Here is a 56,569-nt window from a genome sequence, read left to right as displayed (position 1 = left end):
CGGCACGCCCGCCACGCCGATCGACGGCCTGTGCGTGCGCATCGGCGCGATGCGCTGCCACAGCCAGGCGCTGACCATCAAGCTCAAGCGCGACGTGCCGCTGGACGAGATCGAGGCGCTGATCGCCGAAGGCACGCAATGGGCCAAGGTCGTACCCAACACCAAGGAAGCCACGGTTTCCGCGCTGACCCCGGTCGCCGTCACCGGCACGCTGGATATTCCGGTGGGCCGTCTGCGCAAACTGTCGATGGGTTCGCAGTACCTGGGCGCCTTCACCGTGGGCGACCAACTGCTGTGGGGCGCCGCCGAGCCGCTGCGCCGCATGTTGCGCATCGCGCTGGCCGAGGCCTGATGCCGCTGCAGGCGGCGTTTGGCGCCGCCTGATCAAGCACGCAAGGCAAGCAAGGGCACCTCAGGGTGCCCTTGTCGTTTGCGCGGCGTCTGCGTCGTGGTGGCGGACAGGGCCGCCAGCAAACGCGGCTGGGCCTTTCAGGTTTGTGAAATGCGCATGATCCATTACACTTTTCCCGTGAATTGATGCCTGTTCTCACCTATATGGGGTGAGCCGGCTCCAGCCCGCAAGTCGACTACAAGAACGGAATTCCAGCTTATGACCCAGCGTTCGCGCCAAGTGAAGCATGCCCGCCGTTTAAAAGCCCTGCAGTGGGCGATTGCGCTGGCGATTGGCTCAAGCGTGTGCAGTACCGCCATGGCCATGCGTGTGGGGCATTCGCGGGTGGTTTCCGTGCCGGGCGCGCCGCTGCAGGCAGTGGTGGGATTGCAGGAACTGACGCCTGACGAGATTGCCTCGCTCAAAGTGTCGGTGGCGGACGAGTCTGCATGGCAACGTGTGGGCCTGAAGCCGCCGGTTCCGCTGGCAAGCATGGTGGTCCGGGTCGAAGACGGCCTGGACGCGACGCGCAAGAACCTCCGTGTGCGGGCCTCGCAGCCGCCGACTAGCGGCGCGGTGGACCTGCTGTTGGATATCAGCTCCAGTTCGGGGCAGCGCCAGGTGCAGGTCAGCATCCTGGTGCCTCTGCGCGGCACCAGCGCGGATGTCACGCCGGCAGCGGTGGGCACGCCGGGCCGCGCGACGGGCTCGCGCTCGGTTAATGTGAAGTCCGGCGACAATCTGTTCGCCATCGCCCAGCGCAATGCCGTGCCCAACGCATCGGTCTATCAGATGCTGGTGGCCTTGTGGCGCGCCAATCCCGAGGCGTTCATCCAGAACAATATGAATCTGGTGAAGGCCGGGCAAAGACTGACGATTCCCGATGCGGCGAGCGTGCGCGCCGTGGATCCGGCCGAGGCGCGCCGCATCTTCAACGAACATGCCGAGGCGTTCGCGAAATATCGCGCGCGTATAGGTGCGGCGGCGGGCGCGAATCCGTCCGTGGTCCAGGGGCAGGGCGCGGCTTCGGGCAGTGTCGCTCCTCCCGCCGATGCCGGGGTGGCGAGCGCCTCGCAGCCGCAGGACCGCGTGCGCTTGTCCTCCGGGCAGGCGCAAGACAGCGCGCCGGCGCAAGCCGAGGCGCAGGCCGACGCCCGGACGTCGACCGAGCGTGCCATGGCCGATGTCCAGGGGCGCGTAAGCCAACTGCAAAGCAACGTCGATGATTTGAACAAGGCGGTGGGACAGCAGGGCGCTGCAGGTGGAGCATCTGGCGCGGCGGGATCCCCTGGCGCGGCTGGAGGGCCCGGCGCTACGGGTACTCCGGGTGCGGCTGGCGCTTCGGGCGCGGCGGGCACCTCGGGCGCGGCAGGCGCTTCGGGCGCGACAGGTACTTCGGGCGCGGCGGGCGCCTCGGGCGCAGCAGGTGTTTCGGGCGCGGCAGGTGTTTCGGGCGCGGCAGGTGTTTCGGGCGCGGCAGGTGTTTCGGGCGCGGCAGGTGTTTCGGGCGCGGCAGGTGCTTCGGGCGCGACAGGCGCTTCGGGCGCGGCAGGCGCTTCGGGCGCGGCAGGTACGCCGGGTGCGGCAGGTACGCCGGGCGCGGCAGGCACGCCGGGTACGGCAGGCGCTCCGGGCACGGCTGGTACCTCGGGTACGGCAGGCGCCCTGGACGCCGCCGGCACGCCTTCCGCCGCCGGCCCGTCGAGCACGCCCTCGTCGGAGCAGGCTGCCGGCAAGCCGGCGGACAAGGATCTCACTTCGGACATGCCCGCGTGGCTGGCCGACAATCTGCTCGTTATTGTCACTGCGGTGCTGGCGCTGATCGCATTCGCCATCGCATGGCTCTTGCGGCGGGCCGGCGCACGGCGCGGCGACGATGACGAGGAAACCTATGAATTCAACGAGCCAGCGCTGGATACGGCGGCGCTGAACCGCAAGCTCGGCAGCATCAATCTCGACCTGGACGAACCGCCCACGGACGAACCGCACCGTGTCGGCGGGCCACGGGTTTGATACATGTCTAGAGTTGCATTGGGGCTGGCGTACGACGGCTCCGCCTGGCAGGGTTGGCAGACACAGCCGCACCGACAAACGGTGCAGGACACGCTGGAGGCTGCCCTGGGACGTTTCTGCGGTGTGGAAGGGCCGGTGGCGACGATCTGCGCCGGCCGCACGGATACCGGGGTGCACGGCGCGATGCAGGTGGTCCATCTGGACACCGAACTCGACCGGCGGATGGAATCCTGGGTGCGGGGGGTGAACGCCTTCCTGCCGCCCAGCATTTCTGTGCAGTGGGCGCAGCCGGTGTCTGACGAATTCCACGCACGGTTTTCCGCACGTGCCCGCACTTACGTCTATTTGCTGTGGCGCGGCCGGGTTCGGCCCGCGTTGTGGGCGGGCCGGGCGGGCTGGTGTTTCCAGCCGCTGGACGTCGATGCGATGCGGATCGCGGCGAACGCCTTGCTGGGCGAGCACGACTTTTCCAGCTTCCGTTCTTCGCAGTGTCAGGCCAAGCATCCCGTGCGCCATCTGTACCGGCTGGACATCGATGAGCGCGGGCCGTTCCTGGTGTTCACGCTGAAGGCCAATGCTTTCCTGCATCATATGGTGCGCAACATCATGGGCGCGCTGTTGCAGATCGGCCAGGGGCGCGAGCCGGTGGACTGGATGGCGCAATTGCTGTCCTGGCGCGACCGCAAGCTGGGCGCGCCGACGTTCGCGCCCGACGGGCTGTACCTGTCCGCCATCGATTATCCGGAAGAGTTCGGACTGGATGAACTCGACGGGGGATCGCAGTTGCTGTCGCCGTTCACTCAAACCTATTAGGGATGCCGCCGGCAACGGCGACGCCTGCCCGCATCCGATGGAGGCCTTTGCCATGCAACGCCGCGCGTTTTTGAAGCAGACCGCCCTGGGCGGCGTTGCCCTGGTCGCTCCGGCGTTCGCGCAGGAAGTCCCGGTGGCCGAGGAAAACGCCAGTCCGAGCCCGCCAGTAACGCCAGCGGAAGCGCAAGAAGCTCCGGCTACCGTGCCGCCTGCGCCAGCTGCCGCGCCCGAAGCGCCGGCGGTGGTGGCCGCCCCTCCCAAGGTTGCATGGCGGCTGGCCTCCAGCTTTCCCAATGAGTCGCCGACCCTGTTCGCCGGCGCCGAGGACGTGGCGCGCTATGTGAGCGAGGTAACGGACGGGCGCTTCAGCATCGAGATTTTTCCGGCAGGCGACCTGGTGCAGCCCGGTCAGGTGCTGGAAGCCGTGCAGCACGGCGTCGTCGATTGCGGCCATACAGCCTCGACCCGCTACTTCGATATCGACCCGGCGCTGTGCTTTGACGCCGGCGTGCCATTCGGCCTGAATACGCGGCAGATGAACGCATGGATGACGCAGGGCGAAGGACTGGCGCTCACGCGCGTGCTGTTCGACAAGTACAACATCCTGAACTTTCCCTGCGGCTACACCGGCGCGCAGATGGGCGGCTGGTTTCGCGGAGAAATCAAGACCGTGGACGATCTGCGCGGGCTCAAGGTGAAGGCCGGCGGCTTCGCCCGCCATGTGCTGGCGCGCATGGGCGCCACGCCCGTCGAGGTGCCGGTGGCGGAAACCTATGCCGCGCTGGAGCAGGGCGTCGTGGACGCCGTTGCCTGGATCGGTCCTTATGACGATGAAAGCCTGGCGCTTTACAAGGTGGCCCGGAATTACTATTTCCCGGGCTGGTGGGCAGGCACGCTGCAATTATCCCTGTACGTGAACCAGGACGCCTACGATGAACTGCCCAAGCCGTATCAGTCCGCGCTGGCGCTGGCGTGCCGCATGGCGACTGCCAACATGATCGCCAAGTACGACGCCGGCAATCCGGACGCACTGCGCCGCTTGGTGTCGCGCGGCGCGCAGTTGAAGGCGTTTCCCAAGCCGGTCCTGCAGGCGAGCTACGAGGCGTCGCTTGCCGCCTACCAGGATATGAGCGCCAAGGACGCCATGTTCAAGAAGCTCTACGAAAGCATGACGGCGTTCCGCGACAAGGAGACCCCGTGGTTCCGCCTGGCCGAGGGCAGCTTCGACAATCTCGTGGCCTCCCTGGGCCAGCCCGCCGTGTAGGCCGGCCTGCACGCCGGATATACTGACTTGATAGGCCGCGCAGGGCGGCCAGGCAAGCGAAGAGTTTCATGCGCACACGCATCAAGATCTGTGGATTGACCCGTGAACAGGACATCGACGCCGCCGTCGCGGCAGGCGTCGATGCGATCGGCTTTGTGTTCTACGCCAAGAGCAAGCGTTGCCTGACGCCGACCCGCGCGGCCCAGTTGCGGCGCATGGTGCCGGCCTTTGTGGACGTGGTGGCTTTGTTCGTGAACCCGGAAGAGGCCGAGGTGCAGGCCGTGCTGGACCAGGTCAAACCGGAGCTGCTGCAATTCCATGGCGATGAAACGCCGCAGGACTGCGCCCGCTATGGCCACCGGTTTCTACGGGCATTCCGCGCCGGGGCGCCTGGCCTGGATACCGCGGAAAACCTGGCCTCCACGTGCCGTGCCTACGGCGAAGCCGCGGGCTGGCTGTTCGACAGCTACAGCGCGGGCTACGGCGGCAGCGGCCATGGCTTCGACTACGCCTTGCTCGATGAGGTAAGGGCCGATCCGGTGTCGCGGCCCCTGATCCTGTCCGGCGGCCTGAACGCTGAAAACGTTGGCCAGGCGGTGCAATTGATCCGGCCTTGGGCGGTCGATGTGAGTAGCGGCGTGGAGCTTGAGCAAGGGATTAAAAGTTCTGATAGAATCTCGTTCTTCGTTGCTGCAGCGCAAGCCGCAGACGCGAAGCTGAAGGGAACTTAGTAGTGCAGTGCGGGCGATTTGAAGCAGCGCGGCAAAGCTGAAAAGCGGCGCCACGGAGCTCTTCAAAATGCGTTGCGAGAGAAGTCTGACGGTCTATGCAAAAGCAAAAGGCCACAAGCTTCGAAACGCAATAAATAGTGCAAAAAATCTTCCAAGACGATTTGCATAGTTTAAAAAAGCACTATATAATTCTTCTTCTTTGCAGGCGGTTAGCTCAGCTGGTTAGAGCGCCACGTTGACATCGTGGAGGTCGTTGGTTCGATTCCAATACCGCCTACCAAATTCCTGCAAAGTGCTGTCAAGCACGGCAAAAGAAAAAGCCGCCAAGTCGATGACTTGGCGGCTTTTTTGTTTTCTTGTTCCAAGCATTTCCGAGCATGGCTTGTGGCAAGCAACTTATTCTGTATCGCTGGTTCACCGTTCCCGTGGCAGGAGAAACCACTGCTGCCTTGGTGGGAGCCGTCATCGGATGATGAGAAAGGGAAGCCGGGATCGACCATTTCCGTGCGTCAAGCAGGTAGACGTATGTTGAAATAGGGCGCGCAGAATGGAAAGATAGCGGTTCACTCGGCGTGGCTGGCATTTATTCAGCCACCTTCCATTAACCGGCCCGACTGCCTCAAAAAGATAATTGACCGGGCCGATAATCGCCAAAGGACGCTGATTTGGATCAGGGGACGGTGTGAGCGCAGAATCGCCATGGCAATATGGACGCGGACGACAAGGGCGGTCCATCGTGCGTCGTGTGACGCTTGGTTTTGTTGTGGTGTGGGTTGCATCGGTGGCGGTTTTCGCGCGCTGGATGTCTCAGGAGATCGAGGCATCACGGCTCGACAGCCTGACCGCCAGCGCTGAATACGAGTCCAGAATGACCGCGCGCGTCATGGGCCGGTTGTTTACTGAGATGGTAAGCGTGGCCAATATGGTCGCGCGCCAGGGCCAAGTGATCGAACTGGCTATTCGATACCGCACGGATCCTCCTGGGGTGGCCGAGTTGACGCGAGAGCAACGAGCCGCCGTGTTTACGCGCGATCCGCTGGTGCGCAGAGTGGGTGACTTCATGAATGCGCTGGCTGGCGATCTGCAATACGCGCGCATTTATATGAACAATATGTCGGACGATACGGTGACCGCGAGCAACTGGGCGGAACCGGACAGCATTGTCGGCATGATTTACGCGGGCCGGGCTTATCTTGCCGACGCATTGCGCGATGGCACCGGGAGTTATTTCGGTATTGCGCGACTGAACAAGAGTCCATCCTACTTCGTCGCGAGCCGTATCGAGGATACGAATGACGTGCCGCAGGGCTCGGTGACCGTAAAGTTCGACGCGCCCGACGTAGCGCTTTACCTGGCTGGCCGGCATATTGCGCTGATCGTGAATCGCCAGGGCCGGGTAACCACGGCTTCGTCCGCGCCATTCATGCTGCGTAACGTTGCCGCGCTATTGCCCCCTGGTTTGGTACTGCCTTCCGACGGTGATGAAGATCTGGGCGAACCCATGGAGATACAGGCAATTGCCGGTACGCGCCATGCAGACCAATGGCTCATTGACGGCAGGCCGTACCTGGCGCGGTTTCAGCCGTTGCCGAATACCCAATACCAATTGATTACGCTGGCATCGCTCGATTATCTGGCGCCCATGCGTAAACAGCACATATGGGCGGCGGTGGTGGTGGCAATGGTTGGCATGACCCTGATTCTTCTTTCCGGCCGAGTGGTCGGGCAAATGGTGAGACGACGTCAAGATGAACGGCATGCCGCCAACCATGACGCGCTGACCGGTTTGCCGAACCGGCGCGCCGTCATGGCCGAACTGGAGCGGTATTTCACTTTGGCAAAACGGACGCAGCAGTCCGTGCTGGTGGCATTTATCGATCTCGATGGATTCAAGACGATCAACGACACTTATGGCCACGACATTGGCGACAAGTTCCTGGTCGAGGTTGGCCGGCGCCTGTCGGCAGGTCTGCTTGCGGGAGACACGCTAGGTCGCTGGGGAGGCGATGAGTTCGTCGTGGTCGGATTGGGCGCGAGGCCGGGACCCGATACGGACAAGGCTGTTGAATCGATGCGGACGCGCCTCGCCCCGCTGCTCAGCGGCACCTATACCTTCGAGGGATGCAGTTTCCACTATACAGGCGCCAGCTTTGGCACCGTGAGCGCGGATCCATCGGTCAGCGTTCTACAAGCCGTACTCAAGGAAGCAGACCAATTAATGTACGCGGACAAGCAGGCGCGGCGCGAGATGCAGATGGCAAGCGCCTTGTCGGCCTGAGCGCGTGGTCCTATCTTTGCGGCGCCACTTGCCAACGCAATCTGGTTGATACTGTGCCGGCTGCGTTCAAAGTCCGCTTTTGGGCGCATTGAGAATAAGCCGCAAGCCCAGCGCCGAAATAACGCCCGCCGCGGCGCGGTCTATCCATTTCTTCGCCCGCAAATAAATCTCGCGCGGGCCCTTGGTGGAAAAACAGAGCGCCACGATCGCATACCAGCCGAATTCGACCAGAAATACCAGGGGCGGCAGCGCGAAATAGGTCCATGCCGGCGGATGCCCGGGCAGCAGGGCGGCGAAGATGCTGCCATACCAGATGGCCGTCTTGGGGTTGCTCAACTGGGTCGTGAGACCGATCCAGAAGGAACGACGACCATCGCGCGATGCTGGCGCACCGCTGTCGGGCATGGCAAAAGGCTGCCTGGCGTTGCGCCAGATGCCGGCAGCCACGTAAAGCAGATAGACGCCGCCGGCGATTTTCAGCGCGACGTACAGCCATTCGACGCTTTGCAGCAGGGAATACAGGCCCGCCAGCGCCAGACCGGCGAACAGCATGCCGCCCGCGCCCATGCCGAAGGCCGAGGCCAGGCCATCCCACCGGGACTGGCCGATGGCCTTGCGCGCGACGATGATGAAACTGGGCCCCGGCAGCATGGCTCCAAGCCACAGTGCACCGAGGATAGCGAGTATGGAAGCAAAGGGCGTCATGGTTGCAGGGGGCGGGAGCCATGGGAGGCTTTGATTCTTCCATGAAAAACTGGCCCTGCAAAGGACGGTGAAGCGCCTGCCGGCGGCAGGCGTTTCGCGCAGTCCTGGTATCAGCCTCCTGCCAGCGCCAGCGGCGCGGCGCGCCCTGGAGCGACCACATTTGGGGCGGACAGGGTTTCCGGCTGCCGTTCATCCTGCAGGCGGAACACGCCCACGGCTTGCAGCAGTTCGGCCGCTTGCGTTTGCAAGGCTGTCGACGCGCCGGCAGCTTGCGCCACCCGGGCCGCATTCTGGCGGGTCAGTTCGTCCATCTGGGTCACCGCCTGGTTGACCTCGTCGATATCCGTGGCCTGCGCCCGCCCCGCATCGCCGATCTGGCTGACGATGCCGGCCACGCGTTCGATGCTGGCCACCACATCGCGGATCACGCTGGCGGCGTGGTCGGCCTGGCGGAAGCCGCTGTCCGTCTTTTCCAGCGAACCATCGATCAGGCCGCGGATCTCGCGCGCGGCGCTGGCGCTGCGTTGCGCCAGCGCGCGGACCTCGGTGGCCACGACCGCGAAGCCGCGTCCGCTTTCGCCGGCGCGGGCCGCTTCCACAGCAGCGTTCAATGCAAGGATGTTGGTCTGGAAGGCGATGCTGTCGATCAAGCCGGTGATCTCGGAGATCTTTCTGGACTCCTGCTGGATTTCTCCCATCACGGCGGCGACGCCCGCCACCGCCGTGCTGCCTGTATCCACGATGCGCCGCGTTTCGTCGGTCAGTTCCTGGGCGCGCAGCGCGTTGGTGGCGTTGTCGTGGACGTTTACCGCCAGGTCGCGCATCGATGTGACCGTTCGTTCGAGTGAATCGGCCTGAGTCCGGGTGCGCGCCTCCAACTGCTGATTGTCCTGCATGATGTCGCGTGTTGCGGCCGACAGGGCGGTGGCCGTGTTCCGGACCCCGCTCATGGTCCGGTGCACGGCGTCCATCGTGGCCTTGAAGCTGCGGCCCAGCTTGCTGTCCAGGTCCAGGCCGGCAAAGCGCAGGTCGAACACGCCGGGCTCGCGGCCGATATGCGCGCTGAGCCGGGCCAGTTCCTCGGCCGCCACTGCGGCCCGTTCCATTTTCCAGGCCAGCCAGCCCAGGGCGGCAGCCTGCACCACGACATAGGCCGCATGCAGCAGCACCATGGGCAAGCTGGGCTCCGCGAAGCAAATCGTGCCGTAGCCCCATTGCTGCAGGAAATTGAAGGACAGGTGATGCAGCGCGATGACCACGGCCGCGCACAGGATGGTGCGCCAGTCCCGATAAGCCAGCAGCAGCGAGAGCAGAACGAAGATGCCGAAATGGATTTCGGCCATGCCGGACATCAGATGGATATGGAGCGCGGCCAGCACCATCAGGCCACAGGCCACGGTCAGGCGGGTGCTCAGCCGGCCAGGCCGCCAGAGGATCAGCAGCGAGGGTATCCCTGCGCCGGCCAGGCCGACGCCGATGGCGGCGCCCCATCGTCCGTATTGAGGAGCCATGCACAGTCCGACCGCAAACAGCAGCCAGAGCAGAGGTAGCATCGCCCGGTCGGTCCGGCGGTACGAGTCTTCCAGCAAATCGCTTGCGTTGCGCATGGCATTTCCTTGCGACGGGAAGCGCGGAACCCCGCGCACGCTCGATTTTTATTCAATAATTCCAATTTGTGAATATATATTCCAAATTATTCTATGCTGTTGCTGCGACGCTACCAGGCGGCCCGTCCGGTGGCTGCGGACCCGGAAACGGGCGCTTTGCGCGGCGCGTTTGAAGCGACTGGAAAACCTGGGATATCCTGCTGCCCATCATGATTAGAGTACTGTGGCTCTGCCTGGGTTGCCTGATGCTGGCGTTGGGTGTGATTGGCGCGTTTCTGCCCGTCATGCCGACGACCATATTCCTGATCCTGGCGGTGGCCTGCTTTTCGCGCTCTTCGCCGCGGCTGGAAAAATGGCTGCTGGATAGTCCGACCTACGGTCCCGCGCTGCGTGCCTGGCGGGACCACGGGGCCGTGTCGCGCAAGGGCAAGACCTATGCCTGCCTGGGCATGGCCGTCGGCTATGTGCTGTTCTGGTGGGGCGCGCACCCGTCGTGGCTGCTGGCCGCCGCCGTCGCCGTGTTTTTCGTGGCCAGCGCCGCCTATGTCGTCACGCGCCCGGCGCCGCAGGAGCCGGGCGCTGGCGATGGCCAAGCCTCCCGATAGCTGTCGCCGTCAATGCGAATGCCGGGGATCGCCCCGTGTTTCCACGACCTTCAGGTACAAGGTGGCGGGTTCCAGGCAGCCGCCGGTTGAAAGCTGGCCGACCAGTTGCCGGTACAGCTCCTGCCAGGGCGTCTGCGATTCGGGCGCCTGGTAAGGAGGCTCCAGCTTGCGGCGTTCCATTTCGGTTTCGTCCACAAGGGCGATGACCGAGCGCTGGTTCAGGTCGACGCGGATGCGGTCGCCGGTGCGCAGCAGCGCCAGGCCGCCGCCCACCGCGGCTTCCGGCGACATGTTCAGGATGGATGGGCTGGCCGAGGTGCCGCTTTGGCGGCCGTCGCCCAGGCAGGGCAGCGAGTCTATGCCGCGCTTGAGCAGGTGCGAGGGCGGCGCCATGTTGACCACTTCCGCGCTGCCCGGGTAGCCCACGGTGCCGGCGCCGCGGATCACCAGGATGCAATGCTCGTCGATATTCAGGGTAGGGTCTTCGATGCGGGCGTGGTAGTCCTCTGGACCCTCGAACACGATGGCGCGCGCCTCGAAGGCGTTCTCCGAGCCGGGCTCCGACAGATAGGCGCGGCGGAAGGCCTCGCCTACCACCGACATCTTGATGATTGCGCTGTCGAAGAAATTGCCCGACAGGACGATGAATCCCGCGCGATGCTTGAGCGGCGCGTCGCAACTGCGGATGACGTCGGCGTTGTTGGTCTTGGCCGCGGCCGCGATCTCGCCGATGGTCTTGCCGGATACGGTGGCGCAGTCCGTGTGCAGGCGGCCGGCTGCCGCCAATTCATGCAGTACGGCCGGGACGCCGCCCGCGCGGTGGAAGCCTTCGCCCAGGTGTTCGCCGGCAGGCACGCAGTTGACCAGCAGCGGCACGTTTTCTCCCAACCGCTGCCAGTCGTCCAGGCTCAGGTCGATGCCGGCATGGCGAGCCATGGCGATGAGGTGCGGCGGGCAGTTGCTGGAAGCGCCCAGCGCCGAGGCCACGACGATGGCGTTTTCGAAGGCCTGCCGGGTCAGGATGTGCGACGGCCGCAAATCCTCGCGCACCATGTCGCAGATGCGCAGGCCGGTGGCATAGGCCATCTGGCCGCGTTCGCGGTAGGGCGCGGGGATGCTGGCGCAGGTGGGCAGCGACATGCCCAGCGCCTCGGCCAGCGAGTTCATCGACAGCGCCGTGCCCATGGTGTTGCAGTGGCCGATGGATGGCGACGATGCCGTGGCCAGCGTCATGAAGCCTTCGTAGTCCAGCTTGCCCGCGGCCATCAGGTTGCGCGCATGCCAGATGACCGTGCCCGAGCCGACGCGCTGGCCGTCGTGCCAGCCGTCCAGCATCGGCCCGCCGGACAGCACGATGGCGGGGATGTCGACGGTGGCCGCGGCCATGAGGCAGGCGGGCGTGGTCTTGTCGCAACCGGTGGTGAGCACCACGCCGTCCAGCGGATAGCCGTGCAGGATCTCGACCAGGCCCAGGTAGGCCAGGTTGCGGTCCAGCGCGGCGGTGGGCCGCCGGCCCTGTTCGGCCAGCGGGTGCACGGGAAACTCCATGGGGATGCCGCCCGCGTCGCGGATGCCGGCTTTGATCCGCTCGGCCAGCGCCAGGTGATGCCGGTTGCAGGGCGCCAGGTCGCTGCCTGTCTGGGCGATGCCGATGATCGGCCTTCCCGATTGCAGTTCCTGGCGCGTCAGGCCGTAGTTGAGATAGCGCTCGACATAGATGGCCGTCATGTCGGCGTGCGCCGGGTCGTCGAACCATTTCTGGCTGCGCAGCTTGCGGGGAGTCTGTGGCATGGGATTCTCGTATACAGCGGTTGCGTGGCGGCCCGGCGCGCGTCCGGGCCGCGAAGGCTAGTTGCGCGCCTTCTGGATTTCGTCGTTGAGCTGCTTGACCAGGTCGGGGCCGAGCTCCTGCGTGTACTTGTCGACCACCGGCTGCACCTTCTGGCGCATGCGAGCGACCTCTTCGGGCGAGACCGTGTTGATCTTCATGCCGGCCTTCTCCAGCGTGGTCATGGCCTTCTGGGAATCGGCCCGGCTGTCCTGGCGTTCAAAGTCGCGCGAGGACGCGGCTGCCTGGCGGATGAGTTTTTGTTCTTCGGGCGACAGGGTGTCCCACCATTTCTTGGACGCCAGCACGACCCAGGGCGTGTAGACGTGCCGGGTGATGGTCAGGTAGGGTTGCACTTCATAGAACTTGCTGCTCTGGATGGTGGTGATGGGATTCTCCTGGCCGTCCACGGTGCGCGTTTCCAGGGCGGTGAACAGCTCCGAGAACGGCATGGGCACGGCGTTCGCGCCCAGCGTGTTGAAGACGCCCAGCGCGATCTGGTTCTGCATGACGCGCAGCTTGATGCCTTGCAGGTCTTCCGCGCGCGCGATGGGGCGCTTGGAGTTGGTCATGTTGCGAAAGCCGTTTTCCCAGTAGACCAGGCCGATGATGCCCTTGGCCTCCAGCTTCTTCAGCATGTCCTGGCCCACGGGGCCGTCCAGCACGGCGTCCGCTTCCTTTTCGCTGTTGAAGAGGAAGGGCAGGTCGAATACGCCGAACTCCTTGACCATGCCGGCCAGCGGCGCGGTGGAGCCCACCATCATTTCCTGCACGCCGCCCACCAGCGCGCTTTGCATCTGTTCGTCCGAGCCCAGGTTGGCCGAGCCGAAGGTCTTCATCTTGAGTTTGCCGCCGCTGATCTTTTCCAGCTCCTGCGCCAGGTGACGCGCGGCGCGTCCCTGGACGCTTTCCTCGTTCAGGCCGTAGCCGAAACGGATCAGGCGCGGTTTGACGTCGGCGGCGGACGCGACGCCAGCGATGGCGCAGGACAGCGCCGTCGCCAGGACAAGAATGCGGGTCTTGAAACGGTTCATCATGGTGCTCCTCCTTGGGGTTTTTCTAATGCATCCAGCGTGCAGGTACGGTGATCAACTCGGGGAAGATCACCAGCAGGACCAGCAGCAGCGTGTAGGCCGCGACATAGCGCCACACGCCCCTGATGATGGTTTCCATATTGATGCGGGCGACGCCGCAGACCACGTTGAGCACGGTGCCCACCGGCGGCGTCAGCAGGCCCACGCAGCCCACCATGACGAACATCACGCCGAAGTAGACCGGGTCGATGCCGGCCTTGGTGACCACCGGCATCAGCACCGGCGCCAGGATCAGGATGGTCGGCGTCAGGTCCATCACCGTGCCCACCAGCGTCAGCAGGATCAGCAGGGCGAACATCAGCAGCCTGGGCTGGTCCAGCACGGGCTCAAGCAGCGCGATCAGGTCCTGCGGCATGTCGGCCAGGGTGATCATGTAGGACGAGACCATGGCGGCGGCCACCAGGAACATGACGATGGCGGTGGTGCTGGCGGCGTTGATGAAGAGCGGCCCCAGATCGCGCACGCTGATTTCGCGGTAGACGAACAGGCTGACCAGCAGCGCGTAGACCGCGGCGACCACGGCCGCCTCGGTGGGCGTGAAGATGCCGCCGCGCAAGCCGCCGATGATGATGACCGGCAGCATTAAGGCCCACAGCGATTCGCGCAGCGCCTTCCAGCGCTTGCTCCAGGGGACGCGCGGCGAGGGCTTGATGCTGCCGTGCTTGCGCGCCACCCAGGTCCACACCGCGACCAGCGTCAGGCCCATCATCAGGCCCGGCGCGATGCCGGCGAAGAACAGCTTGGTGATCGACACATTGGTGGCGACGCCGAAAATGATGAACGAGATCGAGGGCGGGATGATGGGCGCGATGATGCCGCCGGCCGCGATCAGTCCGGAGGCCTGGCCCGCGTTGTAGCCTTTTTCGCGCAGCATGGGGATGAGCAGCGAGCCCAGCGCCGCCGCGTCGGCCACGGCGGAGCCGGATAGCGCCGCCAGCAGCACGCTGGCGAAGATGGCCACATAACCCAGGCCGCCCTGGATGTGGCCCACGAAGGTGCTGGCCAGATTCACGATGCGGCGCGAAATGCCGCCGGCGTTCATCAGTTCGCCGGCCAGCATGAACAGCGGCACGGCCATGAGGGTGAAGCTGTTGGCGCCCGACAGCATGTTCTGCGCCAGGATCTGGGTATCGAAAAAGTCCAGCTGGAACATCATGGCGATCGCGCTGAGCAGCAGCGCGAAGGCGATAGGCATGCCCAGGGCGATCAGCCCCAGCAGCACGAGCAGGAAGACGGTCAGGATCATTGCGGGCGTCCGGGCGGGGGAAGGAAGTTGGGGGCGGAGCCGTCAGACCAGCGGGTCTTCGGGGCTGGATTCCGCCGGCAAGGGCCCGCCCGCAAGGACGCGCACCAGATCGATCAGGGTCAGGATACCCATGGCGGCGGCCGCATAAAGCGCCGCGGCATTGAACACCGCCAACGACATGCCGGTGACGGGCAGCACGGTGTCCAGGCCAATGATGGTCTGCGTCCAGCTGCCTTCGGCCATCAGCCACAGCACCCACAGAATCAGCAACTGGCAGAACACGTGCGAGACGCGGCGGGCGGCGGGGCCGAAACGTTCGACCAGCATGGAGACGCCGATGTGCTGGTGCGAGCGCAGCGCAATCACCGAGCCCAGGAAGATCATCCAAACGAACGCCAGCCGGGAGATCTCGTCGGACACATTGATGCCGGAGTTGAACAGGTAGCGCAGCGCGACGTTGCCGAACAACAGCACCACCATGACGGCCAGACAGGCCACCATCAGCCAGGTCTGCAGCGCGAAGCACCAATCGGCGGCGCGGGCCAGCGGCGTACCGCCGGGCCGCCCCGGTGGGGAAGCTCGCATGTTTGTCTCCTATCCGTTTTCGGGAATTTTTTAGGGTTATGCTGTGAGGAATGTTAGCGCTAACATTTTGCGTTTGGCAAGCCCCAGTTTTTTGCGTCAGACTACGCGCTCACCAACCCATGCCGAGGACCGATGTCCATCCGTAAACCCCGCAGTTCACGCGCCGGCCGCGTCACCATGCAGGAGGTCGCGCGCCGCGTGGGCGTCAGCGCGATCACGGTATCGCGCGCGCTGCGCACGCCGGACAAGGTGGCGGAGGAATTGCGCCAGCGCATTGCGCGGGTGTGCCAGGAACTGGGTTATGTGCCCAACCATGCTGCCAGCGCCTTGGCGTCGGCGCGCTCGCAGACCATCGTGGCGCTGATTCCGTCGCTGAGCAACGTGGTGTTCGTGGACATCATCGCGGGGATCAAGGAAGAGCTGGACCGCCACGGCTATCACATGCTGATCGGCGTGACCGGCTATTCGCCGGACGAGGAAGAAGCCCTGCTGCGCAAGTACCTGCAGCATGCCCCCGACGGCCTGATCCTGACGGGCGTCGATCACAATCCGGGCGTATGGGACTTGCTGGACACGCAGCGCATTCCGACCGTGCACACGATTGAGACGCTGGACGGCGGCGAGCACATGAGCGTGGGGTTTTCGCAATTCGATTCCGGCTATGCCGCCGGCCGCCATCTGGTGGAGCGGGGCTACCGCCGCATTGGCATCGTGGGCGCGCAGCTGGATCCGCGTTCGCTGCGCCGCTGCGAGGGCTGCCGCCAGGCCTTGCGGGATGCGGGCCTGTACGATCCGGCCCTGGAAATCATGACGCCGGAGAAATCATCCATCGGTCTGGGGGCGTCCCTGCTGGAGCAGTTGCGCGCGCACCATCCCGACTGCGACGCGCTTTTTTTCTGCAATGACGATTTGGCCCAGGGCGCGGTGTTCCAGTGCGGACGCCTGGGGGTGCCGGTACCCGAGCGCATGGCCATCATCGGCTTCCACGACGTGGCCGGCACGGCCTGGACCACGCCGCCACTGTCGACGATCGCCACGCCGCGCTACCAGATCGGCGTATCGGCCGCGGGCCTGCTGATGCGGCACCTGGCGGGCGAGCCCGTCGCCGAGCGCCATGTGGACCTGGGCTTCAAGCTGGTGCAGCGCGAAACCAGCTGAAGACCGGTTCAGCTCCGGCGCAGCGCCAGGAACACGCCCGAGGCGATGATCAGCGCCATGCCCGCCAAGGCCAGCCCGTCCGGCGGACGCTGGAACCAGAAGGTGCTGAACAGCACCGCCAGCAGCAGCTGGAAGTAGTTCAGCGGGGCCAGGGTCGCCGCGGCCACGCGCTGAAACGCGGATATCAGGAAGATCTGCGCCAGCCCGCTGCAGGCGCCCAGGCCGACGATGAAGAGCGTATCGGCCAGATCCGGCCACGGGTCCGGCAGGAAGAAGGGCGCCGGCAGCCCGGTGACGATGAGGCAGATGAAGGCGGTGTAGGCGTACTGGACCGGCCCAGGCACCTTGCCCGAAAGCTTGCGCGTCAGCACCTGGAACACCGCATAACTGACCGCGGACACCGCCATCAGCAGCGTACCCAGCCAGGGCAGGTCCGAGCCCGGCCGCACGATCAGCAGCATGCCCGTGAAGCCCGCCGCCACCGCTGTCCACTGGGCGGGCCGCACCCGCTCTCCCAGCAGCCAGGGCGACAACGCCACCATGATCAGCGGCGAGGTGAAGTAGATGGCCGTGGCTTCCGACAGCGGCATCCAGATCAGCGCGGTCATGAAACAGGTGCCTACGGTGGCCAGCAGCAGGCCGCGCAGTATCAGCAGCGGTTTTTCGGCCGCATCGCGCAGGCGCGGCCCGCCGCGGTGCCGCCACAGCAGTGCCACCGCCAGCACGGCCACCGCCGAGTAGCGCATGATGTTCAGGAACGGCGCGGGGTAGCGCGCCAGCATGTGCTTGGACCCCGCGTCGAAGGTGGCGAAAGCCACCAGCGCGGCGAAGAACAGCAGGATGCCGGTCTGGCGCGCGGCGGCCGGAGAGGGCAGGGCGAGGGGAACGGAGCTCATGTGGGCGGTTGGACTCAGGCTGCCGCCCGGCCCGCGCCCAGCAGGAACGCGTCCAGCGCGGGGCCGATGGCCTCCACCATGTAGCCGCCTTCCTGCACGATCACGGTGGGCAGTCCCAGACTGGCGACGCGCGCGCCGATGTCGCGGTAGGCGTCGATGTCCAGCTTGAGCACGCTGATCGGATCGTCCTTGTAGGTGTCGAAGCCCAGGGCCAGCACCAGCGCCTGCGGCGCGTAGCCGGCCAGCGCGGCGAGCGCCGTGTCCAGCGCCCGCAGGAAGGCGTCGTTGCCCGAGCCATGCGGCAGCGGCAGGTTCAGGTTGCAGCCTTCGCCCGCGCCATGGCCGCGCTCATGCGCGTAGCCGGTATAGAAGGGGTAGTAGCCGGCGGGGTCCGCGTGCAGCGACACCGTCATGACGTCGGCGCGCTGGTAGTAGATGTTCTGGGTGCCGTCGCCATGATGGGCGTCCACGTCCAGCACCGCCACTTTGGACCAGCTCTGCAGCAGCCGGCTGGCCGCGGCCGCGCTGCTGTTCAGGTAGCAGAAGCCGCCCGCGCGGTCGCGGTGGGCATGATGACCCGACGGGCGGCACAAGGCATAGGCCATGCCTCCCGTGCTGGCGACGTGGTCGGCGGCGGCCACCGCGCTATGGGTGGACCGCAGCGCCGAGCGCCAGGTCTGCGGCCCGATGGGGCAGGACAGGTCGCTCAGGTAGTAGCCGGTCTGGGCCACGATGGACGGCGACGGGCAGGGGCCGCGGCCGGCCAGCTCGACTCGGCCGTTGTAGTACGGCGAAAGGTTGGGCAGCACCTCGGGTCCCGGATCCACCGTGGCCGATCGCAAGGCCTGCCAGCGCGCATAAGCCGTTTCCAGGTAGTCGAGGTAGTCAGGGCTGTGGATGTCTTGCAGCGGCTTGCGGCCGTAGTCGGCCGGCGCTTCCACGCCGATGCCACGCGCGGCCAGCGCGCTTTGCAGGCTTTCGGCGCGCGCCGGCAGATCGGTCGGCGCGCTGATACGCCCCAGCCGCATGAATTGCTGCGGCGTATGCAGCAGCTGCTCTTCCGAGAAAAACGCCTTCATGGCTGCCCTCGCTGGCTTTATTTATGCGTGCTTGAGTTCGATTTCGACGAACACGAATTCGGTGTCGCTGGGATTGATGACGTTGTGCTCCACGCCCACGGGCCGGTAGTAGGCCACGCCGGTGATGAGTTGGCTGGTGATCTCGCCGTCGGGCGTATCCAGCAGCAGCGGGCCGGTGGTCTGCGGGACCACCACGTAATTCATGCCGTGGCGGTGCCAACCCGTTTCGCCGCCGGGCGGAAAGCGCCATTCGGTGACGGTGACCATGTCATTGTCGATCTGTACGGTTGGTATGGCGGCGGGGCGTTGCATGGGGTGTTCTCCTTGGTGGGCATGAATATTCTTGTGCGCTTCAGGCCGCGTGCGCCTTGGTCGGGTCCCAATGCTGGCCGGGGACCGCGGCGATCAGCTGCCGTGTGTAGGCGTGCTGCGGGTTGTCGAAAATCTGCGCGGGCGAGCCGTACTCGACCACCTTGCCGCGATGCATGACCAGCACGGCATTGCAGATCTGGGCAGCCACGCGCAAATCGTGGGTGATGAAGACCAGCGCAATCTTCAGGCGTTGTTGCAATTCATGCAATAGCTGCAGTACCTGCGCCTGGACGGACACGTCCAGCGCCGACACCGATTCGTCGGCCACCAGCACCTTGGGCTCCAGCGCCAGCGCGCGGGCGATGCCGATGCGCTGGCGCTGTCCGCCCGAGAACTGGTTGGGATAGCGGTCGAAGGCTGACGGGTCCAGCCCGACCAGCGACAGCAGCTCCCGCACGCGCGCTTCGGCCTGGGCGCGCGGCACGCCGTTGGCGACGGGGCCGTCGCTGATGATGCGGCCCACGGTATGGCGCGGGTTGAGCGAGGCGAACGGGTCCTGGAAGATCATCTGGATGTCGTGGCGCAGCGGCCGGAAGCGCGATTCCGGCATGGCGGCAATGTCCTGGCCGTTGAAGATCAGCTGGCCGCCATTGATGCCCACCAGCTTAAGCAGGCACTTGCCGATGGTGGACTTGCCCGAGCCTGATTCGCCGACGATGCCCAGCGTTTCGCCGCGCCGCACGCTGAAGCTGACGCCGTCCACGGCATGCACCTCACGCTTGCCGCCCAGCCAGCCGCGCCCCACTACATAGGTCTTCTTCAAGTCCCGCACGTCCAGCACCGGCGCGTCGTCCGCGGCGGCCGTGCGCGCTTCGCCGCGGCGGTGCGGCACGGCTGCGATCAGGCGTTGCGTGTAGGGGTGGCGGGGCCGGTTCAGCACTTCTTCGGCCGGCCCCTGTTCCACCAGGATGCCTTTTTCCATGACGGCGACCCGGTGCGCGATCTCGGCCACCACGCCGAAGTCATGGGTGACGAACATGACGCCCATGCCTTTCTCTTTCTGGATGCGGGCGATCAGCGCCAGGATCTGCGCCTGGGTGGTGACGTCCAGCGCGGTGGTGGGCTCATCGGCGATCAGCAGCGCGGGTTCCAGCGCCAGGGCCATGGCGATCATCACGCGCTGCCGCTGGCCGCCGGACAGGCGGAACGGGTAGACGTGGTAGAGCGTGGCGGGGTCGGGCAGGCCCACGAAAGCCAGCAGTTCCAGCGTGCGGGCCAGGCGCTGGGTGCCGGGATAGGCGTTGTGCACGCGCATGACTTCGCTGATCTGTTCGCCCACGGTCATCAGCGGATTCAGCGCCGACAGGGGCTCCTGGAAGATCATCGCCATGTCCTTGCCGCGCATGGCTTGCAGGGTGGCTTCGTCCTGCCGCAGCAGGTCCTGGCCGCGGAACAGGATGCGGCCCTGCTGCGGCGTCAGGTAATCGGGCAGGAGCCCCATGATGGCGTTGGCGCTCATGGATTTGCCCGAACCCGATTCGCCGACGATGCACAGGATTTCGCCGGCGCGGATGTCGTAGGACACGTCCTGCACGGCATAGGGGCGGTCGCCGCCCTTGGGCAGGGCGATGCTCAGGTTCTGGATGGACAGCAGGGGCGTGGATGCGTTCATGGCGTCCTCCTATTCGCCGCGCTTGCGCAGCTGCGGATTGAGGGCGTCGTTCAGGCCTTCGCCGATCAGGTTGATGGCCAGCACGGTCAGCAGGATCGCCACGCCGGGCCAGACGCTCATCCACCAGGCCTCGCGGATCATGGTGCGCGCGGCGCCGATCATGAAGCCCCAGCTCATCAGGTTGCGGTCGCCCAACCCCAGGAAGGACAGCGACGATTCCGTCAGGATGGCGGTGGCGACCATGAAGGACGCCGACACAATGATGGGCGACATGGCATTGGGCAGGATCTGGGTGCCGACGATGCGGGCTGGCGTCTGTCCGATGACGATGGCGGCCTGCACGAACTCGCGCTGCTTGAGCGTCATGAATTCCGAACGCACCAGCCGCGCGGCCGGCGGCCACGACACCACGGCGATCGCGCCCATGATGGAATAGACCGAGGGGCTCAGGATCGCCACCAGCACTACGGCCATGGCCAGTTGCGGGATGGTCTGGAAAAATTCGGTGAAGCGCATCAGCGCGTCGTCCACGCGGCTGCCGCAGTAACCCGCCACCGAGCCGACCACGATGCCGAAGACCAGCGCCACGGCGGTGGACAAGAGGCCGACCATCAGCGAAACCCGGGCGCCCCAGACCAGTCCGGCCGTGATGTCGCGGCCCAGCATGTCGGTGCCGAAGGGGTAGTCGGCGTTGGTGAACGGCGGAATCAGCGGGTCGGCCACCATCATCCAGGGCGATTCTTCGTACAGCAGCGGCGCGGCCAGGGCCACGAGGACCACGATCAGCATGATGGCCAGTCCGGCCACCGCTCCGTAATTGCGCATGTAGCGCCGGACAAAGGACTTCATGCGGCGGCTCCTTGCTGCGCGCCCGCGCCGATGCGCGGGTCGATGAGTCGGTACAGCACGTCGGTCAGCAGGTTGAACACCACCACCATGATGGAGGTGACCAGGAAGATGCCGAGCAGCAACTGGTAGTCGCGTTGCAGCAGCGCGTCGAACATCAGCCGGCCGATGCCGGGCCAGGCGAACACGGTTTCGGTGAGCACCGCGCCGCCCGCCATCTGCCCCAGCTGGATGCCGGCGAAGGTGATGACCGGCAGCAGCGCATTGCGCAGCACGTGAGCGCGGATCACGCGGCCGGGGCTCACCCCCTTGGCGCGCGCCGTCTTGACGAAATCCATGCCTATCACTTCCAGCATGGAGGCGCGCGTCAGGCGCACGTACACCGCCATGAAGAAGCAGCCCAGCGTCACGGTGGGCAGGATCAGGTGCTGGGCGATGTCGCCCGCGCGCGCCCAACCGCTCAGGTTCGCGCCCACGGTCTCCATGCCGAAGGCTGGCAGCCAGCCCAGCACCACCGAGAACAGCAGGATGCCCATCAGCGACAGCCAGAACAGCGGCGTGGCATACAGCACCAGGGCGCCCGTCATGACGGAACTATCGATCCAGCGGCGCTTGTTGCGGTAGCGGGCCTTGGCCGCCACCACGCCCAGGAAGACGCCAAGCACGATGGAAAATACGAAGGCGCAGGACATCAGCAAGAAGGTGGCCGGCAGGCGTTCCAGGATCAGGTCCAGCACCGGCACGTGGTTGCGGTACGAGAAGCCCAGGTCCAGCTGCACCACGCCTTTCAGGTAGAGCATCAACTGAGTCAGGATGGGCTTGTCCAGGCCGAAGGCCACGCGCAGCTGTTCGACGTAGGCGGCATCGCCCGCGCCGGCTTGGCCCGCCAGCACGGCGGCGGGGTCGCCGGGAGCCAGGCGGATCAGGAAGAAATTGATGATCACCACGCCCAGCACGACCACCAGGGCCTTGCCGATGCGCGAAACGAGAAAAGACAGGAATTTCATGCTCTGGATCCTCTCAGGTCGGACGCGGCCTGCCTGAGGCAGCCCTTTTTGTCCGGCCGGCATCCGCCGCCGCGGCAGGCGTGTCGCGGCGGCGTCCTGCGGCGCTTATTTCTCGATGTACACGTCGTCGAAAGTTTCGTTCAGGCCGATGGCGGTCTTGACCAGGTTCTTCACGTTGCCGCGATAGAGCGTGGGGAATTCCATGTCCACCAGGAAGCCGTTGGCAATCTCATTGACCAGCGTGGTCTGCAGCTTGGTATAGAGCTCCTGGCGCTTGGCGGGGTCCACCTCGGAGGCGGCGGCTTCCCACTGCTTGTCGGTCTCGGGGTTGCTGTAGCCCTGCACGTTGGCGAACGGCGAGCCCTTGACGATGTTCGACGAGACATACAACCGCTGCACGCCCAGCGCGGGGTCGCCGTACTGGTAGGTGAAGGTGGTGGTCATGTCGAAGTCCCAGTTGCCCGTGCGGCTGGCCCAGCCGCCTGCGTCGGTGGCTTCCAGGTTGACCTTGAAGCCCAGCTGCTCCAGCGCCTGCTTGGTGTATTCGCCCAGGCGGTCCCAGGTGGAGCCGTAGGGGAAGCTCAGCTGGCGGATCGTGTAGTCCTCGGGCTTGACGCCGGATTCCTTGATCAGCGCGCGCGCCTTCTTCATGTCGAACGCCAGCGGCGGCATGTTCTTGTCGTAGAACATCTCGGTGGTGACGAAGGGGCTGGTGGAGACCTTGCCCAGGCCGAAGAAGATGTTGTTGACCACCATGTTGCGGTTGATCGCCGCCATCACCGCCTGGCGCACCTTCAGGTTGTCGAAGGGCGGCTTGCGCATGTTGAAGATCAGGTAGGCCTGCGGCGAGAACATCTCCCAGCCGGCCGTGGTGTATTCGACCTTGGGAAGGGCGCGCAGGCGCTTGATATCGACGTTGTCGACGTCGCCGCCGCGCAGCACGTCCACGCTGCCGCGCTCGAAGGCCACCGCGCGCGAGGCCGAATCGGGGATGACGTTGAACACCAACTCATCCAGATAGGGCTTGCCCGGCTTCCAGTAGTCGGGGTTGCGGGTCAGCTTGATGTATTCGCCGCGTTTCCATTCCTTGAACATGAACGGGCCGGTGCCTACCGGTTTCTGGTTGGCCGGATTGGTCATGTAGTCGGTGCCCGCATAGAGGTGCTTGGGCATCATGGGCGCGAAGCCCGGCTCGAACATCAGCATGAAGGCGGGGAAGGGCGTCTTCAGCTTGACGACCACCGTCTTCGCGTCCGGCGCCTGCACCGATTCCACGAACTTGTTCAGGATCACGCGGGCGCGCGCATGGGTCTTGGGCAGCATGTCCGCCAGCGAGAACACCACGTCCTCGGACGTGAAGGGCTTGCCGTCGTGCCACTTGACGTTGTCCTGCAGGTGGAAGGTGTAGGTGAGGCCGTCGGCCGAGGCGTCCCACGATTTCGCCAGGCCGGGCTGCGGCTTCAATTCGGTGGAGTAGGTCAGCAGGCTCTCGTAGATCTTGCCAGCGACGAATTGCGTGGGGCCCTGCTGGTTGATGGCCGTGACGATCACCGGCGGTTCGGGCTGGACGATCATGTTCAGCGTGCCGCCCTTGGTCTGGGCCAGGGCTTGCGTGGCGGGCAGCGCGGCCGCGAGGACCAGTGCGCCGATGCTTAGGGAGAACCATTTTTTCGATTTCACTGCGAGCCTCCGGGCTGGAAAGGATCTGACAGGTGTCCGCGTCGCGGATGCCGTGCTCTGGCAAGCAAACCTCATGCCACCTGTGTTTTCAGGGGTACTACGGGTGGAGCCGCTACAACAATGCTTCGTATGGGTGCTCTTCAGCGTGCCGCGCACCATTGCGGCGCGCCGTTGTCGTCGCCAAAGTCCTCTCGCAGGCGCGCCAGGATGCCTAGCAGATGCGCATGCATGGCGTGCCGCGCGCGGATCGGGTCGCGCGCCTGAATGGCAATCAGGATGCGCTGATGCTCTGCATGGGCGATCGCCCAGACCTTGGTGTCGACGAAGTAATCCTCCATGCGGCTGTACACCGGGCTGGTCTGCGTCAATTCCCACAAATGAGCCACCGAGGCCGCGACCGCGGCGTTGCCGCAAGCCGCGGCGATGGCGTTGTGGAATTCGCGGTCGTGGCGGCCGGGCGAATTGCCTAGCGACATGCCCTCGTGAGCGTCGCGGATGGCGGCGATCTGGGCGGGTGACCCATGCTGCGCGGCCATGCCGGCGCATTCGGGTTCGATCAGCATGCGCGCTTCCAGCAGGTCGAAGGGGCCGATGCCGTCCTGTCCCGGCGCGGAGTAGCCCATGGCGGGCGTGGCCGCTTCCCGGGCGGCGGTGACGAAGACCCCGGTACCCACGCGCACCTCGACATAGCCCTCGATTTCCAGCGCGATCAGGGCCTCGCGGATCGACGCGCGGCTGACTTGCAGCTGTTCGGCCAGCTCTCGCTCAGAAGGCAGGCGGCCGCCGCGAGGGAATTCGCCGGCCCGGATCCGACCGGCGATCTGGTCGGCGATGACGCGGTACAGGCGGGTGACGGCAGCAGCTTGGAAGGTGTTCATCGGCGGGTCAGGCGGGAACTTGAGGCCAAGTGGTCAGGCCACTAAATATAGGCATCTCCTCTTTGAATAAGAAGGAGAATTTTGCATTTCAAGGGAAAACGATCACAGGGATTTCACCTCTTTCTAATAGGTGGTCAGGCCAGTTAGGAACGCCTTGCGCGCTTTACAGTTTCCCGACAAATCCCGAACAGAATCGCCGCTGTTGCGAGCAGGGGCCATCCCATACTCCGTCCCGCCCGATGAAAGGCATGAAGCAGCGCGCGGCGCCGGCAACAAGGGAGAGGGAAGTGAAGGAAGTTGCGGAGCGGACGTTCGGGTCCGAGGGCTGGCGGATCGGCGCGGGCATGGCGGTGTTCGCGCTGGCATGGCTGACGCTGCTGGACAGGGCGGCCCTTGCGCCTCCCACCGATAACATCGAGCAGCTCACCTGGGTGCGCAGCCTGGAATGGGGTTACTACAAGCATCCGCCGTTGCCGACCTGGCTGCTGTGGCCCGCGGTGCAATTGCTGGGCTGGTCGGCCTGGACGAGCTACATCGTCGGCGCGCTCTGCACCCTGGGCGCTTTCGCGCTGCTGTGGCGCTGGCTGCGGGACATGCGTGGCAGCGGCTACGCGCGGGCGGCGTTGCTGGCTGGCCTGTGCGTCACCTTCTACAACGGCCGCCTGCATTTCTACAACCACGAGATCGTGTTGATCCCGCTGGCGGTGGGCTGCGCCGCCGCATGCTGGAAGGCCTGGACCACGCGCCGGATCGGGTGGTGGATCGTGCTGGGCGTCTGCCTGGGCCTGGGAGCCTTGTCCAAGTACCAGAGCGCGGTGGCGGGCGCCGCCGTGCTGGTGTTCTGGTTGAGCCAACGCGGCTGGCGCGACCCCATGTATCGCTTCGGCCTGCAGGTGGCGGCGCTGACGGCGTTGGCGGTCTTTGCCCCTCATCTGTGCTGGCTGGCCTACAACGACTTCGAACCCCTGAATTACGCGATGGCCTCATCGCTGGCCGCGGGTCTGCCTTGGAGCAGCCGCGTGGCGGAGGTGGCGCAATGGTGGGGCGACCAGTTGCTGAACCGCGCGATGCCGGCTTGGATCCTGCTGGGTGTCTTGTGGTGGTTGTCACGCCGCGGCGCAGCCATGGCCAGCGTGGAGGCGGAGCCGCAGCCGGGCGATGCGGGCCGCGCTATTCTGCTGTCGTTCGGCTTCACGCCGCTTGCCTTCGTCAGCGTCATGACGCTTGCCAGCGGCTCGCACGTGCAATTGCACTGGGGCACGCCTTATCTGCTGTTCGTGGTGCCGGCGGCGATGGAACTGATGCGCGGCGGCGCTTGGGGGGGCGTGCGGCGGCGCGATGCCGTACTGGTCTTTGTGCTGGTCCAGGCGCTGTTGATGGCGCGGGTCGTGCTGAACTCGCCGGGCGTGGCAGGGCTGGCGCGCAAGGCGTCGGACTGGCGCTACTTCGACGCCCAGGCACTGGCCGATGCCCTGCATGAACCCGCCAAGGCCGCGCTGGGCGGGCCGGTCAGGTTGATATCGGGGCCGCCCGACGAAGCAGGGGCGCTGGCGCTACGCCTGCCGGAGCAGCCTTTGGTGTTGATAGACGGGCAACTCCGCTTCAGTCCCTGGGTGCCGAAGGACATGGCGAACGCATGCGGCGCGTTGGAACTTGAACTGAAGGCGCCCGGACCGGGGTTCGTCGCGGTCGGACGGAACTTTCCTGGCCTGTACTGGCGCGCGACGCCGCCCACCGCGCCTTGCGGCATGGCGGCAGGCGCGCCGCCTCGCTAGAGCAGGCTACTGCGCCTCGCCATCCGGCTCCGGCGTCTGCGTGAAGGCGCGCACCAGCCGCGCGATGCCGTCCAGCTCGTCTTGTGCGCCCACCACCCATTCCGCTTTCTCGAACGGACTGTCCGAGGGCGTGCTGTCCATGCCTGCTTTCAGGTCATTGAGCAGTTCCAGCGCCATGTCGGTGGCCTGGGGGCTGCTGCGGGTCGAGAGGGCGATGGCAATCGCCAGCGCCTGGCGCATGGCGAGCAGGCGGCCGTCCAGTTCAGTGTCCATGGTGGTTTTCCGTGTTGTGCATCTTTAACAAGGCCGCATTTTACGGGGGCTAGGCCGCGCGCGCGTTCCTCGGGTTGATGCGGGACGTGGGGATTGGTCCGGCGGGAAGATCGCCGGGGTTTGCGCAAGATCAAGCCGCATTGGCCGGCACAGGCGAATAATTCCAGGTATGCAAGCCGCCCTACGCCCATTACAGACTGAATCCCGCGAGCCCTCCGCCGCCAGCCCTTTGTTCCCGCCCCAATTGCTGGCGCGGCTGGACAAAAATGGCCCTCGCTACACCTCATACCCCACGGCGGACCGGTATCACGGCGGTTTCGGCGAACAGGATTACCGGCAGGCGTTGCAGCAGCGTCGCGCGGCGGCGCCTGCGGAACCTCTGTCGCTCTACGTGCACATCCCGTTCTGCGAGTCGGTCTGTTATTACTGCGCCTGTAACAAGGTGGTGACCCGCCATCACGGCCGCGCCGCCCGTTATCTGGACGCCCTGGCTGCCGAGATCGAGCTGCATGTGCGCGAGCTGGGCGAAGGCGTGCCCGTGTCGCAATTGCATTTCGGCGGCGGCACGCCGACCTTCCTGTCGGACGAGGAGCTGTCGGGCCTGATGGCGAATCTGCGCCGCGCGTTCCGATTCGAAACCGATGCGGAAATCTCTATCGAGGTGGACCCCCGCACCGCCACGCCCGAGCGCCTGGCCCACATGCGCGAACTGGGCTTCAACCGCCTGAGTTTCGGCGTGCAGGATTTCGATCCGCGGGTGCAGGCGGCGGTGCATCGCGTGCAATCATTCGAGGACGTGCGGGCGCTGATGCAGAGCGCGCGGGCGTTGGGCTATGTCTCGGTCAACATGGACCTCATCTACGGCCTGCCGCTGCAGACCACGGAGTCCTTTGCCCGTACCATCGCCCAGGTCATCGCGTTGCGGCCCGACCGCATCGCGCTCTATGCCTATGCGCATCTGCCGACCCGATTCAAGCCGCAACGCCGCATCAACGAGGCGGATCTGCCCGACCGGGAAACGCGGGTGGGGCTGCTCAGCGCCGCCATCGACGGTTTCCTGAAGCAGGGCTACGCCTACATCGGCATGGACCATTTCGCGCTGGAAGGCGATGCACTGGCGATCGCCAAACAGAAAGGGGAGTTGCACCGCAATTTCCAAGGCTACAGCACGCAACCAGACCGCGATCTGGTCGCCCTGGGCGTGTCGGCGATCGGCCGCATCGGCAACACCTACAGCCAGAACGCCAAGGTTCTGGACGAGTACTACGCGGCGATCGAAGCAGGGCGTTTCGCCGTCGAAAGAGGGATGACGCTGAGCGCGGACGACCTGGTGCGGCGCGAGATCATCATGGACATCATGTGCCAGGGCCGTGTGGACTTTGGCCGGATCGAGGCGCGCCACGGTTTGAGGTTCTCCGACAGCTTTGGTCAGGAACTGCAGCAGATGGCGAATCTGGCCGAGCTGGGCCTGGTCAACCTGCGTCCCGGCGAACTGCAGGTAACCGGCCTGGGCTGGTACTTCGTGCGGGCCGTCGCCATGGCGTTCGACGGCTACCTGCAGGCGCCAGGCACCGCGGCCAGTTACTCGCGGATCATCTGAGCCGAGGCCCCGGATGGGGCCTGACGCCGGGCGGCGTTCATTCGGCGAACTTCTCGCGCAGGTAGAGCGCCAGCGACAGATCGTCGGACAGCTGCAACTTGTGCATGGCCCGGCGCTTGTGGGTGCTGATGGTCTTCTTGCTGCGCATCAGCCGCGCTGAAATCTGCGTGACGGACAGGCCCTGGCTGATATGGCGCAGTATTTCAACTTCCGAAGTCGTCAAGGCCGCATGAGGGTGCGTCGGCTGCTGCGGGCGGATCTTGCCGTCCTGCACCGTGAGGAATTCCTCCCTGCCCGCCAGCACGCCCCGGATCATCTCCGGCAGCAGCACCATGCCGCATTCCTTGGCGAAGTAGCCGTTGGCGCCCGCGCGGTACGCGGCGTACTGGGTTTCCTGACGGCTGCCCGCCGAGAAGGTGATGAGGGCCATGGCGGGGTGATAGCGGCGCAGGCGCCGCAGGTAGTTCACGCCGTCCCAGGGTTCCAGAGGCAGGTAGAAATCGACGAGGGCGACTTCGCAGGGCGAGTGGGACAGCTTTTCCAGCAGGGAGCGCGCCGAGGTTTCGCGGTGGACCACCCGGAAGCCCGGGCGGCTCTCCAGGTAGGCGCCCACGCCCACGGCCACCACGGGGTGGTCGTCCAGGATGGCCACCTTGATAAGGGGCGGCGGCCGGGACAGGAGCAGGTGCCGGCGTGTACCCGGGCGGTCGCCGGTTTCGGCGGGCTCGGGGTTGAGGTGTGGGGGCGCTTTGAGAGTGAGCGCTGAGACAGGTTTCATCGATGCTCCACATGCAGGATGGGGGAACGCCGGCGGTCGATTGCGCAGGTCGCGGATAGTCCTGAATTTGCGAAGGCAGATTACGTTTTCGCATGCCCTGCGGGACATGAATCTCGCCAAAATCAGACTGTTGCACCATCTACCTGTCATATATGCGAGAAGCACGCCCGAAACATTCTGGATTTAGGCCGCGACGACGGATGAGGTTTCGGGTTATGGCGCAGCGGCGCGCAGGCGCAACCGACGGGGGCGGTCGGACGCGCTGTGGCGCTTTTGCCACGGAAAGGGCGCAAGTAGTGATACAATCGTGGACGATAAGCACAGCTTCTGTTGCGCAGTGCATTGTTTGCTGGTTTTGATCCATGCCGCTGCGGCGCGCACCAATAGGTCCAGACACCATGTTTTTCCCGCTGGCACGAACTACGACCCGGAACTTTCGCCCTATGTCGCGTTAAGTTTTCGTGCGTCGGGTTTCACCGTGTCAGGTCAGCGGTAGGACTCAGCAAGACAATCCAGGAAACGCGGCTCTCAGGCCGCGTTTTTCGTTTCCGTATTTTGTTTTTTAGTTCCCAGAACCCCCCAGGAAGCACTCCCGATGGTACAGATCACATTGCCCGATGGTTCGCAGCGCCAATATCCGGGGCCGGTAACGGTTGCCGAAGTGGCGCAATCGATCGGTACGGGCCTGGCGAAGGCCGCCTTGGGCGGCCGCGTGACGTTCGAGGGCTCGGAGTCCAAGCTGGTCGATACCAGCTTCCGCATCGAGGGCGACGCCCGTCTGGCCATCGTGACGGCCAAGGACGCCGATGGCCTGGACCTGATCCGCCACTCCACGGCGCACTTGCTGGCCTATGCCGTCAAGGAGCTGTTTCCGGACGCTCAAGTCACCATCGGTCCGGTGATCGACAACGGCTTTTACTACGATTTCTCATACAAGCGTCCGTTCACGCCGGAAGACCTGGCCGCCATCGAGAAGAAGATGGCTGAACTCGCCAAGAAGGACGAAGTCGTCACGCGCGAGGAATGGTCGCGCGACGACGCCGTCGAATTCTTCAAGGGCATCGGCGAAAAGTACAAGGCCGAGATCATCGCCTCGATTCCGTCGAACGAACCGCTCAGCCTGTACCGCGAAGGCGACTTCATCGACCTGTGCCGCGGCCCCCACGTGCCGTCCACGGGCAAACTGAAGGTCTTCAAGCTGATGAAGGTGGCCGGCGCCTACTGGCGCGGCGACAGCAAGAACGAGATGCTCCAGCGCATCTATGGCACCGCCTGGGCGACCAAGGAAGAGCAGGAAGCCTATCTGCACATGCTGGAAGAGGCCGAGCGCCGCGACCATCGCAAGATCGGCCGCGAACTGGACCTGTTCCATTTCCAGGACGAGGCTCCCGGGCTGATTTTCTGGCATCCCAAGGGCTGGGCGCTGTGGCAGCAGGTGGAGCAGTACATGCGCTCCGTCTACCGCGACAATGGCTACCAGGAAGTGAAGGCGCCGCAGATCCTGGACATTTCGCTCTGGAAGAAGACGGGCCACTGGGACAACTACCGTGAAAACATGTTCACGACAGAGTCCGAGAACCGCGTCTATGGCCTGAAGCCGATGAACTGCCCGGGCCACGTGCAGATCTTCAACGCCGGCCTGCATTCCTATCGCGAACTGCCGCTGCGCTACGGCGAATTCGGCCAGTGCCACCGCAACGAACCCTCGGGTTCGCTGCATGGCATGATGCGCGTGCGCGGCTTCACGCAAGACGACGGCCACATCTTCTGTACCGAAGAACAGCTGCAGGACGAGTGCGCCGACTTCACGGCGCTGCTGCAAAAGGTATATCGCGATTTCGGCTTCACCGAGGTGCTGTACAAGGTCGCCACGCGTCCTGAAAAGCGTATCGGCTCGGACGAAGTCTGGGATACGGCCGAAGCCGCCCTGATGGAAAGCCTGCGTCGCACCGGCTGCGAGTTCGAGGTTTCGCCGGGCGAGGGTGCCTTTTACGGTCCCAAGGTGGAATACACCCTGAAGGACGCCATCGGCCGCCACTGGCAGTGCGGCACGATCCAGGTCGACTTCTCCATGCCCGTGCGCCTCGGCGCCGAGTACGTGGACCAGAACGACCAGCGCCGCCCGCCGGTCATGCTGCACCGTGCGATTCTCGGTTCGCTGGAGCGTTTTATCGGCATGCTGATCGAAAACCACGCCGGCGCGATGCCTCCCTGGCTGGCTCCGGTGCAGGCTGTCGTATGCTGCATTTCCGAACCTTCGGCCGATTATGCGGCTGAAATCACGCAAAGCCTGAAAAAACAAGGCTTTAGAGTAGAGTCCGATTTGCGCGGTGAAAAAATCACTCGTAAAATTCGGGAGCACAGCCTGCAAAAGGTGCCGTACATCCTCGTCGTCGGCGACAAGGAAAAACAAAACGGCACCGTAGCCGTACGCGGACTGGGCGGACTGGACCTCGGGGCCATCGCATACGACGAATTCGTCGCGCGCTTGTCCGAGGACGTGTCCACCCGTCGCGACGTCAACCAACCTGGTAGCAGCGCTGCTTAACATTTCTAGGAGCTTTCAACATCGCCACTGAAAAAGCCAATCGCATCAACGGTGAAATCCGCGTCCCCGAGGTGCGCCTGATAGGTCTGGACGGAGAACAGCTGGGCATCGTCAAGATCGCCGACGCGTTCCGTCTTTCCGAGCAAAGCGACGTGGATCTGGTGGAAATCGCGCCGAACGCCGAGCCGCCGGTCTGCCGTTTGATGGACTACGGCAAATTCAAGTACCAAGAGCAGAAGCGCCAAGCCGAAGCTCGTTCCAAGCAGAAGGTCATCCAGGTCAAGGAAGTCAAATTCCGTCCGGCCACCGACGAGGGCGACTACCAGGTCAAGCTGCGCAATCTGCGCCGCTTCCTCGAAGAAGGCGACAAGGCCAAGGTGACGCTGCGTTTCCGTGGCCGTGAAATGGCCCACCAGGAACTCGGTATGCGGGTGCTTGAACGTGTGCGCGACGATCTGCTGGAACTTGCCCAGGTCGAAGCCATGCCGAAGCTCGAAGGCCGTCAGATGGTCATGGTGCTGGCGCCGAAGAAAAAGGCCGTGCCCGCGGGCAAGCCTGAATCGGCTGCCTGAGCTCCTGCCGTAGCCTCTCCAGGGAGGCTACGCCGCTTTTGCAGCCCGCCGTCTGCTGTTGCGCCGGCGGGTTCGCTAATTGGGCGGCTCTGCGCTACGATGTCATAAAGCCGCCTTCCCGCGAGGGAAGGCGGCGTCCGTTCAGGGTGTCGCGATGCATGTATTGTTCGTTTTGGATCCCTTGCCGCTGCTTAAGGCGTACAAGGACAGCTCTGTCGCCATGATGCGTGCCCTGGTGGCGCGCGGCCATACGCTCAGCGTGGCCATGCAGGGCGATCTCTATATCGAGGCGGGCACGGTCAAGACCGCGGCTACCCCCATCGAACTGGTTGCGGACGCCGATCTGCATGGCCATGACTGGTGGCGCGAATCTTCCGCCCAGGATCTGCCGCTGGCGGAATTCGGCGCGGTGGTCATGCGCAAGGACCCGCCGTTCGACATGGAATACGTGTATTCCACGCATCTGCTGGAATACGCCGAGGCGCAGGGCGCCCGCGTGTTCAACACTGGTGCCGCGATCCGCAACCATCCCGAAAAGCTGGCCATCACCGAAATCAGCGAGTTCACCGCGCCCACGTTGGTGACCCGCAGCATGGCCCGCCTGAAGGCGTTCCACGACGAGCATCACGATGTCATCGTCAAGCCGCTGGACGGCATGGGCGGCACCGGCGTGTTCCGGCTGCAGCCCAAGGATCCCAACCTCAACGCCATCCTGGAAACGCTGACGGACAATGGTGCGCGCACCATCATGGCGCAGCGCTACATTCCCGACATCGTCAAGGGCGACAAGCGCATCCTGCTGATCGGCGGCGTGCCGGTGCCGTATTCCCTGGCCCGTATTCCACTGGCTGGCGAAACCCGCGGCAACCTGGCGGCCGGTGGCCGCGGCGTGGCGCAGGAACTCTCCCCGCGCGACCGCGAGATCGCCGAGGCCGTGGCTCCCAAGCTCGCCGCCCGCGGCCTGCTGCTGGTCGGCCTGGACGTCATTGGCGATTACGTCACTGAAGTCAACGTCACCAGCCCCACCTGTTTCGTGGAAATCGCGGAGCAAACCGGTTTCGATGTCGCGGGCATGTTCGTCCAGGCGCTGGAAAAGGCCGTGGCGACCCCTGCCGCGGCAGCTTGACCCGCCGGGATTCCTGTCATGACCACAGGTATAGTCATCGTCGTGCACGCGCCCCTGGGCGCGGCGATACGCGATTGCGCCAGCCACGTCATGGGCAACCTGGACGGCATGCTGGCCATACACGACATCCAGCCTGAAGACCGCCCGGACGACCTGGCGCCGGAAGTCCTCAAGGACATTCTGGAGCAGGAGCACGGTGCGGGCGTGCTGGTGCTGACCGACCTGATCGGCGCCACGCCTGCCAATATTGCCAAGCGCGCCGTCTCCGATGCCCAGGCTCAGGGCATCCAATGCTGCGTGCTGGCCGGTTTGAACACGCCGATGCTGCTGCGGGCCCTGACCTATCGCAATCTGCCCTTGGCCGAAACCCGCGAGAAGGCGCTGGCTGGGGGGCTTCAAGGTGTCTTGCGTGTAGACTGACGGGCGGAAATTTGCCCTATTATGTCGGCTATCGATTCTGGCCGAAGGGCGGTTCGACGTTTTGCTGTGAACAACACTGCGGCGTCATGCCGCAGCCACCATATTTCCTATGCCTAATACAGACATCGTCATCAGCAATAAACTGGGCTTGCATGCCCGGGCGGCTGCCAAGCTGACGCAGCTGGCCAGCAAGTTTTCCAGCGAGATCTTCATCTCGCGCGGCGCGCAGCGCGTGAACGCCAAGAGCATCATGGGCGTCATGATGCTGGCGGCCGGGCTGGGCGTGACGGTTAAGCTGGAGGCCTCCGGCAACGACGCCGATCAGGCCCTTTCTGAAATTCAATCATTGTTCGACAGCAAATTCGGTGAGCAGGAATAGAATTTCTTCCGAATCCGCCGGCCTGAGCGCTGCTCGGGCCGGCTCGTCTACGACCCTCAATGATGCGCCCAACAACGGGGCTGGCTTTGCCAGCCCCGTTGTGTGTCTGTACGGCAAAGGCGTCGCCAAGGGATATGCCATCGGCCGCGCGGTCGTCATGGGAGCGGCGGCGCTTGAAGTCGCGCACTACCGCATCTCGCCCGAGGACGTGCCTGCCGAAAGCAGCCGGCTCACCGATGCGCTGGCTTCGGCGCAGCAGGAACTGCTGCAGCTGGCCGACACCTTGCCGGCCGATGCGCCGCGCGAGCTCGGCGCCATGCTCAATGTGCACAGCCTGCTGCTGGGCGATCCGCTGCTGGCCGAACAGACCCTGGCGCTGATCGCCGAACGTCACTACAACGCCGAATGGGCGTTGACGACGCAGGGGCAGATCCTGGGCCAGCAGTTCGACGCCATGGAAGACGAGTACCTGCGCGAGCGCGGGGCCGACGTGCGCCAGGTCATCGAACGGGTGCTGCATGTGCTGGCCGGCACCTCGGCCATCCTGCCCGACATGTCCCACATGGGCGGCGACGATGCGCTGGTGGTGGTGGCTCACGACATTTCGCCCGCCGACATGCTGCGTCTGCGCGGCGGCCGGTTCGCCGCCTTCGTGACGGACTTGGGCGGCCCCACTTCGCATACCGCCATCGTGGCGCGCAGCATGGCCGTGCCCGCCGTGGTGGCCATGGGCAATGTGCGCGAGCTGGTCCGCGACGGCGACATGCTGATCATCGACGGCGCGGCCGGCGCGGTGATCGTCAACCCGTCCAACCGCATCCTCGAGGAGTACCGGCGCCGCCAATCGGCCTATGCCGACGAGCGCGCCGAGTTGAGCCTGCTGCGCGACGAGCCCTCGGTGACGCTGGACGGCATCGACGTGGTGCTGCACGCCAACATCGAGCTGCCGGAGGAAGCCGCGCTGGCGCTGGCGTCCGGCGCGCATGGCATCGGCTTGTTCCGCAGCGAGTTCCTCTTCATGGGGCGTCCGGACCTGCCGGGCGAGGAAGAGCAGTACGAAGCCTACTCGTCGGTGGTCAGGGTGATGGCCGGCCGGCCCGTCACCATCCGCACGCTGGACATAGGCTCGGACAAGACGCTGGACGGCGAGGCCACCGTGGCCACCAATCCGGCGCTGGGGCAGCGCGCCATCCGCTATTGCCTGGCGCGCCCGGAGATGTTCGCGACGCAGTTGCGCGCCATCCTGCGGGCGTCGGCCCACGGGCCGGTACGCCTGCTGATTCCCATGATCGCCCATATGCACGAAGTGGTGGCGACCAAGGCGGCCATCGAATCCGCGCGGCGCGAGCTGGACGCTCGCGGCCAGGCCTATGCGCCCCAGATGGAAGTAGGCGCGATGGTCGAGGTCCCCGCCATTGCCATCGCCATCGAACCCTTCGCGCAGGCGCTGGATTTCCTGTCCATCGGCACCAATGACCTGATCCAGTACACGCTGGCGATCGATCGCGGCGACCACGACGTGGCGTCCCTGTACGATCCGCTGCATCCGGCGGTGCTGCGGCTGGTCGCGCACACCATCAACGCCGGCGAGCGGGCCGGCAAGCCCGTCGCCGTGTGCGGCGAGATGGCGGGGGATTCGCGCATGACCCGGCTGTTGCTGGGCCTGGGCCTGACCGAATTCTCCATGCATCCGCAGCAACTGCTGGACGTCAAGCGCGAGGTCCGGCGCGCGCACTCCAACGCCTTGCGGGTGAAGGTGGCCAGCGCCTTGAACCGTGCCTTGCCGGTGGACCTGGATACGCTGGACCTGGCCTGAGGCGGTTCGCCGCTGCATGAAAAATGGCGCGGGGGCTTGGTGCCCCGGCGCCATTTTTTCGTCCCTGCCCGCCGCTGTCGTCCGGCGGGCAGGGAGACTCTCGTCTAGCTGTGGTAGGCCGATTCGCCGTGGCTGGTGACGTCCAGGCCTTCGCGCTCCTGGTCTTCCGGCACCCGCATGCCGCACAGGGCGTTGGCGATCTTGTAGGCGATCCATGCCACCACGCCAGACCAGACAATGGTCAGCAGCACGCCTTCCAGCTGGACCCACAGTTGGTGGCCGATCATGCCGGGCTCGGCCAAGCCGGGGCCGCCCAGGATCTGCGCATTGAACACGCCCGTCAGCAGGGCGCCGACGATGCCGCCCACGCCGTGCACGCCGAACACGTCCAACGCGTCATCGGCGCGCAGCAGGCGCTTGAGGCCATTCACGCCCCAGACGCAGACGATGCCGGCGATGACGCCGATGACCAGCGCGCCCACCGGGCCCACCAGGCCCGCGGCCGGGGTGATGCCGACCAGGCCGGCGACGGCGCCCGAAGCGGCGCCCAGCATGGAGGGCTTGCCCTTGACCGCCCATTCGGTGAACAGCCAGGACAGCACGGCGCCCGCGGTCGCAATCATCGTGTTGAAAAAGGCCAGCGTGGCGTTTTCGTTGGCAGCCAAGGCCGAGCCGGCGTTGAACCCGAACCAGCCCACCCACAGCAACGCCGCGCCCACGAAAGTCATCGGCAGGTTGTGCGGCTGCATGGCTTCGCGGCCATAGCCCACGCGCTTGCCCACCACATAGGCGCCCACCAGGCCGGCCACGCCGGCGTTGATGTGCACCACGGTGCCGCCGGCGAAGTCCAGCGCGCCCTTGGCGTTGAGCAGGCCCGGCGCCGTTTCGGACGCGAACCAGACCATGTGGGCGATCGGCACGTACGCGAACGTGAACCAGATCACCGTGAACACCAGCACGGCCGAGAAGCGGGCGCGTTCGGCGAAGCTGCCGACGATCAGTGCGCAGGTAATGCCGGCGAAGGTGGCCTGGAACGAGGCAAACAGCAGTTCGGTCAACGAGTTCGACATGGCGTATTTGCCGTCGGACGGGGTGAACATGCCGGAGAAGAAGGCGCGCGAGAGGCCGCCGAAGAAGGCGTTGCCCTCGGTGAAAGCGAGGGAATATCCGTAGATGAACCAGAGCACCAGGCCCAGCACGAACGTGCACAGCACTTGCAGCAACACAGACAGCACGTTCTTGCTGCGCACCAGGCCGCCATAGAACATCGCCAGACCAGGTACGGCCATCATCAATACAAGCAGGGTAGAGACGAGCAACCAGGAGATATCCGCTTTATCCATTTTCAGGCTCCATTGAGTCTTTATTTATTTACAGCGCAGCTTCGCCGGCTTCACCCGTCCTGATGCGGATCACTTGTTCCAGCGGCGCGGCGAAGATCTTGCCGTCGCCGATCTTGCCGGTGCGGGCGGCCTGTTCGATCGCTTCAATGACCTGATCGACCAGGTGGTCGGGCACCGCGGCCTCGACTCGCAGCTTGGGCAGGAAATCGACGGCGTACTCGGCGCCGCGATACAGCTCGGTATGGCCTTTCTGGCGGCCAAATCCCTTTACTTCGGTGACGGTCAGGCCCTGGACGCCGATCCCGGATAGAGCCACCCGCACTTCGTCGAGCTTGAAGGGCTTGATGATGGCGATGATGAGTTTCATGGCATTTCCTCTCATGGTTGCACGTTGGCTTCGTCTATCAAGCAAATTCCATGCCATGTTGGGTATCGCCACGCAGAGGAGGTCGGGGCGCCCAAGTTGTGCTTGGGCGCACCAATTTGGTGCTTTGCGCACCGAGAGGCGGCTTCAAGTTGGTGCGCGGCGCCAGTCCTTGGGGCAAGCAACCAAATATGTTTTCAGGCCGATATTTGTAGCAAATTGATGCTCAATTTATTGCGTTTTATGTTGGCATATAAGCTATTCCATCTGCTCTTGGAAGGACTGGTCGTTCCTCGCTGAGCCATGCAGGGCGGGCTTCTGGCTCAAATTGCAGAGAGCCAGGGCTGACGCAGGAAGGTGCTCGAATCGGTGGAGTGGAAGCCGGCGCGTGATACGAGGGTTTACACCCGCCAGCTTGTTGTCGAGGGGCGGCTGCAGAAGAATCAATACCAGTTCAAGCCTGTCCCCGAACAGGCTGGGCCGCAGGCGGAGTTCTGGTGTCGAAGGAACTCCCACAAGAAAGCAGGAACGGGAAGGGGTAGTCATGAAGATCCACCGCAAGGCTTTCTACACTCTGGTCCTGGCCGCGTCGCTTGCCGCGCTGGCCGGCTGCAACAAGGAAGAAAAGGCCGCCGCGCCGGCCGCTTCCGCTCCCGCGCCTGCTGCTACGACTCCTGCGGCGCCGCCTCCACCCGCGACCACACCTTCCACGGCTGCCCCCGCGGCGGGCGCTGCGGCGTCCATTCCGGCCGAGTGCGAGGCTTACATCGCCAAGGTCAACGCCTGCATGGACAAACTGGGCAGCGGCAATCCGGCTGCCGCCGCGATCAAGGAACAGCTGGACGCGGCCAGGGCGCAATGGGGCGCGGTCAGCGACAAGACGCAGTTGGCGACGCAATGCAAACAGTCGTCGGATACGTTCACTCAGTCGGCAAGCCAGATGGGTTGCCCGTAACGATGTTGGTAGGGGGTTGCCGCCATGGCAGCCCGGTTTTCTCCTGTGCTTTGAAGGGCGGTCACCGCATGCGGCCCGCCCTCTTTTTTTGGATGGAGGCGGCCCTTTTTTTGGCTGCCGGCCCGGAAACCGCGCGCCGACGCACTACACTTGAGGCATCAAGAACATAGTGAGGCCGTCATGAACAATCGCACCCAGTGGATGGAAGACATCCAGAAGAACATCTCCGACCTGATCGCCCGCAGTCCGGCCGCGGATGTGGAGCGCAACGTGCGCGCGATGATGACGCAGGCGTTCTCCAAGCTGGATCTCGTCACGCGCGAGGAATTCGACGTCCAGTCCGATCTGCTGGCGCGCACCCGCGCCCGGGTGGATCAATTGGCTGCGCAGGTGCAGCAGCTGGAGTCGCGCCTGTCCGCGCTGGACAAGTAAGCCTGCGCCGGCCGCGCAGCGGCCGGCCCGGATATTGCCCACGAACGGCCGCGATTCCGCGGCCGTTTGCATTTTGGGCGTGGGCTTGAGGCAGGCTGGCAGGATGCTTTTGTCACGGCCGCCGCCGCGGCGGCCTCGCGTTTGCGGATACTGGCGGACCCTAGCTCTTACTCGGAGATCGTCTTGACGCTAGCCGTACTTGCCAGCCGCGCCTTGTGTGGCCTGGACGCCCATGCGGTGCGGGTGGAAACGCATCTGGGTCCGGGCCTGCCCAGCTTCAATGTGGTCGGCCTGCCGGACACCGAGGTGCGCGAAAGCCGCGAGCGCGTGCGCGCGGCCATCCTGAACAGCGGTTTCGAATTCCCGCCGGGCAGGATCACCGTCAATCTTTCGCCCGCCGACATCCCCAAGGAGTCAGGCCGTTTCGATTTGCCCATCGCCCTGGGCCTGTTGCTGGCCTCTGGCCAGTTGGCCGCGCCGGTCGATGCCCGCGATGCGGAATCGCCGGTCCAGGATCCGGCCCTGGCCGACCTGGTGCTGGCCGGGGAGCTGTCCCTGACCGGCGCGCTGGTGCCTGTCGCGGCGCCGCTGGTCATCGCGCTGAGTGTTGCCCGGGAGGCTCCCGGCGCCACGCTTATCCTGCCTGCAGGCAGCGCCGAGGAGGCCGCCTGGGTGCCAGGCTTGCGAGTGCTGTCGGCTCGCACCCTGGCCCACGTGGCTGCGCACGCGACCGGCGCCTGCCTGTTGCCCGATGCCATGCCCAGGCCCTGGCCGGCCGCCGCGCCGGGACCGTGCCTGTCGGACGTGCGCGGGCAGCCGGGCGCGCGGCGGGCCTTGGAGGTGGCTGCGGCGGGCGGCCATAGCCTCTTGATGATAGGGCCGCCGGGGGCGGGCAAGAGCATGCTGGCTGCGCGCTTGCCGGGCCTGCTGCCGCCGCTGGCGCGCAGCCAGGCGCTGGAAGTGGCTGCGGTGGCCGCGCTGGCAGGCTTGTCCGACGCGCCGGCGGGGCAGCCGCCGTTCCGGGCGCCGCACCATTCCGCCACGGCGGCGGCCCTGGTGGGCGGGGGCAGCCGTCCCCGTCCGGGAGAGATCAGCCTGGCGCATCATGGCGTGCTGTTCCTGGATGAGTTGCCGGAATTCAGCCGGCGCACGCTGGAGGCCCTGCGCGAACCGCTGGAGACGGGCAGGGTGGTCATCGCGCGCGCTCTGCGGGCGGCGCAATTTCCTGCCCGCTTCCAGCTGGTGGCGGCCATGAACCCGTGCCCCTGCGGCTGGCGCGGGCATCCCGGGCGCGCCTGCGCCTGCACGCCGGACCAGGTGACGCGTTACGCGGGCAAGATATCGGGGCCCTTGCTGGACCGCATCGATCTGCATGTGGCTCTACCGCCATCCGACCCCGAATGGATGGGCAAACCGCCGGGAGAGGCGTCCGATCCGGTCCGGGAGCGCGTGGCGCGCTGCCGCGAGCGCCAGTCTGCCCGCCAAGGCAAGCCCAATGCGGCGTTGGCGGGGGCGGAACTGGACGAGCATTGTCGTCTGGACCAAGAGGCTCAGGCCTTGCTGCTGCAGGCCATGCGCCGTCTGGCCGGTTCGGCCCGGGCCATGCACCGCGCGCTGCGGGTGGCGCGCACGGTCGCCGACCTGGAAGGGGAGGACGCCCTCGGCGCGCGCCATATCGCCCAGGCGGTGCAGTACCGGCGGCCGGGCGTATGATTGCCGGCACCTATCCCATGTGGGTCAGGCGCACGCCATGCCGGGCGACTCGACAAAATACGGGAAATCACCATATAATCAAAGGCTTTCCCGGATCTGGATCAGATTTGATCCGCCGAGGGAAGAAGCCGCCGGGCAGGAATGCTGGCGGGAAGTACCCAAGAAGTACCCCCCAGAAGTGGCAACAGGTCCCCAAGTTTTGCCGCCATGAAAGGCTACATCGGCCCTTCATGCGTCAAGCACCTGGCGTCATGTAAATCAACAATGAGTGTTTAGTTTAGGGAATCAACATGCCCAAGATGAAAACCAAGAAAAGCGCCTCCAAGCGCTTTAAGGTTCGCGGCAGCGGCTCCATCAAGCGTGGTCAGGCGTTCAAGCGTCACATCCTGACCAAGAAGACCACCAAGGCCAAGCGTCAACTGCGCGGCTCGACGGCGGTTCATGAATCCAACGTGGCCTCCGTCAAGGCCATGATGCCTTTCGCTTGATCTAAGGGAGATCTACTATGCCTCGCGTCAAACGCGGCGTAACTGCCCGCGCACGTCACAAGAAAGTCATTGCCGCCGCCAAGGGTTACCGTGGCCGCCGCGGTAATGTGTTCCGTATTGCCAAGCAAGCAGTCATGCGCGCTGGCCAATACGCCTACCGCGACCGTCGTAACAAGAAGCGCACGTTCCGTGCTCTGTGGATCACGCGTATCAACGCCGCCGTCCGCGAACATGGCGTCAGCTACAGCGTGTTCATCGCTGGCCTGAAGAAGGCTTCGATCGAACTCGACCGCAAGGTTCTGGCCGACCTGGCCGTGCGCGACAAGGCCGGCTTTGCCGCCATCGTGCAGCAAGCCAAGGCTGCCTTGGCTGCCTGATCGCGCTTTAACTCATCGCGCATCGCTGCAAACGGGGCTGTAATGGCCCCGTTTGCGTTTTGAAGGCTGGATTTCATGACTCAAACGGTTGACGACCTGGTCTCCCAGGCGCAAGAACGCTTCGCCGCCGCCACGGATGCTGCTGCGCTGGAAAATGCAAAGGCTCGGTTCCTGGGCAAGGAAGGCGCACTGACGGTGCTGCTCAAAGCCCTAGGCAAGCTCGAACCCGAGCAGAAGCGCGAGATGGGTGCCCGGATCAATCAGGCCAAGCAAAAGGTCGAAGAGCTTCTGAACCTGCGCCGCGCCGCGCTGGCACAGGCCGAACTGGACGCCCGCCTGGCATCCGAAACCATTGACGTCACCCTCCCGGGCCGCGGCCGCGCGCCGGGCGGCATCCATCCGGTGATCCGGACCTGGGAACGCGTGGAAGAGATCTTCCGTTCCATAGGCTTCGACGTGGCCGACGGCCCCGAAGTGGAAAACGACTGGACCAATTTCACCGCTTTGAACAGCCCGCTGGACCATCCCGCGCGTTCCATGCACGACACGTTCTACGTCGACATGAACGACGCCGACGGTCAGCCGCTGTTGCTGCGCACGCACACCAGCCCCATGCAGGTGCGCTACGCGCGCATGCACAAGCCGCCCATCAAGGTCATCGCGCCTGGGCGCACCTACCGCGTCGACAGCGACGCCACGCACTCGCCCATGTTCCACCAAGTGGAAGGGCTCTGGATCGCCGAGGACATCTCGTTCGCCGACCTGAAGGGCGTGTACACCGATTTCCTGCGCTGCTTCTTTGAAACCGACGACCTGGCCGTGCGCTTCCGCCCGTCGTTCTTCCCGTTCACGGAACCGTCCGCCGAAATCGACATGATGTTCACCTCGGGTCCGAACCGCGGCCGCTGGCTGGAGATCTCCGGCTCGGGCCAGGTGCACCCGCAAGTGGTGCGCAACTTCGGCCTTGATCCCGAGCGCTACATCGGCTTCGCCTTCGGTTCCGGGCTCGAGCGCCTGACCATGTTGCGCTACGGCGTCAACGATCTGCGCCAGTTCTACGAAGGCGATTTGCGCTTCCTGCGCCAGTTCAACGAATAACAGACGGCTGATCATGCAATTTCCCGAATCCTGGCTGCGTACGCTGGTCAACCCCGCGATCGCCACCGATGAACTCGCGCACCGGCTCACCATGGCCGGCCTGGAAGTCGAAGACACCGTGCCTGCCGCACCCGCCTTCAGCGGCGTGGTCGTGGGCCACATCGTCGAAATCGCGCCGCACCCCGACGCCGACAAGCTGCGCGTCTGCAAGGTGGATGATGGCTCCGGCGAGCTGCTGCAGATCGTGTGCGGCGCGCCCAACGCCTTCGCCGGCCTGACGGTGCCGCTCGCGCGCGTCGGCGCCGAGCTGCCTGGCGGCATGAAGATCGGCGTGGCCAAGATGCGCGGCGTGCAATCGTCGGGCATGTTGTGCTCGGCCCGCGAACTGGGCCTGTCGCAGGATCACGCCGGCTTGCTGGAACTGCCCGCCGGCATGACGCCCGGCCAGTCGATCCGCGAAGTGCTGGACCTGGACGACACGCTCTTCACCCTGAAGATGACGCCCAACCGCGCCGACTGCCTGTCCATCCTGGGCGTGGCGCGCGAAGTGGCTGCCCTGACTGGCGCGCCGTTGTCCGTGCCCACCGCCGTTGCCGTGCCCGTCACGTTGGACGAGCGCCTACCGGTCAAGGTCGAAGCGCCTGATCTGTGCGGCCGTTTCGGCGGCCGCGTGATCCGCGGCGTCGACGCCCGCGCAGCGACGCCCGACTGGATGAAGACGCGCCTGGAGCGCGCCGGCCAACGCTCGGTCTCGGCGCTGGTGGACATCTCCAACTACGTCATGCTCGAACTGGGCCGTCCGTCGCACGTGTTCGACCTGGACAAGATCCGCGGCGATCTCAGCGTGCGTTGGGCCCGCGAAGGCGAAACGCTCGAGCTGCTGAACGGCCAGACCGTCACGCTGGATTCCACGGTAGGCGTGGTGGTTGCGGGCGATCAGGTCGAAAGCCTGGCCGGCATCATGGGCGGCGAAGCGACCGCGGTCACGCTCGACACCCGCAACATCTATCTGGAAGCCGCATTCTGGTGGCCGCAGTCGCTCGCCGGGCGCGCGCGCCGCTACAAGTTCAGCTCGGAAGCCAGCCACCGCGGCGAGCGTGGCGTGGACTTCGCCACCATTCCCGAGCACATCGAATTCATCACGCGCCTGATCGTCGACATCTGCGGCGGCCAGGCCGGTCCGCTGGACGACCAGATCGTCAACCTGCCCAAGCGCGAACCCGTGCGCATGCGCCTGCCGCGCTGCCACCGCGTGCTGGGCGTGCCGGTCACGCAGGCCGAGGTCGCCAAGATCTTCGGCAGCCTGGGCCTGGACTTCAGGATCGAAGGCGATGACTTCATCGTCACGCCGCCTTCCTATCGCTTCGACCTGGAGCTTGAAGAAGACCTGATCGAGGAAGTGGCCCGCATCTACGGTTTCGAGAACATTCCCGTGGAGCCGCCCATGGCGCGCGCCAAGATGTTCTCGCAGCCGGAAATCCGCCGCGGCGCGCATGCGCTGCGCCGCCTGGCCGCCGCGCAGGACTACCAGGAAGTCGTGAACTACAGCTTCGTCGAAGCCGAGTGGGAACGCGACTACGCCGGCAACGAAACGCCCGTGCGCCTGGTCAACCCCATTGCCAGCCATTTGTCGGTCATGCGCTCCAGCCTGATCGCCAGCCTGGTCGCCAATATCCGTCACAACGCCAATCGCAAGCAGACGCGCGTGCGCCTGTTCGAATTGGGCCGCGTGTTCACGCGCGATGCGTCTGTTCAGGACGGTCCGCTGGAAGTGGCGGGCGTGCGCCAGCCCATGAAACTGGCGGGCGCGGCCTGGGGGCCGGCCGTGGAAGAGCAGTGGGGCGTGGCGACGCGCCAGGTGGACTTCTACGACGTGAAGATGGATGTCGAGGCGCTGTTCGGCGCGCGCGGCAGCCGTCTGCGTTTCGAGGCCGCGACGCATCCCGCACTGCATCCGGGCCGCGGCGCGCGCATCGAACTGGACGGCAAGCACGTAGGCTGGGTCGGTGAACTGCATCCGCGTTGGGCCCAGCAAGCCGACCTGGCGCATGCGCCGGTCGTGTTCGAACTGGACGCCGCAGCCTTGTCCGAAGGCGAACTGCCGCAAGTGCGCGAGCTCTCGCGCCAGCCCGTGGTGGTGCGCGATCTGGCGCTGTGGGTCGATGCCGACGTGTCTGCGCAGTCGATGCTCGACACCGTCTTCGCGACCGTCAAGGCAGATCCGCAGCTGACCGTGGTGCAGGACGCGCGCCTGTTCGACGTGTGGCGCGAGAAGTCCCAAGGCAGCGAGCCCGTCACCGAGAAAAGCCTTGCTTTCCGATTCTGGCTACAGGACACTGAGGTCACTCTGGACGAAGCCCGCGTGGCCGATTGCCTGGCCCGCATCAAGGAAGCCTTGGTAGCTGCGCATGGCGCTCGCCAACGCGCATGAACCATGGGGAACAGTATGCTTGCTGCCGAGCCGCGCACGTTGACCAAGGCTGAACTGGCCGAACTGCTCTTCGAGCGGGTCGGCCTGAACAAGCGCGAAGCCAAGGACATCGTCGATACCTTCTTCGAGGAAATCCGCGATGCCCTGGCGCGCGGTGATTCCGTCAAGCTCTCTGGTTTTGGCAATTTCCAGGTGCGCGACAAACCGCCGCGCCCTGGCCGCAATCCCAAGACCGGCGAGACCATCCCCATCGCCGCGCGCCGCGTGGTTACCTTCCATGCGAGCCAGAAGCTCAAGAGCGTGGTGGAGCAGGCAACGCCCGCAGCACCCGAAGCATCCGACGCCGAGGAGTGATACGCTTTGTCGGCAATTGTTATCGGCACCTGACGCATCGCGGCATAAAATCCCCTTATGACACGTACCGAATCCACCGTTACCTTACCGCCCATTCCCGCCAAGCGTTACTTCACCATCGGTGAGGTCAGCGACCTGTGTGGCGTCAAGCCCCATGTCTTGCGGTATTGGGAACAGGAATTCACGCAGCTCAAGCCGGTGAAGCGGCGCGGCAACCGTCGCTACTACCAGCATCACGAAGTGCTGCTGATCCGCCGCATCCGTTCCCTGCTGTATGAGCAAGGCTTCACGATCAGCGGCGCGCGCAATCGCTTGGGCGATGCGCGCGACGTGCCGCACGATCAGGACGCTGCAGTGCGCCTGTCGGGCGCGGAAATGCAAGCCTTGCGCAACGAGCTGGGCAACGTCTCGACGATGCTGGCCGAAGCCTTGGGCACGGCTGCAAACGTTGGCGGTGCAAGCGCCGGCAACGCCAGCCCTGCGGCTTGAACGCGGCGCATCGTCATTCCCCACATTGTTTGAACGCAGTACCTGCAACGCGCGGCGCAAGCCGCGCGTTGCATTGAGCAGTACCTCGCGCCGCGCGCATCGATGCGCATGCGGTTGATGCAATCGATGAACGCAGCGCGAAAATTTTTTTGAGTATTCAGCACTTTTTCTGCACGAATGCGTGCAAACAAATTTTTGTTCTGCTATACTCTTTTTCTTTCGGGGCGTAGCGCAGCCTGGTAGCGCACTTGCATGGGGTGCAAGGGGTCGCGAGTTCGAATCCCGCCGTCCCGACCAGTAGTTCCAAAGGCCGTTAGTGAGAAATCACTGACGGCCTTTTCATTTTGTTGGCCTGATTTCAGCGAGCGCGGTGCAAACGCGTTGCGCGAATGGCTGATAAAAAAAGGCCGTCGCAAAACGGCGCCAGAGTAAAGTTGTTATCCATGGAAAAAGCCACCCGCAGGTGGCTTTGTTTTCTTCCGATCAGCGCCGATACTCCAGATGGATCAACGGATACGGCCTGCCTTGATCATCAAGCGGCGAACGCCCCGTGCGCTTGAAGCCCATCCTTTCATAGAAACCCACCGCCTGGCCGTTCTGTTCATTGACGTCCGTCGTCATGTTGGGATGCAGCGACAGGCCATGCCGCAGCAGCGCGGCGCCTATGCCTGTTCCGCGGCAGGCGGGATCGACGAACAGCGCCTGCATGTGGCCGTCGTCGATCAGCATGAATGCCTGCGGATGGTCGCGGGCGTCGACCGCAAGCCAGAGCGGTACTTGCGGGAGAAAACCGCACACCATCTTGTCGATGGCCTGGCGATCCTCGGGCGATAGAAAGTCGTGCGTGGCGTCGACCGCGTTGCGCCAGATTTCGACGGCGCGTGCGCCTTCGTCGGGGCGGGAGGTTCTTATCGTAATCATCGGCGCAGCGTATTTGATTTCCTTTTGCGTCGTCAAATTGACGGCGATCGATTTCGCACCTGAATGGTATAAGTGCACGGCAGCGCAATTGCGTTGCGCTCGACGGTCACTGATAACTCCAGGCGGTCTGCGGATGAAGGTCATGAGAACACTTGCGGTGCTCCTATTGCTGACGCTACAGGCGACCGGCGCTGTCGCTGAAACGCAGGCGGACGCGTCGACCACGCGCGTGGTGCAGGGCGGCCGCTGGACCGATGGCGCAACCACGGGCGCGTACCGGATCGTCGTGGAAGAGGTCGGTTTCGAGCACGTCAGCTGCCGTGTCCAGATTCAATGGGTCGCTTCCACGGCCTCTGGCCGCCCCGCCAAGCTCGTTGCGGAACAGACCTTTGAGGAACTCTCGACCTCCTTCTGGAGTTGCGGGCAGGGCAAGCAGAGCGTGCTTGTCGCCGGCAATGTGCTGAAAGTGCAGGCCACGCACGCGTATTCCGGCGAACCATGCACGTTCACGGCCAAGCTCGGCAAGCCGGGCCAATATCAATACGCAGGGTGCGACAACGAGAAGCCGGTGCCAAAGACCGGCGGCTGAAACGCTAGCATCGCGCGCACGTCGGGGGTCCGCGGGCGGGCGCTACGCTTGGTTAAGATAAAGCCCACTCTTTGATATGCCTACCTGATGCCTCAATTCCAACGCATGTCCCTGCTCAAAAGAATATGCGTCAGCAAGATCACGCTCTTGCTGATCGCCTGCAATATCGCGGTGTACTGCGTGGCGGGCTTCCTGGACTCGCGCGCGTTCGAGAGCCTGAGCCAAACCTCGTTTCTGATCGATTGGGGCGGCAACGTACCGGCCTTGACCTTGTCCGGGGAATACTGGCGCCTGTTCACCAGCATGTTCCTGCACATCGGCTTCCTGCACCTGGCAATCAACATGCTGGCGCTGTGGTCGCTGGGGATCATCCTGGAGGCGCGCATGCGTTCCTGGGTGTTCCTGGGCGTGTATCTGCTATCGGGCCTGTGCGGCAGCCTGGTCACGGCGCTATGGCATCGCGATGAGTTTTTCCTGAGCTGCGGGGCGTCCGGCGCGATCCTGGGTATTTTCGGGGCGGCCATCGTCTACGGCCTGCATGACCGGCGCATGGGCCGGCCGCACATCCCGCCGGGCAATCTGCTGTTCAGCCTGGTGCTGACCTTCGGCGCGGGCTTTGCGTTCGACGTCGATAACGCGGCGCACCTGGGGGGCTTGCTGTCGGGGGCGCTGCTTGCGGGTATCGCGCTGTATGCCGAGCGCTTGCGGCCCATGACGGCGGGGGTGGTCCTGGCCGCCACCGGCGCGCTTAGCGCCGTGGCGTTGGCCGCGGTGACGCTCGGCAATCATGACCGCGGCATGCAGGAACAGCTTGCCGCCGCGCAGTTCGGGCGCACGCTGGGAAAGATGGGATTGCTGGGCTCGGCCCAGGCGCTGTGGAAAGCGTCATCGTTGGATGAGTGCATTGCCGGCGCGTTGTCCGCCGCTGCGCGCGACGGATCGCAGACGCCGGATCTGCGTAGCTGTGCGAAAGCCGGCGACAGGGACCAGGCTTTGTTGGCAAGGTTCATGCCGCTGCAGTACCAAAGCTGTCATGCGCAGATCGCAGGGTTGCGCCAACTCTACACGGGTGCCGCCATGCAAGAGGCGTTGACCGCGGCGGACCAATACTGCGGAATTCAAACACAGATCTATGGCGCGATCTTTCAAGCAGACGGTGGCGAACTCGATCTGGAAAAGGCGCGCGAGGCGCGTTTGAAGATGAACTTCCTGCTCGACCAGAGGGGCATGTACCGGACGGATTCAGCGCCATTGCAGGCGCAGGCAAACGCCCTGAAGCGCATGCTCCGCCAGCCGGGCGAGCTGGCCTTGGCAATCATCGGGCGCTCGGGTTGCCCGTACTGGAGCTGCGCGAGGTAGTTCGGGCCGCAGCGTGGCGGCAGAGCGCCATCGGGGCCTGTGGCCCTTCACACAAGGTGGCGTGCAGGGTCCGCGACATGGGTCGTGACGATGTCGATAAACCGCTCGAGCGGCGCCGACTGGTTGTCGGCCCGCCAGACCAGCTCCCAATGCTGGACCACGTCCAGATCGGGCAGTTCCTTGAAGGCGACCGTGGGCGGCGCGGCGCGCGTGGCCGAGTCGGGCAGAACGGTGCAGCCCAAGCCCGCGGCGACCAGGGTGAGCATCGATCCGACATCCACGCCCTGTATCGATGAGCGGGGCACGAATCCGGCCTTGAAAAAGCAATGGATCAGCCTGTCATGCCAGACGGGCGCTGCATTGCGCGGCAGCCAGATGAAGTCCCGGCCGGCGAGTTCGCGCAAGGACGTCGGGCCGCCATTGTCCCAGTGCCAGTCCGCGGGATAGGCGACCAGCATCTTCTCGGAGTAGATGGGGATGCCTTTGAACGCGGGATCGTCGAGCGGCCTGAACAGCGTGAATCCCGCGTCCAGCCTGCCCGTGGGCAGGAGTTCGATCTGCGCGTCCGAAAGCAGATGACTGAGCGTCAATGAAACCCCCGGGGCTTCCCGGCGGAATAACCGCAGCGCATCGGCGAGCAAGGAACGCAACGTCAGCATGACCGGCAGGGCGATGGTCAGGTGACCGATCTCGCCGCGTCCCGCGCGCTGGGCGCGCTCCATTGCTGCGGTTGCGTCGCCCAGCAGGCGGTTGGCGTCCAGGAGCAACTGTTTGCCCGCTTCGGTCAGATGGACGCCGCGGGTGGTTCGTTCAAAAACCGCTGTGCCCAGCTCTTCTTCCAATGCCTGGATCTGGCGGGTCAATGCCGGTTGGGCGATGTGCACCGACTGAGCCGCGAGACTGATGCTGCCGCGTTCGGCGACGGCAACGAAGTAGCGCAATTGCCGCAGATCCATGGCTATACCTTATTAGTATGACGGACATCGTTAAATAGCATTTTACGGCATGGTTACCGTGTCTCTACCATTCGGGCGGTAGTGAACATGTGTCGACAAAATCTTCAATAACGAAAACCCAAGCCCATGCCACAAGAAATCCTAGATCAATTGTCTGCGGACGCCGCCAGGTACCAGCAAATCCGCCACGACCTGCACGCGCATCCAGAATTAGGCTTCGAGGAACACCGGACGGCGGCGCTGGTTTGCGAAGAGCTGCGCCGGCTCTCCATCGGGTTCCATGCCAACATCGGCCGTACGGGCGTGGTCGGATTCATTCCAGGCCGCGAAACGAGCAGCGGGCGGGCGATAGGCCTGAGAGCGGACATGGACGCGCTCCCCATCCGCGAATGCACGGGGCTGGGGTACGCCTCAGCCGACGACGGAAAGATGCATGCCTGCGGCCACGACGGCCACGTCGCCATGCTGTTGGCCGCCGCCGCCTATCTGCAGCGCACGCGGAATTTCAACGGCGTGGTCTATCTGATTTTTCAACCCGGAGAGGAGGGGCACAACGGCGGGTTGGAAATGGTCAAGGATGGACTGTTCGAGCGGTTTCCCATTGAAGAGATATACGCGCTTCACAACTGGCCGGCGCTGCCTCTGGGGACGGTATCCATTCCGGTCGGGCCCGTCATGGCGGCGTCCGATCGCATCACGATCCGGATCCGGGGCAAGGGCGGCCACGGGGGGATTGCGCCGCAAAGAACGGTAGACCCGGTCCTGATCGCCGGCCATGTCATCGTTGCGGCGCACTCCATCGTGAGCCGCAACCTGGACCCGCTGGACGCCGGCGTGCTCAGCCTGTGCGCCGTGGCGGGAGGCAATCTGGCCGGCTTCAACGTGATTCCGGATGAGGTGGTGCTTACGGGCACCGCCAGATCGTTGCGGCCGGAAGTGCAGCAGGTCCTGCAGGCCCGCCTGCGCGAAACCGTGGAAAGCGTCTCGAGAGGGCTGGGCGGATCGGCGACCCTGGACTATGAGCCGAACGTGCCGGCAACGGTCAATACGGAACCGCAGACCCGCCTGGCCAGGTTGGCGGCGCAGGACGTGGTGGGCGAACAGCATGTCGTCCGACATCCGGTGCCCAGCCTGGGCGGGGAGGATTTCGCCTACATGCTGCGCGAGCGGCCCGGGGCCTATCTGCACCTGGGCACGGGCGATCCGGATCATGTGCACGGGCTGCACACCTCGCACTTCGATTTCAACGATGCCGCCATTCCCATTGGAAGCGCGGTGCTTTCCCGGATAGCCGAAAGAGCGCTGCCGCTGGACAACAACAACTAGGTAGCAGTTGGGAGGAGACTAGACATGAAAAATGCAAAAAAGAAGAGCGCCCCGCGCTGGTTGCAATTGACGGCGGCGATATTTGGCAATGCGCTCGAATGGTATGACTTCGGCGTGTTCGCGGCGATGGCATTCATCATTGCCAAGGTGTTCTTTCCGGAAGCGGGCGAACATACCGCGCTGTTGCTGACGCTGGCGACGTTCGGAGTCGGTTTCGTCACGCGCCCGATAGGCGGCATTGCCATCGGCATGTACGCGGACCGCAAAGGCAGGAAGTCGGCGCTGCAGCTGATCATTGCATTGATGACGGTGTCCTTGCTCATCATGGTCTTTACGCCGTCGTACGCGACCATAGGCGTCGCCGCGCCCATCATGATCGTGCTGGCCCGCCTGATGCAGGGGATTGCGACCGGGGGCGAGTTCGCATCGTCCACTGCCTATCTCGTGGAGGCCGCGCCCAGGAACAAGAAGGGACTCTATGGCGCGTGGCAGATGTTCGGCCAGAATCTCGCCAATCTCGGAGGCGCCGCCACGGGGTTTCTGCTGACATCGATCTTCACCGAGCAACAGCTGCTCGACGGCATGTGGCGCATTCCGTTTGTCGTGGGACTGCTGATCGCGCCGCTGGGATGGTGGATCAGGCGCTATCTGGACGAGCCCGAAGAGTCCGCGGCGTCGCTGCGCAAGGGGGAGACGGTCAGCCTGGCAGCCATGTTGGGCCGTTATCCGCGGTCCATCGCGGCCACGCTGTGCCTGACCACGTGCGCCACGGCCTCCGTCTATACATTCATCATCTATCTGCCGACTTTCGTGACCCGCCAGTTCGGCTTCGCGCTGCATGACGCCTTCACCGCGCAGGCCATCGGGCTGCTGGCGCTGATCGTCATCATTCCAATTTCCGGCGCGATATCGGATCGCCATGGAAGAAAACCGGTGATGCTGTCGTTTCTGCTGCCCTACGCAATATTGATGTATCCGCTGTTCTCATGGGTGCAGTCGACGCCGACCTTGCCGAATCTGATCGTCGCATTCACCGTGCTGAGCATACTGCTGGGCGGTTTTCTCGGACCGTTCGCGACGGCGCTCGGAGAACAGTTTCCGACGAACGTGCGCTCGGCCGGGTTGGCGGTTTGCTACAACATCGCCGTCATGATTTTTGGCGGATTCGCCCAGTTCATCGTCACCTGGCTGATCCAGGCCACGGGGATATCGCTGGCGCCCGTGTTCTACAGCCTTGCAGGCGGCGCGCTCGGTGTGCTGGGCTGCCTGTTGATACGGCCTGCCGATGATGCCAGGCAGGCGGCTCAGGAGTTGCCAGGAGGGATGGCGCAGCGCGGATCAGTGGCGTGACATGCCGCGCGTGGACAGCAAGAAACGGGACGACAAGGCGCGCTCGCATTTATAGGATGCAGGCATTATTCATGCTTGGAGCTGACGCCGATGTCTTTATCTCTTGCTGGAAAGGTCGCTTTGGTGACGGGCGCCTCATCGGGTATCGGACGCGCGACCGCGTTGCTGCTGGCGGCCCAGGGCGCGGCGCTGGTGCTGACCGCGAGACGCCGTGAACTTCTGGAGCAAGTGGCGGGCGAGATCAGAAGCGCCGGTGGGCGGGCCTGCGTTTCGGCCGGCGATGCCGCCAGGCCGGAAACGCACAGGCAAGCGGTGCAGGATGCGCAACGCGAATTCGGCGGCTTGGATATCGCGGTGAACAATGCCGGCACCATCGGACCCGTCAAGCCGCTGGCGGAAGTCGCCCTGGACGAATGGGAGCGCACGCTGAGCGTCAATCTCACCGCGGCGTTCCTGGGCGCGCGCCATCAGATCCCGGCCATGCTGGAGCGGGGCGGCGGCGCCTTGGTCTTCGTGTCCAGCTTCGTGGGGACTAGCGTGGGCTTGCCCGGGATGGCGGCATACGGGACGTCGAAAGCCGCGCTGATGGGATTGGTCAAGGGCATCACGGCAGACTACGGTGCGCAAGGCATCCGGGCCAACGCGCTGTTGCCCGGCGGGGTGGACACGGAAATGGCCGGGAGCCAGGAACAGAAGGACTGGGCAGCGAACCTGCACGCCATGAAGAGAATCGCGCGCGCCGATGAAATCGCTTCGGCGGCGCTGTTCCTCGCGAGCCCGATGGCGAGTTTCGTCACGGGGTCCGCGCTTTACGCGGACGGGGGCAACTCGGCGGTGAAGTGAGCCTGCGGCCGATAGGCCGCAGCCTGGCGCCGGCGTCGCTCAATCGCGTAATACGGGCGCTTCGCTCGCCGCCTTTTCCCTGCGCTCGAACATGCTCAGGGCCTCCTTGGGATCCACGCCCAAGGGCCCGAGGCTGGCGTCCAGCGCCGCGGCATTGCGGGCCAGTTCATCGCGGCCGGGCAATTCGCCATTGACCGCCATGATGACCCGGTTGCCCGTTTGCAAATTGAAGAATGCTCCAAAAACCGCCGCATAGGTCGCCGACTCGCGCGCGTACAACTGGCTCTCGGTGAACGTGTTGGCCACCGCCACGCCGCCCGGCGCGAGGATGCCGCGCACGTGTTGCAGGAACTCCAGCGTCATCAGGTGTTCGGGGATGTAGTCGACGTCGAACGCGTCGAGCATCACCATGTCGTACTCCAGGCCATCGCGATGGGCGCGTTCGATGTAGGCGCGGCCATCTTCCACGTACAGGCGCTGCCTGGGGCCCTGCTGGTAGCCGAAGTAGCGCGCCGCAACCTTGCCTACCGCAGGATCGATTTCCACGGTATCGATGACGGTATCGGGCAGCAGCGCGGCCAGGGTCTTTTGCAGCGTGGCGCCGCCCAATCCGATGATCAGGATGTTGCGCGGTTTGGGATTGATATAAAGCGCCGTCATCATCATGCGCGTGTAGGAAAACACCAGTTGCCCGGGATGCTCGAGGCTCATGCAGGTCTGGCGGCCGACGTCGTGCATGGAGTTGAAGTTCATGCAGCGCTCGCCGTTTTCCTCGAACACGAGCAATTTGCCGAACTGCGAATCTTCGCTATGGATCAGTTGGGGGCCGCCGTTGCCGCGCAGCAGCAGCAATGCCGAGCCGGCAATGAGGAGTACGAGAACGGTGCGGATGGCAAGACGGAGCATGGAGCGGCAGCGGCAAGAGGGGACGCATCATCTTATCGTGCCTCTGAGCGGTCGCGCGGTTGCTTGACGTATGCGCGCGGACCCGCAAGACCTATTAGCCCCTTGGGGACGGGAAAAATCAACTATCGTTTTTTTTGAAAATCTTGTTCGATATATTTCATTTCCTTAAATGCTCGGCTCTCCTTAGAATTTTGTTCGAAACGGGACGCATAGATTCCCGTCCAGAAAATCAGAGGAGACCCGCATGTTCTACGATCCCGTCCCCAGGATTCAGGCCAACGTCCACGCCCGGCTGCCCGACGAGCTGAAGTGGCAGGGCCAGGACCTGAACGAGTGGGTCGCCGGCCAGCCGCAAGGCAATCCGCCGCGCTCGCTGCTGGAAGGGCCTTCCTTCGGGCCGGACGGCCTTCTGTATTGCGTGGACGTCATCAACGGCCGCATCCTGCGCGTCGATGCGCGCGGCGAATTCGAGCCGCTCGTGCAATACGACGGCTGGCCCAACGGCCTCAAGTTCCACCGTGACGGCCGCATCTTCATCGCCGACTACAAGCACGGCATCATGCAGTTCGACCTCGAGCGCCGCGAGGTGCGCCCGGTGCTGGAGCGCTACAACATCGAGCGCTTCAAGGGCGTGAACGACCTGTTCTTCTCGGAAGCAGGAGACCTCTATTTCACCGACCAGGGCATGACCGGCTGGCAGGATCCGACCGGGCGCCTGTTCCGCTTGCGGCCGGACGGGCAGCTGGATTGCCTGCTCGACTGCATACCCAGCCCCAATGGCCTGGTCATGGATCTGCACGAGCACGCGCTGTATGTCGCGGCGACGCGGGCCAATGCCATCTGGAAGGTGCCGCTGTTGCGCAACGGCCAGGTCGGCAAGGTCGGCACCTTCATCCAGATGTCGGGCGGCGGCGGCCCCGATGGCCTGGCGCTGGATGCGCAGGGTGGCCTGTGCATCGCCCACGTGGGGCTGGGCACCGTCTGGTGCATGGATGCGCTGGGCCAGCCGGCTTTGCGCATTCAGTCTCCCGAGGGGCTGCACACCACCAACCTGGCCTTCGGCGGACCCGCGGGGCGCACGCTCTACATCACCGAGTCCAGTTCGGCCAGCATCCTGCGCGTCGACCTCGATGTGGCGGGCAAGCCCATGTACCTGCCGGCGCCGGCCGCGCAGGCCCTCTGAGTAAGACATTCTCCAATTACCAAAAGGACAGAACAGATGGATCAGGCAATTGTGCTGGGCGCGGGCACCATGGGGGCCGACGTCGCCGCCGGTTTTCATGCGGCGGGCTGGCGCGTGTGGTTGGTGGAGCCCGATGCGGCCGCGCGCGCAGCCGCGACGCAGCGCGTGAACGCGTCCAGCGAAATGATCGGCGGCCGGGCGGATGCGGATCGCATCGCGACCAGCGCAACCATGGAGGAAATCGACTGGAGCGATACCCGCATCGTGGTCGAGTGCGTGCCGGAACTGCTGGAAACCAAGCGCGCGGTGTTCGCTCGCCTGGAACAGCTGGCGCCTGCCTCCATACCCTTGACCAGCAATTCGTCGAGCTTTCCGATCAGCGCCATCGGCGAGGGCTTGCAGACCCGCGCTCGCATGGTGGGCCTGCACTACTTCATGCCCGCCCACCTGGTGCCCGCCGTGGAAGTGATACGCGGCGAGGCGACCGATGAGACCATGGCCCAGGAAGTCAGCCGCATCATGCGCGATACCGGCAAGAAGCCGGTGCAGGTCAAGCGCGACGTGCCGGGATTCCTTGCCAACCGCATCCAGCACGCGCTGATGCGCGAGGCGATCGCGCTGGTCGAGGAAGGCTTCGCGTCCGCCGAGGACGTGGACACTGCCGTGCGTTACGGGTTCGGGTTCCGCTACATCGCGGCCGGCCCGCTGCTGCAGAAGGATCTGGCCGGCATCGACATCCATTGCGCGGCGGCCGCGACCATGTACCCGCACCTGCGTACGGACGACCGGCCCAGCGCTCTCATGCGCGAGCTGGTCGAGCAGGGCAACATAGGCGTCAAGTCGCCTTCCCTGAAGGGCTTCTATCAATGGACGCCGGACCGCGTTGCCCAGGAGCAGCGGCGCTACCAGGTCGCCTTGGGCAAGGCCATGCAGATCTTGAAGGATGAGGAAGCGCTGGCCTGACGCAGGCTGCTGCGGGACTGAACTGACCCTCGAAAGTTGGACGTAAATCCAACTTTCGGGGGCACCTCAGCGGGGCGGCAGGGCTTTGAGCTTGCGGATGTCAGGGTTCTTTAGCCGCCGAGGCTGCCCTGCGCCATTCCGATGCTCGCCCCGC

Annotated in this window: 52 protein-coding genes, 2 tRNA genes and 1 pseudogene (1 of these 55 cut by a window edge); 34 read left to right on the top strand and 21 right to left on the bottom strand. The window is 64.7% G+C overall.

The window, feature by feature from the left end:
* From asd to IPU70_RS29830, 7 genes and pseudogenes are all read left to right on the top strand, one after another.
* A protein-coding gene (gene asd / locus IPU70_RS29860; protein ID WP_207472743.1) for an aspartate-semialdehyde dehydrogenase crosses the window boundary here: on the top strand, positions 1-352 show its 3' end. Its footprint begins 779 nt before the window's first position; only the last 352 of its 1,131 coding nucleotides appear in the window; its start codon lies off the left edge, out of view; it ends in the stop codon at positions 350-352.
* Between the two features lie 258 nt (positions 353-610).
* Positions 611-2,404 carry a FimV family protein gene (locus tag IPU70_RS29855; protein ID WP_207472742.1) on the top strand — a complete coding sequence of 598 codons (1,794 nt, stop codon included), beginning with the start codon at positions 611-613 and terminating at the stop codon, positions 2,402-2,404.
* Between the two features lie 3 nt (positions 2,405-2,407).
* Positions 2,408-3,217: a tRNA pseudouridine(38-40) synthase TruA gene (gene truA / locus IPU70_RS29850; protein ID WP_207472741.1), complete on the top strand. Its 810-nt coding sequence runs from the start codon at positions 2,408-2,410 to the stop codon at positions 3,215-3,217.
* A gap of 52 nt (positions 3,218-3,269) precedes the next feature.
* A complete protein-coding gene (locus tag IPU70_RS29845; RefSeq protein WP_207472740.1) occupies positions 3,270-4,481 on the top strand; it encodes a TRAP transporter substrate-binding protein in 1,212 nt (403 codons plus the stop codon).
* Positions 4,482-4,540: 59 nt separating this feature from the next.
* Positions 4,541-5,212: pseudogene (locus IPU70_RS29840) on the top strand (phosphoribosylanthranilate isomerase); the annotation flags it as partial.
* A 203-nt stretch (positions 5,213-5,415) separates the two neighbouring features.
* Positions 5,416-5,492: transfer RNA gene (locus IPU70_RS29835), tRNA-Val, on the top strand.
* A 402-nt stretch (positions 5,493-5,894) separates the two neighbouring features.
* A complete protein-coding gene (locus IPU70_RS29830) occupies positions 5,895-7,490 on the top strand; it encodes a sensor domain-containing diguanylate cyclase (protein WP_207472738.1) in 1,596 nt (531 codons plus the stop codon).
* A 66-nt stretch (positions 7,491-7,556) separates the two neighbouring features.
* Here the strand turns inward: IPU70_RS29830 and IPU70_RS29825 are convergent, their stop codons facing one another.
* Both IPU70_RS29825 and IPU70_RS29820 read right to left on the bottom strand, forming a co-directional pair.
* Positions 7,557-8,195: a LysE family translocator gene (locus tag IPU70_RS29825; protein WP_207472737.1), complete on the bottom strand. Its 639-nt coding sequence runs from the start codon at positions 8,193-8,195 to the stop codon at positions 7,557-7,559.
* A 110-nt stretch (positions 8,196-8,305) separates the two neighbouring features.
* Positions 8,306-9,802: a methyl-accepting chemotaxis protein gene (locus IPU70_RS29820; protein ID WP_207472736.1), complete on the bottom strand. Its 1,497-nt coding sequence runs from the start codon at positions 9,800-9,802 to the stop codon at positions 8,306-8,308.
* Positions 9,803-10,011: 209 nt separating this feature from the next.
* Here IPU70_RS29820 and IPU70_RS29815 point away from each other — a divergent pair, with 209 nt between their 5' ends.
* Entirely contained in the window at positions 10,012-10,407 is a 396-nt protein-coding gene (locus IPU70_RS29815) for a YbaN family protein (RefSeq protein WP_207472735.1), read from the top strand.
* A gap of 9 nt (positions 10,408-10,416) precedes the next feature.
* Here the strand turns inward: IPU70_RS29815 and IPU70_RS29810 are convergent, their stop codons facing one another.
* From IPU70_RS29810 to IPU70_RS29795, 4 genes are read right to left on the bottom strand one after another with little or no spacing between them, the layout of a single operon-like run.
* Positions 10,417-12,198 carry an IlvD/Edd family dehydratase gene (locus IPU70_RS29810; protein WP_207472734.1) on the bottom strand — a complete coding sequence of 594 codons (1,782 nt, stop codon included), beginning with the start codon at positions 12,196-12,198 and terminating at the stop codon, positions 10,417-10,419.
* A gap of 57 nt (positions 12,199-12,255) precedes the next feature.
* Complete coding sequence (locus IPU70_RS29805) at positions 12,256-13,272, bottom strand: TRAP transporter substrate-binding protein (protein ID WP_207472733.1); 1,017 nt, start codon at positions 13,270-13,272, stop codon at positions 12,256-12,258.
* Between the two features lie 22 nt (positions 13,273-13,294).
* Positions 13,295-14,575 (bottom strand): TRAP transporter large permease, encoded by a 1,281-nt coding sequence (locus IPU70_RS29800; protein ID WP_207472732.1) that lies wholly within the window; start codon positions 14,573-14,575, stop codon positions 13,295-13,297.
* 42 nt (positions 14,576-14,617) lie between these two features.
* Positions 14,618-15,160: a TRAP transporter small permease gene (locus IPU70_RS29795; protein ID WP_207472731.1), complete on the bottom strand. Its 543-nt coding sequence runs from the start codon at positions 15,158-15,160 to the stop codon at positions 14,618-14,620.
* A gap of 132 nt (positions 15,161-15,292) precedes the next feature.
* Between IPU70_RS29795 and IPU70_RS29790 the strand changes: the two genes are divergently transcribed.
* Positions 15,293-16,318: a LacI family DNA-binding transcriptional regulator gene (locus IPU70_RS29790; RefSeq protein ID WP_207472730.1), complete on the top strand. Its 1,026-nt coding sequence runs from the start codon at positions 15,293-15,295 to the stop codon at positions 16,316-16,318.
* Positions 16,319-16,326: 8 nt separating this feature from the next.
* Here the strand turns inward: IPU70_RS29790 and IPU70_RS29785 are convergent, their stop codons facing one another.
* From IPU70_RS29785 to IPU70_RS29750, 8 genes are all read right to left on the bottom strand, one after another.
* Positions 16,327-17,214, bottom strand: a complete 888-nt coding sequence (locus IPU70_RS29785) for a DMT family transporter (protein ID WP_207472729.1) — start codon at positions 17,212-17,214, stop codon at positions 16,327-16,329.
* A gap of 14 nt (positions 17,215-17,228) precedes the next feature.
* The gene (locus IPU70_RS29780) at positions 17,229-18,293 is read right to left on the bottom strand and encodes a histone deacetylase family protein (RefSeq protein ID WP_207472728.1); all 1,065 of its coding nucleotides are present in this window, start codon (positions 18,291-18,293) and stop codon (positions 17,229-17,231) included.
* Between the two features lie 21 nt (positions 18,294-18,314).
* Positions 18,315-18,605: a cupin domain-containing protein gene (locus IPU70_RS29775; RefSeq protein ID WP_207472727.1), complete on the bottom strand. Its 291-nt coding sequence runs from the start codon at positions 18,603-18,605 to the stop codon at positions 18,315-18,317.
* A gap of 40 nt (positions 18,606-18,645) precedes the next feature.
* Complete coding sequence (locus tag IPU70_RS29770; protein ID WP_207472726.1) at positions 18,646-20,277, bottom strand: ABC transporter ATP-binding protein; 1,632 nt, start codon at positions 20,275-20,277, stop codon at positions 18,646-18,648.
* A gap of 9 nt (positions 20,278-20,286) precedes the next feature.
* Complete coding sequence (locus IPU70_RS29765) at positions 20,287-21,126, bottom strand: ABC transporter permease (protein WP_207472725.1); 840 nt, start codon at positions 21,124-21,126, stop codon at positions 20,287-20,289.
* Positions 21,123-22,130, bottom strand: a complete 1,008-nt coding sequence (locus IPU70_RS29760) for an ABC transporter permease (RefSeq protein WP_013392903.1) — start codon at positions 22,128-22,130, stop codon at positions 21,123-21,125. Before IPU70_RS29760 ends, IPU70_RS29765 begins: the two co-directional genes overlap by 4 nt.
* A gap of 105 nt (positions 22,131-22,235) precedes the next feature.
* Complete coding sequence (locus IPU70_RS29755) at positions 22,236-23,810, bottom strand: ABC transporter substrate-binding protein (RefSeq protein WP_207472724.1); 1,575 nt, start codon at positions 23,808-23,810, stop codon at positions 22,236-22,238.
* Between the two features lie 140 nt (positions 23,811-23,950).
* On the bottom strand, positions 23,951-24,688 hold the full coding sequence (locus tag IPU70_RS29750) for a FadR/GntR family transcriptional regulator (RefSeq protein WP_207472723.1): 738 nt from the start codon (positions 24,686-24,688) through the stop codon (positions 23,951-23,953).
* Positions 24,689-24,975: 287 nt separating this feature from the next.
* Here IPU70_RS29750 and IPU70_RS29745 point away from each other — a divergent pair, with 287 nt between their 5' ends.
* A complete protein-coding gene (locus tag IPU70_RS29745; RefSeq protein ID WP_207472722.1) occupies positions 24,976-26,463 on the top strand; it encodes a glycosyltransferase family 39 protein in 1,488 nt (495 codons plus the stop codon).
* A 6-nt stretch (positions 26,464-26,469) separates the two neighbouring features.
* Here IPU70_RS29745 and IPU70_RS29740 read toward each other — a convergent pair whose 3' ends face one another.
* Positions 26,470-26,736 (bottom strand): hypothetical protein, encoded by a 267-nt coding sequence (locus IPU70_RS29740; RefSeq protein ID WP_041653252.1) that lies wholly within the window; start codon positions 26,734-26,736, stop codon positions 26,470-26,472.
* Between the two features lie 169 nt (positions 26,737-26,905).
* Here IPU70_RS29740 and hemN point away from each other — a divergent pair, with 169 nt between their 5' ends.
* Positions 26,906-28,336, top strand: coding sequence for an oxygen-independent coproporphyrinogen III oxidase (gene hemN / locus IPU70_RS29735; RefSeq protein ID WP_207472721.1), 1,431 nt, complete (start codon positions 26,906-26,908; stop codon positions 28,334-28,336).
* 37 nt (positions 28,337-28,373) lie between these two features.
* On the opposite strand, the gene IPU70_RS29730 is transcribed toward hemN, so the two are convergent.
* Complete coding sequence (locus tag IPU70_RS29730) at positions 28,374-29,114, bottom strand: response regulator transcription factor (RefSeq protein WP_242702755.1); 741 nt, start codon at positions 29,112-29,114, stop codon at positions 28,374-28,376.
* 595 nt (positions 29,115-29,709) lie between these two features.
* Here IPU70_RS29730 and thrS point away from each other — a divergent pair.
* From thrS to ptsP, 6 genes are all read left to right on the top strand, one after another.
* Positions 29,710-31,662, top strand: a complete 1,953-nt coding sequence (gene thrS / locus IPU70_RS29725) for a threonine--tRNA ligase (protein WP_207472720.1) — start codon at positions 29,710-29,712, stop codon at positions 31,660-31,662.
* 20 nt (positions 31,663-31,682) lie between these two features.
* Complete coding sequence (infC, locus tag IPU70_RS29720) at positions 31,683-32,234, top strand: translation initiation factor IF-3 (RefSeq protein WP_080551054.1); 552 nt, start codon at positions 31,683-31,685, stop codon at positions 32,232-32,234.
* A gap of 154 nt (positions 32,235-32,388) precedes the next feature.
* Positions 32,389-33,360: a glutathione synthase gene (gshB, locus tag IPU70_RS29715; protein ID WP_207472719.1), complete on the top strand. Its 972-nt coding sequence runs from the start codon at positions 32,389-32,391 to the stop codon at positions 33,358-33,360.
* A gap of 18 nt (positions 33,361-33,378) precedes the next feature.
* Positions 33,379-33,780 carry a PTS sugar transporter subunit IIA gene (locus IPU70_RS29710; protein ID WP_013392912.1) on the top strand — a complete coding sequence of 134 codons (402 nt, stop codon included), beginning with the start codon at positions 33,379-33,381 and terminating at the stop codon, positions 33,778-33,780.
* A 109-nt stretch (positions 33,781-33,889) separates the two neighbouring features.
* The gene (locus IPU70_RS29705) at positions 33,890-34,159 is read left to right on the top strand and encodes an HPr family phosphocarrier protein (protein WP_013392913.1); all 270 of its coding nucleotides are present in this window, start codon (positions 33,890-33,892) and stop codon (positions 34,157-34,159) included.
* 106 nt (positions 34,160-34,265) lie between these two features.
* Positions 34,266-35,975, top strand: a complete 1,710-nt coding sequence (gene ptsP / locus IPU70_RS29700) for a phosphoenolpyruvate--protein phosphotransferase (RefSeq protein WP_207472752.1) — start codon at positions 34,266-34,268, stop codon at positions 35,973-35,975.
* A gap of 104 nt (positions 35,976-36,079) precedes the next feature.
* On the opposite strand, the gene amt is transcribed toward ptsP, so the two are convergent.
* Both amt and IPU70_RS29690 read right to left on the bottom strand, forming a co-directional pair.
* The gene (gene amt, locus IPU70_RS29695; protein ID WP_013392915.1) at positions 36,080-37,318 is read right to left on the bottom strand and encodes an ammonium transporter; all 1,239 of its coding nucleotides are present in this window, start codon (positions 37,316-37,318) and stop codon (positions 36,080-36,082) included.
* 28 nt (positions 37,319-37,346) lie between these two features.
* The gene (locus IPU70_RS29690) at positions 37,347-37,685 is read right to left on the bottom strand and encodes a P-II family nitrogen regulator (protein WP_006218735.1); all 339 of its coding nucleotides are present in this window, start codon (positions 37,683-37,685) and stop codon (positions 37,347-37,349) included.
* A gap of 541 nt (positions 37,686-38,226) precedes the next feature.
* On the opposite strand from IPU70_RS29690, the gene IPU70_RS29685 reads away from it, so the two are divergent.
* The 10 genes from IPU70_RS29685 (at position 38,227) to IPU70_RS29640 (ending at position 46,316) form a co-directional block, all read left to right on the top strand.
* Positions 38,227-38,637, top strand: a complete 411-nt coding sequence (locus tag IPU70_RS29685; protein WP_207472718.1) for a DUF5339 family protein — start codon at positions 38,227-38,229, stop codon at positions 38,635-38,637.
* 180 nt (positions 38,638-38,817) lie between these two features.
* Positions 38,818-39,069 carry an accessory factor UbiK family protein gene (locus IPU70_RS29680; protein WP_013392917.1) on the top strand — a complete coding sequence of 84 codons (252 nt, stop codon included), beginning with the start codon at positions 38,818-38,820 and terminating at the stop codon, positions 39,067-39,069.
* Between the two features lie 183 nt (positions 39,070-39,252).
* The gene (locus IPU70_RS29675) at positions 39,253-40,782 is read left to right on the top strand and encodes a YifB family Mg chelatase-like AAA ATPase (RefSeq protein ID WP_207472717.1); all 1,530 of its coding nucleotides are present in this window, start codon (positions 39,253-39,255) and stop codon (positions 40,780-40,782) included.
* Positions 40,783-41,072: 290 nt separating this feature from the next.
* Positions 41,073-41,270, top strand: a complete 198-nt coding sequence (gene rpmI, locus IPU70_RS29670) for a 50S ribosomal protein L35 (RefSeq protein WP_006218740.1) — start codon at positions 41,073-41,075, stop codon at positions 41,268-41,270.
* A gap of 17 nt (positions 41,271-41,287) precedes the next feature.
* On the top strand, positions 41,288-41,647 hold the full coding sequence (rplT, locus tag IPU70_RS29665) for a 50S ribosomal protein L20 (RefSeq protein ID WP_006218741.1): 360 nt from the start codon (positions 41,288-41,290) through the stop codon (positions 41,645-41,647).
* A 75-nt stretch (positions 41,648-41,722) separates the two neighbouring features.
* Positions 41,723-42,745, top strand: coding sequence for a phenylalanine--tRNA ligase subunit alpha (gene pheS, locus IPU70_RS29660; protein WP_013392919.1), 1,023 nt, complete (start codon positions 41,723-41,725; stop codon positions 42,743-42,745).
* A 13-nt stretch (positions 42,746-42,758) separates the two neighbouring features.
* Positions 42,759-45,176 (top strand): phenylalanine--tRNA ligase subunit beta, encoded by a 2,418-nt coding sequence (gene pheT / locus IPU70_RS29655; RefSeq protein ID WP_207472716.1) that lies wholly within the window; start codon positions 42,759-42,761, stop codon positions 45,174-45,176.
* A 3-nt stretch (positions 45,177-45,179) separates the two neighbouring features.
* Complete coding sequence (locus tag IPU70_RS29650) at positions 45,180-45,530, top strand: integration host factor subunit alpha (protein ID WP_041653270.1); 351 nt, start codon at positions 45,180-45,182, stop codon at positions 45,528-45,530.
* Positions 45,531-45,587: 57 nt separating this feature from the next.
* Positions 45,588-46,019 carry a MerR family transcriptional regulator gene (locus IPU70_RS29645; RefSeq protein ID WP_207472715.1) on the top strand — a complete coding sequence of 144 codons (432 nt, stop codon included), beginning with the start codon at positions 45,588-45,590 and terminating at the stop codon, positions 46,017-46,019.
* A 220-nt stretch (positions 46,020-46,239) separates the two neighbouring features.
* Positions 46,240-46,316: transfer RNA gene (locus IPU70_RS29640), tRNA-Pro, on the top strand.
* A 186-nt stretch (positions 46,317-46,502) separates the two neighbouring features.
* On the opposite strand, the gene IPU70_RS29635 is transcribed toward IPU70_RS29640, so the two are convergent.
* Positions 46,503-46,940 (bottom strand): acetyltransferase, encoded by a 438-nt coding sequence (locus tag IPU70_RS29635; RefSeq protein ID WP_207472751.1) that lies wholly within the window; start codon positions 46,938-46,940, stop codon positions 46,503-46,505.
* Between the two features lie 142 nt (positions 46,941-47,082).
* On the opposite strand from IPU70_RS29635, the gene IPU70_RS29630 reads away from it, so the two are divergent.
* Both IPU70_RS29630 and IPU70_RS29625 read left to right on the top strand, forming a co-directional pair.
* The gene (locus IPU70_RS29630; protein WP_207472714.1) at positions 47,083-47,529 is read left to right on the top strand and encodes a hypothetical protein; all 447 of its coding nucleotides are present in this window, start codon (positions 47,083-47,085) and stop codon (positions 47,527-47,529) included.
* 87 nt (positions 47,530-47,616) lie between these two features.
* The gene (locus IPU70_RS29625; RefSeq protein WP_207472713.1) at positions 47,617-48,888 is read left to right on the top strand and encodes a rhomboid family intramembrane serine protease; all 1,272 of its coding nucleotides are present in this window, start codon (positions 47,617-47,619) and stop codon (positions 48,886-48,888) included.
* Positions 48,889-48,935: 47 nt separating this feature from the next.
* Here IPU70_RS29625 and IPU70_RS29620 read toward each other — a convergent pair whose 3' ends face one another.
* Positions 48,936-49,844 carry a LysR family transcriptional regulator gene (locus IPU70_RS29620; RefSeq protein ID WP_207472712.1) on the bottom strand — a complete coding sequence of 303 codons (909 nt, stop codon included), beginning with the start codon at positions 49,842-49,844 and terminating at the stop codon, positions 48,936-48,938.
* A gap of 126 nt (positions 49,845-49,970) precedes the next feature.
* Between IPU70_RS29620 and IPU70_RS29615 the strand changes: the two genes are divergently transcribed.
* The 3 genes from IPU70_RS29615 to IPU70_RS29605 all read left to right on the top strand — a co-directional run bounded on the left by IPU70_RS29615 (position 49,971) and on the right by IPU70_RS29605 (position 53,363).
* Complete coding sequence (locus IPU70_RS29615; RefSeq protein WP_207472711.1) at positions 49,971-51,170, top strand: amidohydrolase; 1,200 nt, start codon at positions 49,971-49,973, stop codon at positions 51,168-51,170.
* 24 nt (positions 51,171-51,194) lie between these two features.
* Positions 51,195-52,520: an MFS transporter gene (locus IPU70_RS29610; protein ID WP_207472710.1), complete on the top strand. Its 1,326-nt coding sequence runs from the start codon at positions 51,195-51,197 to the stop codon at positions 52,518-52,520.
* A 90-nt stretch (positions 52,521-52,610) separates the two neighbouring features.
* Positions 52,611-53,363 carry an SDR family oxidoreductase gene (locus IPU70_RS29605; RefSeq protein ID WP_207472709.1) on the top strand — a complete coding sequence of 251 codons (753 nt, stop codon included), beginning with the start codon at positions 52,611-52,613 and terminating at the stop codon, positions 53,361-53,363.
* A 39-nt stretch (positions 53,364-53,402) separates the two neighbouring features.
* Here IPU70_RS29605 and IPU70_RS29600 read toward each other — a convergent pair whose 3' ends face one another.
* Complete coding sequence (locus tag IPU70_RS29600) at positions 53,403-54,269, bottom strand: spermidine synthase (RefSeq protein WP_207472708.1); 867 nt, start codon at positions 54,267-54,269, stop codon at positions 53,403-53,405.
* A 244-nt stretch (positions 54,270-54,513) separates the two neighbouring features.
* On the opposite strand from IPU70_RS29600, the gene IPU70_RS29595 reads away from it, so the two are divergent.
* Together IPU70_RS29595 and IPU70_RS29590 are read left to right on the top strand one after the other, a co-directional pair.
* A complete protein-coding gene (locus IPU70_RS29595; RefSeq protein WP_207472707.1) occupies positions 54,514-55,452 on the top strand; it encodes an SMP-30/gluconolactonase/LRE family protein in 939 nt (312 codons plus the stop codon).
* A gap of 36 nt (positions 55,453-55,488) precedes the next feature.
* Positions 55,489-56,415: a 3-hydroxyacyl-CoA dehydrogenase family protein gene (locus IPU70_RS29590; RefSeq protein WP_207472706.1), complete on the top strand. Its 927-nt coding sequence runs from the start codon at positions 55,489-55,491 to the stop codon at positions 56,413-56,415.
* Positions 56,416-56,569 lie beyond the last annotated feature (154 nt).

The organism is Achromobacter sp. SD115 (genome assembly GCF_017355315.1).
In the GTDB taxonomy this organism is placed as follows: Bacteria; Pseudomonadota; Gammaproteobacteria; order Burkholderiales; family Burkholderiaceae_B; genus Achromobacter; species Achromobacter xylosoxidans_B.
The sequence above is the reverse complement of the archived record's forward strand: the minus strand, read 5'-3'. Positions and strand labels throughout refer to the sequence as shown.

Coding starts and splice junctions, on each gene's coding strand:
- IPU70_RS29855 (WP_207472742.1), top strand. CDS start 611: ATGACCCAGCGTTCGCGCCAAGTGAAGCATGCCCGCCGTTTAAAAGCC.
- truA (WP_207472741.1), top strand. CDS start 2,408: ATGTCTAGAGTTGCATTGGGGCTGGCGTACGACGGCTCCGCCTGGCAG.
- IPU70_RS29845 (WP_207472740.1), top strand. CDS start 3,270: ATGCAACGCCGCGCGTTTTTGAAGCAGACCGCCCTGGGCGGCGTTGCC.
- IPU70_RS29825 (WP_207472737.1), bottom strand. CDS start 8,195: ATGACGCCCTTTGCTTCCATACTCGCTATCCTCGGTGCACTGTGGCTT.
- IPU70_RS29820 (WP_207472736.1), bottom strand. CDS start 9,802: ATGCGCAACGCAAGCGATTTGCTGGAAGACTCGTACCGCCGGACCGAC.
- IPU70_RS29815 (WP_207472735.1), top strand. CDS start 10,012: ATGATTAGAGTACTGTGGCTCTGCCTGGGTTGCCTGATGCTGGCGTTG.
- IPU70_RS29810 (WP_207472734.1), bottom strand. CDS start 12,198: ATGCCACAGACTCCCCGCAAGCTGCGCAGCCAGAAATGGTTCGACGAC.
- IPU70_RS29805 (WP_207472733.1), bottom strand. CDS start 13,272: ATGATGAACCGTTTCAAGACCCGCATTCTTGTCCTGGCGACGGCGCTG.
- IPU70_RS29800 (WP_207472732.1), bottom strand. CDS start 14,575: ATGATCCTGACCGTCTTCCTGCTCGTGCTGCTGGGGCTGATCGCCCTG.
- IPU70_RS29795 (WP_207472731.1), bottom strand. CDS start 15,160: ATGCGAGCTTCCCCACCGGGGCGGCCCGGCGGTACGCCGCTGGCCCGC.
- IPU70_RS29790 (WP_207472730.1), top strand. CDS start 15,293: ATGTCCATCCGTAAACCCCGCAGTTCACGCGCCGGCCGCGTCACCATG.
- IPU70_RS29785 (WP_207472729.1), bottom strand. CDS start 17,214: ATGAGCTCCGTTCCCCTCGCCCTGCCCTCTCCGGCCGCCGCGCGCCAG.
- IPU70_RS29780 (WP_207472728.1), bottom strand. CDS start 18,293: ATGAAGGCGTTTTTCTCGGAAGAGCAGCTGCTGCATACGCCGCAGCAA.
- IPU70_RS29775 (WP_207472727.1), bottom strand. CDS start 18,605: ATGCAACGCCCCGCCGCCATACCAACCGTACAGATCGACAATGACATG.
- IPU70_RS29770 (WP_207472726.1), bottom strand. CDS start 20,277: ATGAACGCATCCACGCCCCTGCTGTCCATCCAGAACCTGAGCATCGCC.
- IPU70_RS29765 (WP_207472725.1), bottom strand. CDS start 21,126: ATGAAGTCCTTTGTCCGGCGCTACATGCGCAATTACGGAGCGGTGGCC.
- IPU70_RS29760 (WP_013392903.1), bottom strand. CDS start 22,130: ATGAAATTCCTGTCTTTTCTCGTTTCGCGCATCGGCAAGGCCCTGGTG.
- IPU70_RS29750 (WP_207472723.1), bottom strand. CDS start 24,688: ATGAACACCTTCCAAGCTGCTGCCGTCACCCGCCTGTACCGCGTCATC.
- IPU70_RS29740 (WP_041653252.1), bottom strand. CDS start 26,736: ATGGACACTGAACTGGACGGCCGCCTGCTCGCCATGCGCCAGGCGCTG.
- hemN (WP_207472721.1), top strand. CDS start 26,906: ATGCAAGCCGCCCTACGCCCATTACAGACTGAATCCCGCGAGCCCTCC.
- IPU70_RS29730 (WP_242702755.1), bottom strand. CDS start 29,114: ATGAAACCTGTCTCAGCGCTCACTCTCAAAGCGCCCCCACACCTCAAC.
- thrS (WP_207472720.1), top strand. CDS start 29,710: ATGGTACAGATCACATTGCCCGATGGTTCGCAGCGCCAATATCCGGGG.
- gshB (WP_207472719.1), top strand. CDS start 32,389: ATGCATGTATTGTTCGTTTTGGATCCCTTGCCGCTGCTTAAGGCGTAC.
- IPU70_RS29710 (WP_013392912.1), top strand. CDS start 33,379: ATGACCACAGGTATAGTCATCGTCGTGCACGCGCCCCTGGGCGCGGCG.
- IPU70_RS29705 (WP_013392913.1), top strand. CDS start 33,890: ATGCCTAATACAGACATCGTCATCAGCAATAAACTGGGCTTGCATGCC.
- amt (WP_013392915.1), bottom strand. CDS start 37,318: ATGGATAAAGCGGATATCTCCTGGTTGCTCGTCTCTACCCTGCTTGTA.
- IPU70_RS29690 (WP_006218735.1), bottom strand. CDS start 37,685: ATGAAACTCATCATCGCCATCATCAAGCCCTTCAAGCTCGACGAAGTG.
- IPU70_RS29685 (WP_207472718.1), top strand. CDS start 38,227: ATGAAGATCCACCGCAAGGCTTTCTACACTCTGGTCCTGGCCGCGTCG.
- IPU70_RS29680 (WP_013392917.1), top strand. CDS start 38,818: ATGAACAATCGCACCCAGTGGATGGAAGACATCCAGAAGAACATCTCC.
- rpmI (WP_006218740.1), top strand. CDS start 41,073: ATGCCCAAGATGAAAACCAAGAAAAGCGCCTCCAAGCGCTTTAAGGTT.
- rplT (WP_006218741.1), top strand. CDS start 41,288: ATGCCTCGCGTCAAACGCGGCGTAACTGCCCGCGCACGTCACAAGAAA.
- pheS (WP_013392919.1), top strand. CDS start 41,723: ATGACTCAAACGGTTGACGACCTGGTCTCCCAGGCGCAAGAACGCTTC.
- pheT (WP_207472716.1), top strand. CDS start 42,759: ATGCAATTTCCCGAATCCTGGCTGCGTACGCTGGTCAACCCCGCGATC.
- IPU70_RS29650 (WP_041653270.1), top strand. CDS start 45,180: ATGGGGAACAGTATGCTTGCTGCCGAGCCGCGCACGTTGACCAAGGCT.
- IPU70_RS29645 (WP_207472715.1), top strand. CDS start 45,588: ATGACACGTACCGAATCCACCGTTACCTTACCGCCCATTCCCGCCAAG.
- IPU70_RS29635 (WP_207472751.1), bottom strand. CDS start 46,940: ATGATTACGATAAGAACCTCCCGCCCCGACGAAGGCGCACGCGCCGTC.
- IPU70_RS29630 (WP_207472714.1), top strand. CDS start 47,083: ATGAGAACACTTGCGGTGCTCCTATTGCTGACGCTACAGGCGACCGGC.
- IPU70_RS29625 (WP_207472713.1), top strand. CDS start 47,617: ATGCCTCAATTCCAACGCATGTCCCTGCTCAAAAGAATATGCGTCAGC.
- IPU70_RS29620 (WP_207472712.1), bottom strand. CDS start 49,844: ATGGATCTGCGGCAATTGCGCTACTTCGTTGCCGTCGCCGAACGCGGC.
- IPU70_RS29615 (WP_207472711.1), top strand. CDS start 49,971: ATGCCACAAGAAATCCTAGATCAATTGTCTGCGGACGCCGCCAGGTAC.
- IPU70_RS29610 (WP_207472710.1), top strand. CDS start 51,195: ATGAAAAATGCAAAAAAGAAGAGCGCCCCGCGCTGGTTGCAATTGACG.
- IPU70_RS29605 (WP_207472709.1), top strand. CDS start 52,611: ATGTCTTTATCTCTTGCTGGAAAGGTCGCTTTGGTGACGGGCGCCTCA.
- IPU70_RS29600 (WP_207472708.1), bottom strand. CDS start 54,269: ATGCTCCGTCTTGCCATCCGCACCGTTCTCGTACTCCTCATTGCCGGC.
- IPU70_RS29595 (WP_207472707.1), top strand. CDS start 54,514: ATGTTCTACGATCCCGTCCCCAGGATTCAGGCCAACGTCCACGCCCGG.
- IPU70_RS29590 (WP_207472706.1), top strand. CDS start 55,489: ATGGATCAGGCAATTGTGCTGGGCGCGGGCACCATGGGGGCCGACGTC.